This is a genomic window from Gimesia alba (assembly GCF_007744675.1).
Taxonomy (GTDB): Bacteria; Planctomycetota; Planctomycetia; order Planctomycetales; family Planctomycetaceae; genus Gimesia; species Gimesia alba.
The window spans coordinates 3607721-3665391 of sequence record NZ_CP036269.1 but is presented as its reverse complement, the minus strand read 5'-3'; the positions used below and the strand labels follow the sequence as shown (position 1 = coordinate 3665391).

The following is a 57671-nucleotide window of genomic DNA, read 5'->3' as shown; positions in this document are numbered from 1 at the left end:
GCTATTAAACAGCACCAGATCAATATCAATCGTTCGCGGCCCATTTTTATTCTGTGGATCACGCACTCGATTCAGGTCGCGTTCAATCTGGGGAATCACTTCCAGGCAGATTTCTGCTGCCGCCAATTCTGTTTCCAGAAGGACTGCTGCGTTCAAAAAATCAGCTTGATTGGTATCCCCGACAGGCTTGCTTTGCCAGACGGAAGACCGCCCCAAAATGTGACCCGATGCTTCCAACAACCGGACAGCCTGAGGTAAATTTTCTTCCGGACTGATATTGCTGCCTAATGCCAGAAACGCCTGATTCATTTCACACTCCGGAAAAATCGTCACGCGTCCTCTCAACCGTCACCCCGACCGAACGCGCGAAGCGTAACGCACCCGGCTTTTCAATCCTGATTGTCGTCTGCTGTACGCGCTCATCTTTCAGACAGATTTTCGCCACTTCATCTGCCATTTTTTCCACCAGCTGAAACTGTGAATTTTCAACCAGATCGATGATCTCTTTCGTGATGGTGCGATAATTCACGGCATCACTAATTTCGTCTGAACGGCCTGCAGCCTTCAAATCAACCTGCATCGTCAGATTAATGAGTACGTCCTGCCGCTTATTTCTTTCTTCCTCATTAATGCCAATGATGGTGCGTAGCAGTAAATCGGAAATATGGATTTGATCAGACATATTTGTAAGAGAGGTTTAATATAGAGCAGACGTGGGTTGAATAAAGGTTACAATAGCTAAAAGCACTATAGTATGAGTTTGCCCGATTGCACAGATTAGAAGACTCATCTTATCGGTGGAAATGAGTGATTTCTTTTTAAAACAGGATCGGGCTGGGAGCAGACAGAATAATGAATCAACAACAAAACACGACTCGGCGCACCTGGCTTAAACAGGCGGCTTGCCAATCTCTGGGCATCGCCGGACTATTCCATAGCAGCATGCTGCAACAACAGGCGTTCTCTCACTCGACAACAAAATCAGGAGATCGGCCCACACTTTTGCTCCGTTCCGGCTGGCAGACGGTCAATATTGGTGATATCGGCCACTCGCCCGGAATTTTGAAACTACTCGAAGTCTATGCTCCGGAATTCCAGATCATTCTCTGGCCGAACAGTGTCGACCGGGGAGTGGAGCCAATGTTGCAAAAACGATTTCCCGATCTGAAAATCGTCAAAGGCAGACTCCGACGAGATGGCAAATTGGATTCTCAGGACCTTGAACAAGCGTTCCAACAAGCAGATTTCTTTCTGCATGGCTCCGGCCCCAGTGTTGTTTCCCGCAGAGAACTGGCTTTCTGGAAACAATCGACCGGCAAACCTTACGGCATTTATGGTGTGACCGTCTCCAACATCAATCCGGAATTACACGAACTGCTCTCCGGAGCCGATTTTATCTTCACACGGGAAACCCATTCCCTCAAAAATCTCAAAGACGCCAAGGTCACCTCCGCGCATCAGGATTTCGCTCCCGATGCCACGTTTGCCATTGATTTAACCGACGACGCCAAAGCAACGAAGTTTCAACAGCAACACCAGCTGGAAACAGGGAGCTACCTCTGTGCCGTCCCCCGGCTGAGATTTACTCCGTATCATAAAATCCACAAAGGAATCCGCTGGTCCAAGGAGAAAATCCAGGAAGTTGAATCGGTGAATGAACAATATAAGGAAATCGATCACGCAAAACTGAGAGCCGCCATTATCAAATGGGTTCGAACCACCGGGAAAAAAGCGGTCGTCTGTCCGGAAATGACCTATCAGACTGAAATCATTCAGCCCCTGGTGATCGATCCACTTCCCGCAGACGTCAAACCGCAGGTGGTGGCTCATGCCGATTATTGGCTGCCCGACGAAGCAGGCTCCCTGTATCGCGATGCCGCTGCCGTCGTCAGCATGGAGTGTCATTCTCCCATCATCGCCTGCGCATTTGGCACGCCCGGACTTTATGTCCGCCAACCGACCGATACCATCAAAGGACAAATGTGGTACGATATCGGGCTCAAAGACTGGACCTTTGAAATTGATGAGGTCAATCAACAACAAATTGCTGACCGTGTGATGGCTGTCGCAGGCAATCCTGAACAATCGCGCGCCAAGCTGAAATCGGTCATGCAATCGATTCAGCAACGCCAGAAACGAACCATGCAAACTGTGAAACAAGCGGTTCTCAAGTCCCATTCCACTTGAGCCAGCGCTGCGTTCACTCACATCCGGCTGAAAACTGTTCCCCTCCGGAAACCGTCAACACTTCTCCCGTCACAAAGTCAGATCGCAACAGATAGAGCAGGGCGTCACAAATTTCCTGGGGATTTCCTGCGCGCTTCAAGGGCACATTTGCGGCACGTTTTTCCAGATAGGACGCATCCTGGCCTGGGGGCGGCAGGATCGCACCGGGAGCAATCGCATTCACCTGGATATTTGGAGCTAATTCCAGCGACAGACATTCCGTTAAAGTCACCAGACCGGCTTTGGTAATCCGATAAGGCAGGTGCCCCACGCCGGCCCGCAATGCTCGCCAGTCGACAATATTGACAATCCGGCCTGTTTGACCTGACTGAAATGCTTCTGCAAAACGCTGACACAAAAAATAAGGGGCCTTCAAATTGATATCGAGATGGGCGTCCCAGTCCTGTTCTGTCGAAGTCTGCAGATTCTTATTCTCAAAAACAGACGCACTGTTAATCAGAATATCGACTTTGCCAAACTCAGCGACAGTAGCATCGAAAATTTCGGAAGCCGCCCGCAGGGGAGCAGATAAATCAGCCGAAACCGCAATCGCCCGTCTTCCAAGTTGCTTGATGTCCGCACAGGTTTGCTCTGCGTCCTGCTTTGAAGTGTGATAATGAATACAGAGATCACAGCCTGCTTCTGCAAGCGCCAGCGCCATCGAACGACCAATGCGGACAGCGGAACCGGTGATCACGGCTACTTTTCCTTCCAGATTCAACTTGGAACTCCATTTAATAAGGTCACCACAATGAAAAAACCCCGGTCAATAACCGGGGTCATTCAAAGATCACTAATAAACTGATTGAAGTTATTTCGTAGAAGCAACTTCCTCTTTGACAACCGGCGTTCTTCCGAGTGCGCGCTCTATTTTGCCAACCAGAATCTGCTTTGTGAAGTCCGTTTTAAGAATATAGTCACTCGCACCATGATTAAACGCCTGTATGATGGACGTTGTCGAACGATTTGACGTCATGACCAGAACTTCGACGTCTCCAACAAAAGGAGACTCTTTAATGTATTTCACCGCTTCCGCATGACTTCCTTCACTGCCATCGATATCCAGCAGAATTAAATCAGGAACATGAATTGCCGCATCCGCAAATGACTCTTCCACAGTGGCAGCACTCTCGACGATGTAACGTTCGTGTAATAAGCCCTCAAATAAAGCACGATTCATTTCATCGGGATCGATGATCATCACGCGTTTCTTGTCTGCATCCTCATGGTCATAATCTACAATATCGCCCAGTTGCCCGACAAAACCAAAATAGACAATGATCGGACCGATGCCGGTATTGAAAATACCACACTGAGAACCGGCTTCCGGGGGATATAATGTGTCAATGTGCTCGGTTTCAATGACAGAAGGATGACCTAATAAAAATCCCATATGGTCAACCGCCTTTTTGGCCTGACCTGCGATCATATTTGACAATTCACATGAAAAATCCGTCAGAACATGTTCGTCATCGGCCAGCGATTCATCGATCAGCAGCGAAACGGCCTTGGAAACCAGTTCCCGTGGTACATTGACCACCACGATGCCTTTGCCTGGTCCATTGACTTCAATTGCTGAGCTCTTCTCATAGCGAGGAGCTTCATGCACTTCGACAACTTTGACCAGTTCGACAGTTGTTCCAACAAAATACTTGAATACGTCGAGTACAGAATTAATGACTGGTTCTGAAAACCGCCTGGTCAATGTTTCTGTTGTATGTGTAGCTGGAATGAGAGACATAGCACAAACCCGTCTTTACAAACACTGCTTTATTTAAAAACTGCGAACGGTATGGATTTGAAACGTTTCCACACCAAAACCTGACATCAGGTTCTCGCAACAACTTAAATTTGAATATTGATTGCCTAAACTATATGTCAGAAAACTCTATTGGTAGTTTCCCTTTGATTCGGGAAGACCTTTCCCCCTCATCGCGAAAACACAAATTCGACAAAATCAGCACGATCCATCGACAATTTGATGAAGATCGTGTAAACCAGACTGAATAGACTGTAACGCTAACTCATGAGTTTTTAACCAGATAACAACAGCGAATGTCCTCAAATCCCTGTGGACACCGAAGGAACCTGCAATGAAACCTCTGCCTCTACTTTTTCGCATTTTTTTCCTCTCTTTTATAACATCGCTTTTGCTCTTTCCCCAAAGTGAAGTATATACCTCCACAAAAGCTACAGTGAAATCTGAATGGACGGGCAAGCAAGACGAGTGGCACGGCTTTAAACGCTTTCGTTTTCAGATTGCGGGACGCAACTGTTATGTGGTGACTCCGGACAAAACAGCGCCAGGCAAGCCTTGGGTCTGGCGCGCTCGATTTCCAGACTTCCATTATGAAATGGACGTCGAACTCCTGAAACAAGGTTTTCATATCGCTTACCTGGATGTGTCGAATCTGTTTGGTTCCCCACAGGCGATTGAATATGGCGATCAATTCTATGACTACTTAACAAAGCAACACGGATTTCAATCGAAAGTGGCTCTTGAAGGAGTCAGTCGGGGAGGCCTGTTTATTTACAACTGGGCACTCAAAAACCCGGAGAAGGTCAGTTGCATTTATGCCGATACCCCAGTTTGTGATTTCAAAAGCTGGCCGGGCGGTAAAGGAAAAAGTCAGGGTTCGGCAGCAAGCTGGCAGGCCTGCCTCAAAGCATACAAGATGACCGAAGCGGAAGCATTGGCATACAAAAACAATCCCATCGACCGCATTCAGATCATCGCCGAAGCCGGGATTCCGGTATTGCACATTGTCTCAGAAAATGATCAGGTTGTGCCTCCCGATGAAAACACCTATTTGATGTTCAGCCGAGTTCCCAAGAAAGATCGCAAGGACAACTTCAAAGTCATCTCGGTCAAAACCGGAACCGAAAAATCAAAAGGGCACCATTTTCAACACCCCGAGCCAGAACAGGTTGTCGCGTTCATTGTGAAACACACCATGCCCCAAAAGAGCCAACCAAATTGAAGTCTCGAAACAGAATCTGGTCATGGCTATCCAAAAACGGCCATGACCAGAGAAAAACCGTCTCTCGACCACTTTGATTCTGAAAAGAATTTTGCTCGTTCAAGCAAAAAAAACACATTGTTCTCTTTTCATCTCCTGACTGCGACAGAACAATAATAAGTGCAGGGATGTGACCTTAAAAAATTTGTAACCTGCCTTGAATCGAGTATTTCGAGTGAGTTCCCACCTGGTATCCGCAAAACCTGACTTAAAAGAGAGAGCGCGACGGAATCGTATTCCGCGGGCTGTCTGCGTCAATTTGCTATGCCTGTTCTATCTGATTTCCAATACCGGCATCGTTCCTCTTCTGGATCAGGGGAAGCAGTGCCGTTGTGCTGTCCAGGTGAAAACAGACTCTGGCTGTTGCTGTATCAACAGCACGCTGAAGAAAAAATCAACGGCATCGAAATCGTGCTGCAAGACAAAAACACAAACGGCTCGCGATTGCTGCTCCCACAAGCAGAAAACAGCTCCCCAATCCAAGTCTGACAAATCAGAATCGAACAGCTGCCAGATCTCGTCCCACTGTGGATGTGGTAACTCTTCCAGTCAAGGGCTGCACACCATCGCGCCCCGAGACCTGAATTCACGCCCGGTTTTGAGTTCGGCCGATCATCTGGAGCTCCCTTTGACGATCGGCGATGACCTGCCAGTCACGCTCGCCTTCTCACCAGAAACGCCACCTCCGCAGCAATAAGTGTGGTAACCCTCTTTGCGTTTGCGGTGTTCCAGCGGTCGGCAACTCCCTTTGTCCTCCGCCGACAGCACAGCAACTCGTTCCCACCACGTAAGTCGGCTAACGTCAATCCAAGCTACGTTAGCGATTGTTTATTGTATCGGATTAGGTAAACCTCCATGAATTCTTTAACACCAAAATTCAAACCACAAAAACGTGGATTTACACTCATTGAACTCCTCGTAGTCATCGCGATTATCGCGATCCTGATCGCACTACTGTTACCGGCTGTCCAACAGGCCCGGGAAGCGGCACGACGCTCTACCTGTAAAAACAGCCTGAAGCAGATCGGTCTGGCTTTGCACAACTATCATGACTCACACCGCGCGTATCCTCCCGGTTACATTGCCCGTGGTGTCAATCCTACTCAGGATAGCACTTTTGAAACTGGTCCCGGCTTTGCCTGGGGCACCATGCTCCTGCCATATCTGGATCAGGCACCACTCTACAATCAGCTCAATCTGAATCTGGATGCGACCGTCACACCTAACATTGAACTGGCTGACGAAGCGATTCCCATTTTTCGCTGTCCCAGCGATACGCACCAAGGCGTGTTCTCTGTCACAGATGGCACGAATACCTACCAGCTTTCTTCAGCAAACTATGTCGGGATCTTCGGATATGGCAGCTTGACCTCGGCTCCGGGAAATCCCGATGACAAAGGGATCTTGTTCCGGAACTCGAATATCAAAATTCGTGATATCACCGACGGAGCCTCCAATACGATTGTCGTGGGCGAACGCTCTCACCAGCATCAGTTTGTAGGGGCCACCACGGTCATTCAAGCCGACTCCACCTGGTATGCAGCCATCCCTGATGCGACACGTCCCGCCGGCATGGCGATGGCTTCGATGACGGAAGGCCCCGCCTCGCTGATCCTTGGTCACGTCGGGCAGGGGGGGATGATGACCATGCAACATCCGCCAAATACCACCAACCATATTGCCAATTTCTCCAGTAAGCATGAAGGGGGCGCTCATTTTCTCCTGGGTGACGGGGCCGTCCGTTTTCTCAGCGAGAACATGAATTACGATACCTTCCGCTATTTGGGAACGATTAGTGATGGGAATGTCATCGGAGAATTCTAGGACATTCGACCTGATTCAATGACCATCCTGGCTGAGGCCGAGGTGCCCCACGGTGCCCCGGCCTCGATTCATTCAGAGTCACTGGGAAACCACTTTGCCCATCCAAAAGATACCCGGTCTCTCAGGACAGAGAAGGTAGATTCGCTCCTGTAGATTTTGCGCATCCCGGCCTGAAAAGGGACCGAAAAACCAGAGCCGTATCCATCAGTTCGAGACAATCAGAAGCCTAGAGCACGCCCTGAGTTGGACCTCCAAATCAGGGAAAGAGATCCCGGGAACCGATTCCGGTTCTATTTTTGTAAATTCCACGCAAATTCGTGAATTTATTTCTTGTATTTTCCTGAGTGATCACATAATAATCTCGAACTTTTAAAAAAGCGTACCGATATAGGCATTACGATTCGAAATCGTCTCGAACAGTTTCATTAACAATCGGATGCCCATTTTTTTCTGGCACCTCTAGTGGAGGGTTTATGAGTTGCATAAAGGAAGACATCTTCTCATTGATTGTCGTAATGTCCCGCGGGACGTTTGTCTAAACGACCAACTGGTACTTGAAGCCATGGCGCGGGGAGCAACACGCGCTGGTGCAACTGTGATTTCACAGGTTCGATATCACTTTGGTCATAATTCAGCACCGGGCTTCACCGCGATGTGCCTTCTCGATGAAAGCCACTGCTCAGCTCACTGCTATGCCGACCTGGGCTTAATCGCTTTGGACGTTTTCACCTGTGGCGAGACCGACCCGAATGACGTATTGCGTTACATTCGGGAAGAAGTCGACCTCGGTGACGTCAGTATTCTTGAGATGCCCCGATTCCCTATCCCCAATGGGAGACCTGCTTTACAGGAACCAGCCAGTTCCCACACGGAAGCAGAACAGATCGTCGCTCTATAAATTCTCATCCAACCATTCCCGCCCGGTATACCTCCTGAAACTGGTTCCAGTTCTTGATTTGATCCCGGAACGGGTAATTTGACTGGTTTAGAATTCCAAGATACCATCAAATCACGCCAGGTGTGTTTCGATGTCTGTTGACAGTCATCGAGCGCACCTGACGGATGGATCGATTCCGGCAGACGACACTCGCAGCGACACCAATAGAAAGCAAAACATGAGCGGTGAACGAGAATTCCACGATGGACGAGGCGATGGTTTAAAGCCTCTGAAAAGCCTGGATCTTTCCAATGTCAATTCCTTCTCTGACCTGCTGCAGGCTATGTCCGAAACGGCCTTCTCGGGGCGAAAGCTGGGCGTCGCTTATGATATCCTGCTGGAAATGTCGCAAGACACCGAATGTAAAGCCATCCTGACACTCTCCGGTGCCATGACCGTCGCCAAGCAGGGCAGCATCATCTGTGACATGATCGACAGGGGTCTGGTCCGCGCGGTGGTCGCCACTGGCGCACTCATCGCACACGGCTTGACCGAATCCATCGGGCTGGTTCACTACCAGTACAACCCCGCCGATTCAGACGAAACCCTGTATAAAAAGGGCTATAACCGCATTTACGATACACTGGAAATGGAATCCAACCTGAATAACGTCGAACGGCTGGTTCGTTCCGTGCTCAGAGAATCCCAACCCGAAGACGGGGTCTGGTCCTCCGCCCGACTCTGCCGAGCCTTAGGCAAGCGGCTCTCCGAAATCGACGAAGGGCGCGGCATCCTCAGAAGTGCCTACGAACAGAACGTCCCCGTCTTCATCCCCGCCTTCACCGACAGCGAAATCGGCCTCGATGTCTCCACCTGGGCCATGTCGGAATACATCGCCCAGTCGGGTAAAGCACTGGAAGACCTTGATCAGGCCGAGATCCTGACAGCACTTCCCAGCTTCAACCCCTTTATTGACCTGCAGGAATACGCTCAACTGATGCGAGATGCCTCCACACTGGGTATCTTCACCATCGGTGGCGGCGTCCCCCGCAACTGGGCACAGCAGGTCGCCCCTTATTACGAAATCGCCAACTATCGGCTCGGCACAGAATGGAAAGAACCCCGTTTCAAATACGGCATCCGCATCTGTCCCGAACCGGTTCACTGGGGCGGCCTCTCCGGCTGTACCTATTCGGAAGGAGTCAGCTGGGGCAAGTTCGTTTCTCCACAAGATGGCGGCCGTTTCGCCGAAGTCTACGCCGATGCCACCGTCGTCCTGCCGCTCTTGATGAAAGCCGTCTTTGAGAAGCTGGACGAGTCCCGCTAGGTCGCGTTGATTGATTAGTTCTGAGCGTGATTTTGAGGTCTATAGAGTTATCTATGTAAGAATTCACCGTGGCCGACAGTGTGCTGTTGACTTTGTTTTGAGGACGATGATCGCAGTAAATGCGCATTAGCCGTAGGGCGTTAGCCCCGGTTAGGCGTCTTTGGTAAAGCCAGTTCGAATTAAGAAACACTATCTAGCTCAAGCATACTGCTACGCACTGCGGACACTTCACCTTCGAACGGTAGCACCGATCAATCAGGGGCAGAGGATGAGCGAGGGTCGGTCTTCAAATACCGAGCGATGCCCAGTCCCAATTGTCGGCCCACAGTCATGTAACCCGCAGGATTGCTGTACCGGGTATTCCAGCAGGTCTCCAGCGTAATCCCCACCACATGCTCGCGCGTCGCGCTGCGAACCCAGTTACTGGAGATCTCCTTCCAGCGTTGATCATACTTAGGTCCGGTCGACGGGGTATTCTGATCTAACTCCAAGGGCACTTTCATCTCGTGCCGACAAGCGGCAATGAACGCACCCTGAAGCTGTTTCCGTTTTTTTGTCGCCAGTTCCGGGGGCGTCACATAAAAAAACGGGCGTTTGGAATTCGACCCCGGATTGTGCAAATCGACAAACAGCACCAGTCGCTTCTGCTCATCAAATTCTTTGATTGACCGCATCGCCGTTTTGACGGAATTCCAGCGAGGCGTTTCTGACCAGTCCCGGTTATGATCATGCGGCACCTGATTTTTGCCCCCGTTTCCGGTCGCCACATTATCGACGTCCATGATCGGAACAAAATAAATGTCTGCTTTCTTTCTCAATGCCATCGCCTGCGGATCCTCGCTGACCGCCCATTCAATGAACCCGCGACCAACCCAGCTGCCCCCCGACTCCCACGCATGTTGACGGGCCTGAACCCAGATCACCATTCGTGAATCATTCTTGTCCCCACTTTCGCTTACCACTAATGCAGGAACCGCACGCCCCGCACGTGTCTTGCATAATTCAAACGCCGTCACATTAGCATGCTCCCGGCTCAAGCGGTCGACCAGCTGTTTCGCATCAGCGGGCACAAACGGCGGCCCCCAGGCAAACCACGCCTGTGCCGCGTCCACTTTCACTGTCCACTGGAACGTGCCAGGATCTTTGACTCCGGCGGGCGTCTGCCGCCAGTGTTTCTGATCGACACTGAAAGCAGCCCGTTCAGGCAGAGCCCAATTGCTCGACAGCTTCTGACCGTTCGCCTGTTTCATCTGACTGGCATCGACGGTGACAGTGATCGCTTCGCCGGGCTGAATCCCGGTCACTTGAAAATACCACCAGCAAGGCCAGCCAAATTGCGGATCTCCCGCCGGGCGTATTTTAATGGAGCGCGTGGTCTGATCAATCTCCAGAACTTCTGCAGATCCCCCCTCAAACGCAGAAGAAACAGTAAGCTCACCAGCCCCTGCATGCGGGACAGCGACAATGACTGACAGAATGAATCCGATCAAAACAACACGTCGCCCCAGCATATCTGCTCCTTAGATCCACGAACTTACTTCAAGATACCGGTCGCCACTTTTCCCTGACCAGGCTCAACCAGCGCAACAGGCTGGGCATTGTGAGCGTAATTCAAGTCTGCGTAATTCAAACCGAACTGATGCAGCAGCGTCGCATGAAAATCGTGTTGGGTGACCACATCCTCAACGGCGCGATGACCAAAGTCATCCGTCGCACCATGCACGTGGCCCTCTTTGATCCCGCCGCCCGCCATCCAGATGCTGAACCCTTCAGTGTTATGATCGCGGCCCGGTTTCTTCCCTTTTCCACGATCCTGAATCACAGGCAGACGTCCCATTTCGCCCCCCCATTGAACCATTGTGGAATCCAGCAGACCCCGATTTTTCAAATCGGTCACAAGGGCAGCACACGGTTTATCGCAGGCATCACAGCGCCTTTGCAGCGATTCAAAGATATTCTCGTGCATGTCCCAGGCATAATTCCAGATCTGCACAAAACGCACACCACGCTCAACAAACCGCCGCGCCAAAATACAGGCATCGGCAAACTCTTTTGTCACGGGATCATCAACGCCATACATTTTGTGCGTCGCTTCGGTCTCTTTGGTCAAATCCAATGCTTCGGTCGCCGCCGTCTGCATGCGGGCCGCCAGTTCATAACTGGCAATCCGTGCCGACAGATCATCTTCGCCCGGGTGTCGTTTCAGATGAATCTGATTTAGTTCTTTCAACAGATCCAGCTGATTTGACTGTGGCTTGCCTCTCAATTCCCGGATCGGATTCAAATTGGCAATCCGCGGTTCCGACTTGCTGACAACTGTCCCCTGATAAATGGAAGGCAGATGGCGACTGTCCCAGAACGGAGAACCAACGGGATTTCGGGGAATGGTAATCGCAACAAACGCGGGAAGATTCTGCGTCTCTGCGCCCAGACCATAGGTGATCCAGCTTCCCAGAGAAGGCCAGCCTTCGCGTCCGCGACCGGTGGTCATCGCCCGCATGCCTGCGACGTGATTGCGAATATTCGGCAGCTGCATCGAGCGGATCAACGTGATGTCATCGACGACTTCCCCCAAGTGAGGCAGCATCGCCGTGTTGATCTCCATCCCCGATTCACCACACTTTTCGAACGTATTGGGTGCGGGCATGATGATCGATGTCGCCTGACCGGCGTTATCGTATTTGATCCCATCTCCGGGAAAGCGTTTACCCGCATATTGATCGAGCATCGGCTTCCGATCAAACAGGTCGAGGTGGCTTGGTCCGCCGCCACAGAAGATCGAAATCATCGACTTGGCCCGTGCCGGGTGATTCGTTTTCTTCGGAAGCAGATCGTATGTTTTCTCTTCCAGTGCGGGCTTTTCCGGGGCCGCCAGCAGCTGTTCCTCTTTTAACAGTGATGCCAGCGCCAGCGAAGAAACACCGAATGCACTCTGCGCCAGAAAATGACGACGGGAACTGGCAGAAGATTGATCAAATTGTTGTAACACAACTCACTCCCTTCGGAGATCAGGTAATTTATATAGTATGCCGTGTAATTTTATTACTCAACATAGAGAAACTGGTTGGTCCCGAACAGAACATGACAGAGGGAAGCCAACGCTTCCTGCCGGGGATCTTTGACTTTCTTGGATTCGTATTCGTTTAGCTGCAATGCGAAGCTTTTCTCCAGCGCCTGCATTTCTGCCGCGGAAGGCTCAGCACTGAGTGCCATCTTCCAGGCCGTTTTAATCAATGTCGCATCATCGGCGTCTTTACCGGCACTTGCCAACACCCGCTTCGCAAACGCGACCGACTGATTTCGCATAAACTCGCTGTTGAGCAAGGCCAGCGACTGTGTTGCCACCGTCGAAAACACCCGCCGCTCGCAGTTGGGTTCCATACTGGGCGCATCGAAGGCATTCAGCATCGTCACCGGTTGCGTCCGCCGCACCTGGATATAAATCGATCGCTTCAACTCGCGCCGATCTTCAGAAATTTTTCCGGCGCCCACGGTAATAATCCCGCTATCTGACAGAGCGACGGGAACCGGTACGCCAAACTGTTCCCGATTTAGATCGCCACTGACCGCCAGAATCGCATCGCGAATCGCTTCCGCTTCCAGACGTCGCATCGTCATCCGCCATAACAGACGGTTGTCAGCGTCGATAGAAGCCGCTTTCTCCGAATGCGCGGTGGAGGTCTGCCGATAAGTCCGCGAGGTCATGATCAGACGATGAATCCGTTTCAACTGCCAGCCATGCTCCATAAAATCAGCAGCCAACCAGTCCAACAGTTCCGGGTGCGTAGGAATAGACGAACGCGAACCAAAATCGCCCGTCGAATCGACAATCGCCTTCCCGAAATGATGCATCCAGAACCGGTTCATCAAGACACGCGCTACCAGCGGATGCTTGCCGTTCGTCAAATAGCGGGCATACGCCAATCGGCGGCCGGTCGTCGGCAATTCTGGATTATTAACGGGAAAGACATTCTCCGTTTCCGAACCAATCACCGTCAAACCACCGGGTTCAATCTTGTCTGCTTCAGGTGAAGAAATATCGCCACGATAAAAGACAAAGGTTTCCGGAAGATGCTGTGGATCTTCGGTCGCAACTCGTATGTATTCCGGCTGGGGAATCTGAGCTCTGAGCTTGTCTGCTTTTTCTTTGATGTCCTCATACCGTTTTTTCAGCTCATTCCCATCCTTGTAACGTGCCAGAAACAAATGCAGTCTGCCTGGCACTAACAGGTCCAGCATCGGGTACTTCTTTTTGAGAAACTCGGCTTGCTCTTGTGAGCGTTTCTTGACTTCTGTCTCATATGCCAATTTGGCCTGTTCTCGCTCTGACTCCGGAATTTCTTTCAAAACCCGCTCGGCAATCAGTTGAGTGACCTCTGCTTTGACCTTGTTATGCTCGGCGTCGAGCTCCTTAACCTCTGCCGTTAGTTTGGCCGCCTTGGCTTTGTCTTCTGGCGACATCAACGCCGCCCGACGACTGGCAGGCATCCGCCATTTCTCTGCATCATACACGGGAGCGATCACGGCTCGTAACCGATAAAAGTCCTGCTGCGGGATGGGATCAAACCGATGATGGTGGCACTCCGCACAACCAATGGTCATGCCTAATAACGACGATGACATAATTTTGACGGTTTCGGTAATCACCTGATTTCGGGCGATCGCGGGATCCATCGGACTGGAACCGGTGCCATCAGGCGCCAGACGTAAAAAGCCAGTTGCGGTCAGCTTTTCACAAACAGCAGGGTCCTGATCGACCAGTTTCTGAGCCGACGCGTGCGTCGCTTTCACCAGTTCGTCACCTGCCAACTGTTCGGTAATAAACTGATCCCAGGGCTTATCGGCATTGAGCGAACGAATGACATAGTCCCGATAATGCCAGGCATCCGGGCGAACAATATCCTTATCATTGTAGCCTTCCGAATCCGCATAGCCGGCGACATCCAGCCAGTGCCGGGCCCAACGCTCACCGTAATGCGGGGAAGCCAGCAAGCGATCAATCATTTTTTCATAAGCATCCGGCGACTGATCTGCCAGATAGACTTTGATCTCTTCCGGAGCAGGGGGGAGCCCAGTCAAATCAAAAGCAGCCCGTCGAATCAAAGTCAGTCGATCCGCTTCCTCAGAGAACCAGAGTCCATTGTCGTTCAACTTTCGCGCGATAAACGCATCAACCGGATTGACGTCGGTCTTGTTTTGTTCTTTTACTAATTCCGTCACTTCGGGAACTGCTGTTTTCCTGATCGGTCGAAACGCCCAATGTGTGCGTTCATCTTCGGTAATCAGAAATTCGCCCGGCTTGATATCGCCCTTCGGCTCGGGACCGGCTGAAGCGCCTTGATCAATCCACTTTGCAATCAACGCGACTTCTTCAGGTTTCAAACGCAGCTTCTCATCGGGCGGCATCTCCCCCGACTCCACATATTGGTACAGCAGGCTCTCCGCATGTTTACCCGGTACGATTGCCTCTCCGGAATCGCCGCCCTTCATCAGCAGGCGACGCAAACGGACATCCAACGATCCGGAAAGTTCTTTTTCCTCGCCATGACAATGAAAGCAATAGGCTTTAAAAATCGGACGAATCTCTTTCTCAAAGGTGACTTTGGAGTCTGCAGCATTGAGAGAAACGTTCCAGGCCAGACAGGAAGCAAATCCCGTCAGCAGAAAAGTGATGGCTCGGTAGTACAAAGCATGGTTCCTTTTTGAAAGGGAACACGTTCAGGGCGGGAGTTAATTCACTTAAAAGCCGTGAAATTAACCATTTTGGTGAGGTTGCATAGTACCGTTTATCGGCAGCAAAGTCAAATTATTTAACTTTACTTATAAGAACAGGCGTACCTAAACAGAGATCGCTCAAAGCGGGCTGTCAATCCCGCACAAGCGTCTCTTCCGCCGGCTGGTCAATGACTGCTTCCGATTCTTCCATCGCCGGCACTTGAGACCGTTTGGCGTACTGAGCCAGCAACGCGGGCAGAAAGACCAGATCGCCGAACAAAGCAGAGGCAATCGTCAAGCCGCTCATGATGGCGAAAATCCGCTGGTCTCGCATGTCGCTGAAGACCACAGTCGAGAAACCGGCCACCAAGATCACGGTTGTCATAATCAGCGCGGTTCCCACGCCGGTAAACGCCCGGCGGATCGCTTCTTCATCACTATCCACCAGCAGTTGTTCTTCGCGGAATCGTGTCAGAAAGTGAATGGTATCATCGACGGCAATTCCCAGACAGACCGTAAACGCACAGACGCTAACGATCTCCAACGCCTGTCCGGTAAACACCAGAAACGCCCCGGTCACCGCCAGCGGAAACATGTTCGGGACGATCGAAATCAATCCCAGCCGTAACGAACGGAAGGCAATCGCCAGTACAATTAGAATGATAATCGCCGCACTCCCCAGAGAAGCTGCGAGATCGACGACAATCTGGTATAGATTGCGCCAGCGCCAGACCGCAGAACCGCTCAGTTCAAATCGAAACTGTGGATGCTGAGCCGCGATTGTGTTCAATCCCTCTTCGATGCGCGTGAAGGTGGGGCCATATTTTGCAATCCCCAGATCCTGCACATGAAAGCTGACTTCCGCCTGACGATATTCCGGCGTGTAAAACGCGCGCTTCAATGGAGGGGGCAGCAGATCCATCATCGACATCCGCTCCTCAGGCGGCCCATCACCGGGTAACGCCGCCAGAATATTGCGAATCGAAATCGGATGTCCGATTAAAGATTCCTGGTTTAACAAATCGTCCACTTCACTGATCGCAATTAAAACTTCCGGTGAATCGGAGGCAACTTGATCATTCCAGTAAACGCGCACACGCGAATGTTCCAGCCCGCCCATCGCTTGATCCATATGATTCAACGCCAGTGCCGCTTCGGAACCTTCCGGCAGCATATTCGCCCGCCGTTCATCCGGCCTGAGCGTTAATGAGATCAGAATCAACACGGCAGTCACGCCGATCCCCAGCGAACTGATCAGCTTTGTTTTTTTCAGAACCAGATCAATAATCACACTGATCCGTCCCAGATGACGGTCGATAATCCCTTTGCCGTACCCTTTATGAATCGAACGCCCCAGCCAGGTGCGACAGGCCAGAGGAATCACCGTAACGACCGCAATAAACGTCAACAGCACGCCGATGACACAACTGTAACCAAACTCACGTACGGTGTCGTGATGCGCCAGAGAAAGCGAACCGAAGCCGATCGCCGTCGTCACTGAAGTCAGAAAACAGGCCAGACCCACTTCCTGAATTCCACGGCGGGCCGCATCCCGACCGCTCAATCCCGATGCCCGATGCTTCCTGATCTGGACCATAAGATGTACGCCATCAGTCAGACCAACCAGACTCAACAGCACCGGCAGCACCACATCGTTAAACGGGTTATCCTGAAAATCAAAGAATTGAATGATGCCCATTGTCAGGAAGACACCAAACATCGGCGCCAGTGCTACAATAATCACGGCGGAGATACCCCGAAACAGGATAATCGCCATCAACAGGATCATCCCGTAACCGATGACCTGGTATTTCACCTTGTTGGCATTATGCGTGCGTACCGCGGTCAGATAAATGGGTACGCGGCCCGTTGTCATGAACGAAAATTTGACATCCGGATACTCCGCGACAACCTTTTTTGCAACATCTTTCAAACCAGTCGTACAGGCTTCATCGTCGACCACATTCAACCAGTCAAATTTGATCATTAACAGCAGGGTCTTGCCATCAACCGAGAGCAATTGGCCTCCCACCAGTGGATGATGGATCGTCTTCTCGCGGGCCGCATCCAGTCGTTTCTGTGAAGCCCGTTCATTCGGAACGAGCGGCTCGCGCAAACCGAAAATATTCAGATTCGGAATATCATCCAACCAGAAGACACTCTTCACATAATCCAGCGCTTCGATTTTTTCGACAATTGCCCGCAGTGCTTTCACACCATCCGTTGTAAAAAACTGATCGGAATCGATCACCAAAATCGTATCGGCGTCCGTCAGACTGATCGGGTCGACATCCGGGGGCCGTTCCTGTTTCACAGGCGGCGCTGCCGGACCTTGCTGTACCTGCTGGGGCGGGGCCGGTTTAAACCAGTCCCGCACTTTTTCGGGCATCGTATACCCCAGCATCGAGATCCCACTCAGCAGCAGAATGAACAGGGTAACCAGCAAGGGATGATCAACCATCCAGACCGAACAGCGATTAAACGTACGTGACACTCTCGATTCACTTTCTGTCAGTAGAGCCAGGCAATTCAGGTAGAATCAGATTCAACACACCCGGTTCATTTTTTCCGGGAAACTTCGTTTCTTTTATCGTTTCCAGAGATCATCCTTACCGATTATGCCATCGCCGTCGTAGTCTCGGTAACGCCCATAACGTTGCGTTGCCAGCGGTACCTCATCTACTTCCACTTGACCATCCTGATTTTTATCGAAGCGCTGAATAAATTTGGTGACAAACTGTTCATACTTCTGCTTGCGTTCTTCCTCCGTCAGTTCCTTCTTAGCTGTTTTTTTCTGAACTTGCTTCGCTTTCTTTTTGTTTGCCCGCGGCTCCGCCACTTCAAAAAACGCAATCGCCATTTCTTCCCAGGTCTGATCGCCCCAAGTCACATACTCATTGGGGTCCGGGTTGAATGGATTCTCTTCTGAGTTATCAAACTTGACTGTAAATTCGAGCGAATCAATCGCGTCCAGCTTCATCGGCTGGCTTAATTCATAAATATGCTGCCAGTTGAAATCATAGTTCGGCACATCGAGCAGAATCTCAGACTTTTCTTTCTGCTTCATGAACAGTCGAAACGATTTGCCTCTTAAGTGCATGTGCGGGGCAATCGCCAGCAGTTCGGCCTGGGGTGGAATCCGGCGTACTTTTGCGGAGACCGGGAAATCTTTTGTATTTGGCGGGATTTCGAATTCCTGATCGATGCCGATCAGCGTGAAGACTTCGTGCGTGATCTCTTCATCTTTTCCAAAAATCAGACCGACTTTCGAAACATCTTCCTGAACCGAACCCGTCGGTGTATAGTGCATCTGAAACACCAGTTTCGAGCCGGCGGGAACTTTACGGCCGCGTCCCGGCGGCAACATATTGATCCGCTGCCCCGGCACATACGCCGTCAACCAGCCGATCCCCTGAAAATTCGATCCATCGGGCGGACGAATAAAGACAATCGCATGGTGTACCACTGATCGATTGCCGGGCAGGACCTGTGCTCCGGTAATCCACTTATCCTCTTTGAATCCCGGATCGACTACGAAATACTGATATTCCACGACGCCTTCTTTAGGAACGACAAATGGTTTCTTCCGCATTTCATAAACGGCTTCCGGAATTTTTGGCAGATGCCAGCCTTCGCGGAACTTGGGAGGCTTCGGCATATCTTTCACATCGCCGAACGGCATCCCGCCTGCTACCCAGTCGCGCAAGATTTTTTTCTCACCCTCAGACATAAAGCGTGCATTGGCATAATGACCATATTTCGGGCTCGCATGCCAGGGAGGCATCCGGCCGTCGTCAATGGTTTCCAGCATCGTATCGGCCCAGCCGCGGACTTCATCGTAGTCGGTCAAGCCAAACGGTGCGATCTCGCCTTTCCGATGGCATTCCACACAATGCCGATTCAAAACCGCCGCCACTTCTTTACAGAAGGTCAGGCTGGTTGTTACCTCTGTCTCTTTCACGCGCCCGATAAAACAGCCATTCGGCTTCGTACTGGCGACGTCCACAGGCTGGCCCGCCAATACTTGATCGAGGGCCTGTTTCAGATCGTGCGACGTGGTTTCTGCCCGCGAAATGCCCGGCAGATATTGATTATCAATTCGCCCGCGGTATTTCACGTTTAATTGCTCATCCAGAACGAACACTTCGGGAGTCCGCACTGCTGCATACTGATCGGCGACTTTGTTGTTATAATCCTTGGCCATCGGAAACCGAATCTCATAGCGTTTGACGTATTTTTTGACGTCTTCCAACGAGTCCTGCTGATTGCTGTTCACGCCGATAAACTGAACGCCCTTTGACTCATAAGCGGCCGACATCTCATTCAATTTCGGCCCATAGAGTCGTGCCAGCGGACACTCGGCTCCCAGAAAACAGACCACAGTCAGCTTCTGTTTTGGCTTTTCGGTCAACTCGACCATCCCGTCCGCCGCAGTTGGCAGCCGAAACGTCAGTGAATCAGCTTGCACGGACTCAGTTTTTTCATTCGCCCAGAGAGAATGGTCACAAACCAGAATCAGTAAACACAAAACTTTCAAACAACAACGAAGCATGAAGAGATCCTTCTTTCAGAACCGATATAGACAGGGAATGCTATTCTATCAGCCGGTTGGAAAGCCCCGCAAGCCCTACTGAACGGATTACGGTTCTCCCACATTGATTGCATACATTCATTTGGATATACTCGACTTAACCTCTGATGGTTGCAGATTTTGTCTAAAGTATGAAAAATATTTGAAGACAAACGAAATACGGTTCACTGCAGTGTGCTCCTGATGAACAACAAAGGAAGGCGAAACGTGAAAGCTCCACGTAGCGGCGGCGGTTGGAAAGCGATCAAATACAGTCTGACACTGGCAAACAAAGTCGGCTGGTGGAAACTCTGGAAAGCCATGCGGACCAAAAACGCCTGTAAGACCTGCGCCGTCGGCATGGGTGGACAGAAGGGGGGCATGGTCAACGAAGCAGGTTTGTTCCCAGAAGTCTGCAAAAAATCGTTTCAGGCGATGGCCGCCGACATGCAACCTGCGGTCGAAAGCGATTTCTTCTCGAAATATAACCTCGACCAGTTGCGTTCTTTCTCCTCCCGCAAACTCGAATACAGCGGCCGACTCACCGAACCTCTGTTACTTTCTCCCGGTGAAGACCATTATAAACCGATTTCGTGGGACGCGGCGATCGACCTTGTCGTCGACCGTCTGAAAGCAGCCGGCCCCGAGCGCACCTTTTATTATGCCAGCGGGCGGTCTTCCAACGAAGCCGGCATCTTGTTCCAGATGCTGTCCCGGTTAATGGGTACGAACTACGTAAATAACTGCTCCTATTACTGCCATCAGGCCAGCGGTGTCGGTCTTGGGTCCAGCGTCGGCACTGGAGCCGGCACGATTCGCCTTGAAGATCTGGAACACGCTGATCTCTACATCCTGATCGGCGCCAACCCCGCTTCCAATCATCCGCGTCTGATGAAAGAATTCATTGACATTCGGCGGCGGGGCGGGAAAGTCATCGTCGTCAACCCCGTCAAGGAACTCGGGCTGGTCAATTTCCGAGTTCCCAGCGACGTCCGCAGCCTGCTGTTCGGTTCCGAAATCGCTTCCCTGTATGTGCAACCGCACATCGGCGGCGACCTGGCTTTGTTGACCGGGATCGCGAAAGAAGTCCTTGAACGCAACGCGCATGACACCAGCTTCATCGCCGAGCACACCGAGGACTTTGACGCCTTCAAACAACAGGTCGAGATCACCAGTTGGGACGACATCATCCAACAGAGCGGCGTCGACAAAGCTACCATTCAGAAAATCGCCGATCAATATATCAGTGCCAAAAACGTCGTCATCGGCTGGTGCATGGGCATCACACATCACCTGCACGGCACCAACAGTGTGCAAACCATCGCCAACGTCTCCCTCCTCAGAGGCATGGTCGGCCGCCGTAAGGCAGGTCTGATGCCAATCCGCGGGCATAGCAATGTGCAGGGCCTCGGCTCCGTCGGCGTCACCCCCGGCATGAAGCAGGCGATGCTCGAACGCTTTGAAAGTCGGCTCGGCATCAAAGTCCCCACAACTCCCGGCTATGACACGATGGCCTGCATGGAAGCATCGCACAGGGGAGAAATGGATTTCGCCTTCTGCCTGGGCGGTAATCTCTACGGCAGCAATCCCGATACGAAACACGCGATCGAAGCCATGAGCCGAATCAAAACTGTGATGTATCTCTCGACCACATTAAATACAGGTCACGTCTGGGGCACCGGCCAGGAAACCTTGATCCTACCCGTTCTTCCGCGCGATGAAGAGCCGCAATCCACGACGCAGGAATCGATGTTTAGCTACGTCCGCATGAGTGACGGCGGTAAATCGCGATTCGAAGGTCCGCGGAGTGAAGTTTCCATTCTGGCGGCGATCGGGCAAAAACTGTTTGCCGGCGATGATCGTATCGACTGGAAAAAACTCGAAAGTCACACCGCGATCCGTGAGTTGATCGCCGAATTGATTCCCGGCTACGAAAACATGAAAGAGACGATTCAGTCCAACAAAGAATTCCACGTCACCGGCCGGGCCGTCGAGGAATACAAGTTCCCCACCGAATCAGGCAAAGCGAAGTTCCATGCGATCCCGCTGCCCGATCTGCCGACGGACGAAAACCTGTTGCGGCTGATGACGATTCGCTCGGAAGGTCAGTTCAACAGTGTGGTCTACGAGGAAGAAGATATTTACCGTGGTCAGGACCGCCGCGATATCATCCTCATGAACCGCGCCGACATCGACCGTCTCGGCTTCAAACCGGAGCAACGGGTCAAAGTCAAAAGCGCAGCAGGGGAGATGTCGTTCATTCTGGTCCGCGAGTTCGACATCCGCGCGGGTAATGCATTGATGTACTACCCCGAAGCCAACATCCTCGTCCCGCACACCGTCGATCCGCTTTCAAAAACTCCGGGCTTCAAAGGCGTGCCGATTACGCTCGAAGCGGAAGCCGCTGTGACGACTTGAAAAAACGAACGCGAAATGAGTCAGACCTCAGAAAACGTCATGTCCAACTGAGCCCCTCAGGCAACGTCGCAGCCGAATAGACCACATGCAACACGCGCCGTCGCTGTGGCAGTTCTGACGCGCGAGAACGATGAACGAGCAGGGGCCGCATGAGGAGCACATCGCCGGGCCCCGCGGGGCAAAGTTCAAACGCGTCCTCTTCAATCAGAGCAACTGCGGCTTCACTCAACCGATCAAGATGGCTGCCCGGCACCACTTCCAGTGCTCCGTTTCTTTCCGGGCATTCATCCAGATGCACCCGCACCGCCAGTAGTTCCCGCTGTACCTCAACGGGCGGCTCGACATATTGTACGCCCCCCTTGGTTGACCAGTTTGTCCAACACGATTCGTCGGTGCTGCCGGCAATCGGCACAAACAGATCCTGATGCGGTGGCACAAACCAGTTTGCCCCCGGTAGTTTGTCAAACAGTGTCGCACTCACCAGTTCCGTCGTTCCGCCCAGGACTTCACTCGCTATTGCAAAGAGACATCCTTTTTCCAATAGAGGTCTCAGACCAGACAACTGCAGATGCACATTTCGAATTGCATAACGAGAGCCGTTTTTTCGTTGCCGAAACGTTTCTTCCGGCGCTGCATTCAAAGTCGTCTGTAGTGCAGCCATGTCCGAGGCGCTGATCACGTTCGCTAAACGTTCAAAACCGGTTTGCTGAAATGTCTCATCCATGAATGGGGTCTATTTGAAAATAAACGTGCAAATTATCTTCTTCCGCGATCTTAGTCTGCTAGATACGCCACGACAAACAACCGCCGAAACGGAAACAGTACTTTTCCATTCGCTTGAGTCGGATAGGCGTCCCGATATCGGGCCAGCAGTTCCGACTCAAATCGAGCCCGCCGATTATCATCGGGTAACGCTTCCAGATAAGGCCTGAGTCCCGTGCCGCGAAACCATTCCAGAATCGCTTCTGCACTTTCCATAATATGTATGTACTCGGTTTCCCATAAATCAATCTCGGCAGTCAATGGTGCCAGCAGATCATAATAAAACGATCGCGACTCGCTCGTCAGCCTCTGGCGCGCATTTGCTGTCGCCTCGTTCCACTCGGGAAGCTCGGAAACCTCAACCACACTCCGGTGCAGGGGAGAGCCATAATGTGCCGGCAATTGCACTGCCAGCGCACCTCCTGGCTTAAGAAAACGCATCAGCCGAGGAAAGACTGTCGTGTGATCCCGCACCCACTGCAAGACGGCGTTCGAAAAAATCAGATCGTACTTCTCTTCCGGCTCCCACGTAGTGATATCTGCTTGAAACCAGTTAATCTCTGCGTTCGAAGCCCGCGCGGTCTCCAGCATCTCAGTGGAACTGTCCAGACCGCTGAGATCGGCATCGGAAAAGCGCGACGCCAATACAGCGGTACTATTACCGGGGCCACAGCCGACATCGATCATTCGCTCGGGCATTTCCAGTCGCACGCGGGCCGCCAGATCGATGGCGGGTTGGGTCCGTTCCCGTTGAAATTTCAAATATTGATCCGCATCCCAGACAGGCATCCCAGTGCTCCCTCATGCAACCATTTTCCCTTCTTATACTACGTTCATAACAGACGACAATTCCAAAAGAAAGCAGGTTCACTCGCTGTGAATTCAAGTATTGTCTCATGTTCTCGTCATATTTTCATTGTTTCAACTCGTGACTCGGGCAGCCATCAAGAACCGCTCGAATTTTCTGAGACAATATCCCCATCTTCGCCGGTTTTTGAATCACTTCGATCTGATCTTCACCCATTGAGTCAGGAATGTCCCCGGTCAGACCAGACAAATAGATCACCTTCATTTCAGGATCCCGTTGAGTCAATTCTTGTGCCAGTTGTTGGCCATTCATTTCCGGCATATTAAAATCTGTCAGTAACAAAGAAATCTTCCCGTCATATGAAGTGGCTGCCAGAATCGCTTCCTGCGGACCTGCTGCTTTGATGACATCGTAGCCTGAAGCTTCAAGCAGAGCAGAGACCGCGGTCAATACCATCGTTTCATCATCACAGACCAGGATCGTCTCGCCTCCCCCCACCGCATGTTTCTTTATAGAAGAGGCAACAGTGCTATCATTTTTTACTGTTTTCCCTTGATTCTGAGGCAGGTAAATTCGAAACTCAGTTCCTTCTCCTAACTGACTCTCGACGGAAATAAAGCCACCCAAATTGGAAATGTCACGAAACACCGTCGAAAGCCCCAGGCCAGTCCCCATGGCGGCAGGTTTGGTCGTGAAAAAAGGCTCGAAAATCTGTTCCACCGTTTCCGGAGACATTCCACAGCCGCTGTCCTTGACCGACACTTGCGAGTAGGAACCTGGCAACCTGTTTAATTCACTGGAAACGTGGTCTTCGGAATATTCAACGTTCCGCGTACTGATGGAAAGCGTCCCCCCCTCGGGCATGGCATCACGGGCATTGACCACCAGATTCATCAGAGCCTGTTCGATCTCCGCTTCGTCAGCCCAGACAGAATTTGTGTTTGGATCCAGATTCAGTTTGAGAGTAATCGTATCCCCCAGAATTCGTTGCAAGATGTTTCTGTTTTCCGAAATCAACCGATTCAGATCAAACCAGGCCGTATTCGGTATTTTCTTCCGACCGAAGGTGAGCATCTGCTTGACCAGTTCTGCTGCGCGTTCGCCTGACTTTTGAATATCCTGCAACGGCCCCTGAAAGGACTTGGGAATTTCGTTTTCCGGCGTCAGTAACATCAGTTCTGCATTTAAATTAATTCCCACGAGAATATTGTTGAATTCGTGAGCCACCCCGGCCGCTAACTGACCGATGGCTTGCATTTTCTGGCTATGTTGCAGCTGAATCTGCAGCTGTCTGTTGAGTTCCTGCGCCTGTTTCTGTTCGGTAATATCTTTGACCATCATCAGCAACAATGGTTCCTCGGCACTTTCGATCAACCAGGCTGAGCAATGGACGAATCGTTTCTCACCGCTTCTGATACGGAGTATGGTTTCCTGATCATGAACCAGGCCTTTTTGTTGCACGATTCTGACAATATTATCCCAGACCGCAGGATCAGCATACAAATTCAATTCATTGATTGCTTTTCCGATAATCTCATTTCGGTCGTACTGCGTGGTCTTCAGAAAAGACTCATTCACATCAATCAGTTTTTCAGTACTTAAATTGATAATCACTTTTCCCATCGGATTGAGATGGAACGCATTGGAAAAACGTGCTTCAGAAATCCGTAAAGCATTTTCGTTTTTTTTACGAGTGACTTCGTTTTGATAAGCCCTTATCAGCGTCCCGCCCGTGACGAGAAGTGGTTTAATAAAATTAACATGCTGTTCAGCGTATCCCACAGGCCGATTCGCAATGCCCGCGACTCCGATCAAATCCCCCTGAGAATAGATCGGCAGCGCCAGGAACGATTTCATCGCTTTAGCAGATTGGGGCAAGAGATCGCTGAGCCGCGGATCTTCGGCAGGCTGATTGGAAATCACCGCATCTCCAGTAGCGACCATGTGCTCTAACAGCATTTCCAGATTTAAAAATGCCCGTCCAGTAGAACTCTCGTCCGTCTGAAATTGCTGCAACTCATCATTACCGGATGTTTTCATCATCGCGCGTATTTTTAAACAGGAAGATCCCTGTTCACTCTGCACGACTTCTCCGATGAAACCATACTCGCTGTCGGAAGTCTTCAGTAAAGTCTGCAACAGATCTTCAAAGACTTTCTCGGGATTTGAATCGGCAATATATTGAGACAATAGCTTCCGAATGGATTCAATCAGATTGATCGAAGCGCGCAACTCCTCTTCATACAAGACCTGCTGCGTAATCTCAGTTCGTACTCCCGCGATTCCCCCTTCTGCCGTTTTTTGCTCAGAGATCCTTAGCCAGTGGCCATTTCCCAGCTTCTGCCGAAAGCTTCCTGGCGGATTCTGATGCTGTTTGACACGCTCTTGCACCCACTCTTCTTCGCGGCCCACCGCTTCTGCTATCTGCCCTCGGTAAGCGGAGATTCGAATATGATCTTCAAACCGTATGCCGGGCACCAGCAGGTCTGCACTCTCTTTATAAAACTCACGGTATTTGGAATTGCACATCACCAGACGGTCTTCGGCATCATACAGGGCAAATCCTTCGGTCAGAGATTCGATCGCCTCAGTCAGTTGGACACGCAACCGGTGCGATTCCTGTTCGCTTTTTTGCAGATTCTCTTCAAATCGGGCATGCTCGATGGCAATTGCTGCCAGATAGACCGCCTGCTCGATGAGTTGCTTGTGAAATTCACTCGGCTTACAGGGTTTTTGGTAATAGATTGCAAACGTTCCCAGCACGGAACCTGTTGACGAACGGATTGGTGCCGACCAGCAGGCGCGCAGATCATGTTTTAATGCCAGATGTTTGAAATCCTTCCATAATGGATCACTGGCGATGTCGGCGACCACAATTTGTTGATTTCGGTAAGCAGCAGCCCCGCACGACCCGACGTTCGGACCAATTTTCGTACCATCAATCTGGTTGATATAGTCCTCTGGTAATTGGGGAGCAGCACCGTGCCGGAGTCGGTTTTCAGCATCGAGTAACAGGATCGAGCAGATCATTTCCTGGCAGCTTGCTTCAAGATAGTCAACCAGAGTCGTCAGAGTCGCTTCGAGGGAGCCACCTTTGCTGATCAATTCAAGAATAATTTTGATATCAGGTAAAGCTTTGAATGTCTGTTGTTGAGAAAGCATCTCAACACCATTTTGATCCATCAATCTATTTTCCCATTTTAAAAATAGAAAACCCGGCTTGAGTGTTTTACCTCAATCATCCGTATTGGGTAATTCTCTTGACACTAAACCATCCCCATCTTCTCGCTTAGTCTGATAGATCATTCTAACTACAACTAATCAAACGCCAATAGCAAGTGACTCCCTTTTACGAAATGTGCCAAAGCCTGCGATGTAAGCAAATCAGAGCGTCATATTTCGGAACGGAGCAGGACCACTTCCTGGTTGAAACACGTCGTACAGAGACCATTACGCAATCTATCAGGCATTACCATTGGACTGGAACGGTTTTCAGTTCCGATACCGTTCCGTACTCTGACAGCCAGACTGTAAAAAAATCTTTTGTTTTCCTGACATCAGGCCCTAAGGTCTGTTTAAAATTTACTCCCCAGATCTTGATCGTTTTCATTTTGCCGTCGGGGTCCACTCTCATCGGTAGCTCGATCGCACGACAATCCAGCAGATGAAACTGTACCGGCTGACCTCCCAGGTCGGCATTGACTTTCACCAGGAAATTTCCCAATGCCTCAATCCCACGTTCCTCAATCTGCTTTTTAGTGGGCTTCACCCGTACTTCGTTCTTTCCCTGCTTCTTTGTTACCTCTGGAAATTCCAGCTTTAACAGGGAACAAAGCCACCGTTTATGCTTGGGCAGTGCATAGGAATCGAATTGATAACAATCAGGAACAATCAATTCTCCACGGGCGGTCACTGCAACGCGATAGCGAAAAGGAACTCCGGTAAAACCACCTCTCTCAGGCCAAAGTGACCAGATCACATTCCAACGGTATCCACTCTGCCTATGTGAAACGAGCTCCACTGCATCGAGTTTAAAACGATGATCCTGAGAGAAATGCTGACTAATCAAAGCCTTGACCGCTTTATCCGGCTCCGCAATTTTGAATGCTGTTTCCGCTGGAACCACAGTTTCGAGCAACTCGCGCGAATGTTCTGAATCGCTCCGTTTTTCTTTTGGACTGGCGAAGATCAGACTCTCTATCATGCATGACGATTGAGGATCTGCATCAGGAATCAGTTTATTGACAGACAGGTTGGGTCCGGGAAATAGTTTCCATCTCAACAGCATCGGATCAGGTCGGAGTTCCGGATCCCCCCAAAGATTCGAAAACGGACTCAGCACAATCACAGTCAGCACAATAAATCTACGCATAGATTAATTTCTGTCCCGTTCATCAAGAATCTGTAATCGAGAAACCGTACCGTCCGGAGTTACCCAAACCGTAAAAATGTCCGCGGGCGTTTGCGTTTCCTTTGCTTTCACGCTCTGGAAATTGACCGCCCAAACGTTCAAAAATGCAATCTTACCATCCGCCCCCATACTCCAGGGGAGCCGCGCAGACTGCACATTCACGAAACGAAACTGGAATGAATCGGCCTGGGATTTAGAGTGCAGCAGATCGATCATTTCTTGAAAAGCTTTTTTCCCCCGATCCTGAATTTCAGTTAAGCTGAGGCTGTGCTGACTTCTTGTTTTCTCTGTCCCCAACTTAAGAGTCGAACACAACCAGATCTTTGGAGCCTGTGTATGCCTGAACCGGGGATTGACCTCAGGATCTGGTTTCGGTCGCGGTAATTTTAATGAGACCGCGTCAATCAAATACCGTTTGTGAGGTATTGGTTTTCCTTCGGCAGAAACAAAAAGTTGGATCCGGGAAGGCGCTTCGATTAATCCACCGTAAATGGGGATCAGTTTCCAAGTCACCTCCCACCGAAATCCAGGATTATCTACCAATTCAGAATCGCCCAACGGAACCAGTCGCGCTTTCTGAAACTGGCAGGCAAGCTTCTGCTGACGTTGCTGATTGATCAGAGCCAGATACGCCGCATCCGGCTCAGATACCGCGACCACTTGGGCAACCGGAGCAACCGCTTCAAGTGGTATCGATTTCTGCTGCGGGTTCATCATGCTGTCTGAACAGGAAAAAATCACATGCCCCAGTTGAAACGTCTGCTCATCATTCGAACCAGAGACAAGCTCGTGCTGCCAGTGAAACGACGCGGGAAACTGATTCCAGTCACGAAATTCTGGGGGAGTTTGTGCAACGGAAGCGGATTCCCAAATACACAACACAACCGGAACCAGAAGGAATCTCATAAATCAAACCTGATTTCTACTAAAAAAGTAAGCAGGTCAGTGTAATTCAGACTGCCTGAGCCGAACCAGCAGACTGCTGAGACCCTTTGAGCCGAACAGAAGAAACAGGCCCACCACCAGTTTGCAAAACAGCCCAAAGATCTGTGCTTTGAATTGCACAGGCATCTGAGAAAGATGGCTCATATTTTCCCACTGGGTCATCTGAAACACGACGCTTCCGACTTCAGGTATCGTCAACGACAATACTAAAAGACCAATCCCGGAAAAGATCACCGACTGAACCTGCAGCGCCGTCATCGAACTCAGACCGTTGTCGATCGTGGTTCCGGGCAAGAGATGATTGACAATTTTCGCCGCCCCAAACCAGAGCAGGCAACCCGCGAGGACATAAAACACAAACGGCACCAGTTGGTAAAAGATCAGACTGGATTCAGGAAACGTGGATTCGACCTGATCTGTCTTCCAGAACGCAAAGAACAGCGTAAACGTGGAGACGGCATAGATTGCATTCACAATATAAAACAGCCCCAACAGTCGGCAGCCGATAAAGGCGATTTCTTCTTTTTTCATTAGTCCTAAGTCCTATCGAAAAGGTCCAAGTTCTATGGTTTCGATTAATTTAACAGATTCGTGCCGCTTCATGAACGGCGATCGTTTCAGACAGGTCACGAAAGGTTTTTAGATCACCAAAATAAACATACGTGGGCCCCAATGCAGGGAAACAGAAGATACGAACGAGCAACAGCAGACAAAGGATCAAAGGAAAAAACAGAATCAGGGGATCGATCATCCCTAAGACCAGTCCCAGTACGAACATACCAGCACCGATCGTAATGCAGGCTGTTTCCAGCGTCTGGCCGGGTGTTCTCACAAACCGGCATGGAGGCAATGCTCCTGGAGCCAGCATGGTAAAGTCGCCCCAGAAGAGCTCCCAGTGCTGCCGTGCATACTCTTCCAGAGAGGTGGAGGGCCGAATCTCCGATACATCGACACCCGCTTCCTGCAGCATTGCGCGAATCGTGAGAAAGACCGAAGCAGGGCGGCACGGTTTTCCGAAAAAACTTCGCTCGCGAATGACGGGGGCTCGCGCATGCCGTGCAATCAATTGGCAGACCCCAGCCAGTGTTTTTTTCCCGACAGGAGACAAAACGGCTTTCCATTCCTTCCGTGGAATCGATAACCCCCAGATGTTATTCATCCTGTGCGCCACGCTGCTCCAGGTCAAAAAATCATCATCAAAAAACCAGTCCTCAATCGTCGTTGCCAAAGTCAAAAGTTCCGGGGGCTCTCTCAGATAATTCGCCTCATAATCCTGTCGATTCCACTCATTGAAAACAGCCAGCACATATTCCGGCGTGACCGGTTGTTTTAGAATGGTTGAATCCTCTTCCATCATCTGACCTCATTCAAAGTTTATAAGTTCGTCCAAGCGATTCAGGACTGAAATACCGCACGCGAAGCAAGCAGATTTGAGAGATCCCGAAAGGTGCGTAGATCACCAAATTCGACATCGACCGGTGGAGCTTTCTCATCCCCCACTGTAATCAGAATCAAAAACAGGTAGATCGATACCATACACCCAAATAAACCCGGGTATGAATCGGGATGAAAAAAAGTATAAAAATAAGCCAACAACACGGGAATCCCCCAGATGTCGCGGATAAATTGCCGAAGAAATTTGCTGCCTTCGTCGATCTCCACGTCCGGCAGAGAACCGGGTGCCAGCCGGGCAATCGGCCCCAGGAACGTCTCCGTGTAATGGCGAGTAAATTCTTTCAACGGGGTTGATGGAGCTATCTGTTTCACATCGACCCCCGCATCCTGCAACAGAGAACGAACTGTCAGAAACACCGACGCCGGCTGGCAGGGTTTACCACAGAATGAAACCAGCGGAATCCGCGGCAACGAGATCAGCGAGGCGATGACTTCGCAAAAATCGCGCGCCGTTTTTATTTCTCGACATCCCAGTGCGTCCCTCCATTCAACATATTCGAAACCAAACCATTCCATAGGATAAAAGTAGATATTCATATCATCGATTAGATCACAAGCTTCGTAAAGCATTTCCACCGGAGAATCCAAGGTCAACGGCACCACTTTTGGAGGTTGACAGTACGCTTTACCCCATTCCTGCCGCGACTTCTCCCGTAAAACTGCCAGTACATACTCCGGCGTCGCCGGGACTTCTATGAGTGGGGAAGGAGCAACCACATTCACACCTTTGATTCATTTTTTGACTGAGGTGATTTCCAACCCCATTTCCAGATTACCACGATGGCCGCAACCAGCGCCAGTACAAAACTTGCTGCAACGATCACCAGAATCATGGTGATCTTTTTTACCGGATCCTGTGGAAATTTTGCGTTACTCACTTCCAGAATGGGTTGTTTGTAGTATTTCACTCCATACTCTCGGTCTAAGTTTTTTCCAGCCGCTGCCCAGGCGATTTCGTCGGCTTCAATTTGCCTAAAGAATTGGTCGGCCTGTTCGATCTCCTGCTGCAGTTCTTCTTCAAGTTGATTTAGATTCCTGGCAACCTGTAGATCCAGAATCTGTTTCGCCCGCTCTCGGTAAAGGGTTTTGGCAGGTTCACTCGCGACTTCATAAGAGGCCTTCAGGTAAGCCCGGGCTGCCAGCATTTTGGAATCCTCTTGCCAATGAACGGCAACCATCAAATCTCCTAGTGCTTCCAGCAAGATCGGTGAGCGATAATTCCCAAACCGCATCATTCCCAATATGCCCTTGGTCGCTTTCTGAATTTCCTCGTCCTCGTCTGCTTGCTTAATATTCTGCTGTTTGACCAGAAACGCAGCAAAGCCGATCGGCCCCGGCCCATAGTCCTGGCTCAAAGGTAAGGTCACACCGGCAGCACGTTTCTGAATGACATATTCCACCAGCAGTTTCTGATAGACTTCACGGCCAAAATGCGCATCCGGGTTCATCTCGATCGCACGATTGATATGCGGCACTCCCTCTTCCAGGCGACCTGCATGAATCAGAAACGTCCCCAGATTTGCTTCCGATTCATAACGTCGCTCTTCAGGCCAGCGATCGATTTTTTCCTCTATCGTTTCGATGGCTTTCTCATGCTGCCCCAGCTTGTCACAGGCAACCGCCAGATCGTCGTACTCGGCGGGTGTGCGTTTATCTGGCGCTTTCTTGCTGCGATCCACAATCCGCCACTCATAGTACGCATCGGAGTGCCTCAGAAAATGACCGGTAATCAGTTCCTGAGCATAGGGAAACCGTTGCCGTTCCATCTCGAGCGTATCGTAGTCCCACATGCAGGCCAGACAATGCCTCGGCATGATCAGTGAGCACGTCATCAAGAAAATGAATATGTTTCGCATAAGGAATTGACCCTGACTGGCGACGACTTTGTCTAAATATCGTTTGTCTACTATCACAGCCGCGAGCCGGAAAGTCAATATGGATCCCTTCAGACTGGGCCTGCACCGAACTTACGACATTCTCAAATGCAGCGGTAGTCAGGTCATCAAACATCGGCTTCACAAAAGGGACAGTGGCTCAATAAACCATCGGCGTAAGCGAGGAGACGGTTACTGTGGCGTTTCATTCCCAACAGGTTTGGGGGCTTCTGTCGGTGTTTGTTTTTTCTCAGTAGGCGTCGGCTCTTCAGCCCCAGCAGGCGTTGGCGACGGTGGTAGCGTTGTGTTCGGCTCAGTCGGGACGGTTGTTACAGGAGGTGCTTCTGCCGGAGGATTGGGAGCGGGTTTCGCAGGAAGCTCGCTGGAACCGAAATAATATCCGACAATCGTACCGAAGATCCCGATCAGAATAATTAAGACTTCCTTGGCCTTATCCAGTTGATCCTTGCGAATGGCAACGACGGCCAGAATCCCCGCAATCGCCATCGTGCCCATGCAGAACACAACCGTAATCATGCTCCGCGCATTGGCCGGATTGTCTCCCAGGAATCCCATCAACCAGAACAGTCCGGCCACAGGCAACCCCACGGCGGCAATCACAATATACAACAACACCACCCGTGCTCCGCCTGACGACTTCGTATAGACTTCGGCCAGTGAAATGACTTTGGGAACGCGGAGCGGCACATTTTGTTCCAGCGCTTCGACTCGCTCCGGAATTGCGGTAAATTCTTCCGTTTGGATCGCCGTTTCCAACGCTTCGACACGCTCGCGGAGTTCTGCAATCTGTTCTTCCGGAGTCGACATAATCGTTGTCCTCGCTCAAAGATTGTGAATCAGTCTCAATGATGATCGATATCCGACTAGTGCCTGTGCTTAAACTATCAATACAAGACTCCCAGTTCAAGGATTTTCTTTGAATCAGAAGAGGACTCACTCTATCCCGCCCCTCGATCCTCCGAAGGGGGATGTCCCAGCACTTGCCGATATTGAGCTGAGAACTGAAAGACACTCGCAAAGCCCAGCAGGTGCGCGGCTTCGCCCACGCGCAGACCTTCCTGCTGCATCAGTCGCTGCGCAAATTCCATCCGCGCCCGCCTGAGATACTGTTTGGGACTCATTCCCAGTTGGGTCCGAAACAGCCGTCGCAGGTGAGGCTCCGAGAGCCCCGCTGTTTCTGCCAGTTCAGAGATCCGATGATTTCGATCTGGTGCAGCTTCGATCAGACGCTTCACCTTCTGCAAACGTTCATCGAGCGGGGGACCTACGTCTTGCTCCACCTCGGGAAACATCAGCCTTACCGCTGCTGCCAGCAGACAACCGTCCGGGTCGCCCCGTTGCACGTGGATCGTTTTTAACAAAGCAATTAGAGCCGCCCGCTGCGGGTCCTGCTCCTGAAACTCAACAGCCCGCCAATCCGTCAGCCGTTCTGAAGACTGAAATTCCACAAACAGATATGAGACTGGCTCCCGCGTCGAATAGCGGTTCTCACGCAATCCGGGTGAAAGCAGTCCCAGCCAGCCGGGCTGTACCTGAAACTCTTCTCCCGAGATCCGAAACTCACCGTGTCCCGTCTCCACATATAGAAACCGGTGATGGCCAATCCGCCGGGGTCGGAGGTGCAGTTCCTGATGAAAGCGTACCCGGTTACTGGAGATATAGTGCAATGGCTGTCCCATAGAAGAATCTTTCCAATGATCGTTTTTGACAAATAAATAAACGATTCCGACATTCCTTGCAAGCGAGGCGCTCGCTAGGATGATTCATTATGACAAATGCGCTCCTCGCTAACTCGGTTCACTTTCGCCCGCTTGATCTGGCAGCGATCGTCGTCTATCTGACCCTGATGGCGGGCATGGGGCTCTGGTTTTCGCGCCGCAATCAATCGACCGAACACTATTTTCTCGGCGATCGCAACTTTCCCGGCTGGGCCATCGGCCTCTCCATGCTGGGCACCTCAATCAGCTCGGTCACCTTCCTCGCATTCCCGGCGGCTGCATTTGCCCTCGACTGGCGCCAGCTGATTTCCAATCTAACGCTCCCTCTGGTCGCCGTTCTGGCGATTATTGTCTTCATCCCGTTTTTCCGTCGCGGCAATACCACCAGCGCGTTCGAATATCTCGGCGATCGCTTTGGCACTGTTCCACGACTATACGGCACACTCAGCTTCATTCTGCTGCAACTGATCCGCCTGGGAAAGGTCCTGTTTCTGGTTTCGATCCCAGTCAGCCTGCTCACCGGCTGGGACATTCGGCTGGTCATCATGGGCGTGGGTATCTTCATCTCGTTCTACACCATCGCCGGCGGAATTGAAGCGGTCATCTGGACCGACGTCATTCAAACCATCGTCCTCTGGCTGGGCGGCATCCTCTGTTTCACCATCATCGTACTACAACTTCCCGGCGGACTGGGGCAGGTCTTCGAAGTCGGCGCGGTTCAAGGCAAATTCAACGTCGGCTCGTTCGACTTCAATCTCACCGAACGCACCTTCTGGACCGTCGCTCTATTAGGCATCATCAACTGGCTCACAATTTACTCCAGCGATCAGAATGTCGTCCAGCGTTTCATCGCCGCCCGCAGTCTTCGTGAAGCTCGCAAAGCAACCACCCTGTATTCGATCTTAGCCGTTTTCACCTGGTCCTTTTTCTTCCTGATCGGCACCTGCGTGTTTGTCTTCTACCAGATCCATCCCGACCCCGCAGTCAAAGAACTCCAGGCAGACGAAATCTTTCCCTGGTTCATCCTGACGCAGGTTCCCGCGGGGCTGGCCGGTCTGGTGATTTCCGGCGTGATGGCCGCCGCCATGTCGAGCCTCGATTCTTCCATCAACTCCATTTCGACCGTCATGACCGTCGACTTACTCAAACCCTGGCTCGCACCGGGTCGCGATGATCGCTTCTATCTGCGAATGGCACGTCTGATCGCCGTCTTCGCTTCCACCCTGATGATCGCGGGGGCGATTTTCTTCAGTTCCATCGAAAAGGAGAGTATGAACGATCTGAGCTGGATCATCGCGTCCGTCTTCGGCGGCTGTCTGCTGGGCCTGTTTATGCTCGGCTTCTTCACCCGCCGCATTGATAATACCGCTGCTATCATCGGCCTGGCCGGCGCGATTGTCGTCAATCTCTATCTCGGCCTCAGCACCGGCGGCTGGCTGCCGGAACACTGGACGCTCCCCATTCATTCCTACTGGGTCGGAATTCTCGTCAATCTGGCGTTTATCTTCATCGCTATTGTCGTGAGCCTCTTCCGCGGTGCCAATCCGCGTGAATTACAGGGCCTGACGGTCTGGACTCTGAAGGAGCAACCATGAACGCACCACTCCAGACCGACATCGCAATTTTCGGCGGAACCCCCGGCGGCATTGCAGCAGCCATCGCAGCCGCCCGACTCGGTCGAGATGTTTTATTGATCGAACCACAGACCCACATCGGCGGCATGTCGACCAGCGGTCTCGGCAAAAGTGACGTCGAACGCCGCGACCTCATCGGCGGCCTGTTCCAGGAATTCACAGAGCGCATCCAAGAATACTATCACAACCAATATGGAACCGATTCGGAAAATGCATCCCTCTGTCAGAATGGCTATTATTTCGAACCATCGGTCGCTGAGCTTATCTTTCACGAAATGCTGGCAGCCGAACCGCAGATTACGTTACTTACGAACCACCGTCTTCACTCCGCAACAACCAGTGACAACCGACTGACAGAAATTACCGTTTCTGAAAACGAAATGGAGGAACGGAAAAGCATCCAGGCCCAAACCTTCATCGATGCGACTTACGAAGGCGATCTGCTCGCTGCCGCCGGAGCCGCATTTCGACTGGGACGCGAAGCACGTGATGAGTTCCACGAACCGCACGCCGGTGAAATCTATTTTGACTTCCAACAACAGACGTTTCTTCCAAACAGCACGGGCAGGGGAGACGATCGGCTGCCCGCTTATACGTATCGACTCTGCCTGACGACCAATCCCACGAATGCGGCCCCGCTGACCGAGCCGCCCGCTGATTACGACCGTGCTCATTATCTGGGATACTTCGACGATCTCGCCGCAGGCCGACTGGCGGGACCGACCTCATTTAAACCGGGCCGCGGTTATGAACCGGCTCACTTTAATACTCTGGTTCGGGCTCTGAGTGTTACGCCGCTCCCGAATCAGAAAACCGACGTGAATATCAACCCGCGCCCGCTCGGCTTTCCGTTTCCCGAAGAAAACCGCGATTATGTGACCGGCGATGCCACGACCCGCGACGCTATCTGCAAACGCATTCGCAATCTGACGCTGGGACTGCTCTGGTTCCTGCAACATGACGAACAGATTCCCACCGATCAACGGGAACTCGCTCAGCGATATCATCTGCCGAAAGATGAATTCGCCGACAATAATCACTTTCCATACCAGCTTTATATCCGCGAAGCACGCCGGCTGGTGGGGGAATTCACGCTCACCGAACGACACATTACGCATCAGCCGGAGCAAGGGGTTGACGCGCGGGAAACAGAAACATTTCCCGATACGATCGCCATCGGTGAATTTCCGATCGACAGTTTTCCCTGTCGCAAGCGACAACCGGGTGATACGATCGTGCTCGAAGGTTATCTCGGTATGCTCGATCACATCACGCGGCCTTATGAAATCCCGTATCGAATTATGATTCCGCAAACGATTGACGGACTGATTGTGCCCGTCGCCGCTTCCACCACACACGTCGCCTTTTCCTCGATCCGCATGGAACCGACGTGGATGGCGCTTGGGCAAGCCGCCGGTGTCGCCGCCCATCAGGCAATGCAACACCAATGCCCCCTGCGAAACGTCCCCATCCAAGAATTACAAACCCAACTGGCCCAGGACGGCCAGATCCTGAAACATCAGCCTGCAATTTCCCAATAAAGGAATCCAACCCATGAGAACACTTTTAATTGCATTTACCTTCCTGTTGTTAATCGCCCCCGCCTATGCCGCCGATAAAACCAACTCGCCGGTTCCCGTGCTCAATCTCCCTGGTTCCGGTACCGATACAAGTGCCATCGATTATTCAAAACTGCCTGTCCTCAAAGGCCAGCATGCGATCGTCAACCCCGCGGCACTCGGACCTTATCCGAAGAAATCAGACAAAGTCGACCTGCGCGACTTGCGACTCAACCTGCATAACTACCTGATCTATCACGACGGCAAATTCTGGTGTATCTGGAGCGACGGTCCGCGGATTGAAGATGAACCGACACAGGAAATCAAATACGCCACCAGCACCGATGGCCTGCACTGGAGCAAAGCCCAATCGGTCACTGGCACACCTGAAAAACCCAACGCCTTTATCGCCCGCGGGCTCTGGATTCGCGATGGTAAACTGCTGGCACTGGCAGCAAAGTACCAGGGCCACGGTGCCTTCGGCCCGCCGGACAAAAAGCACCTGGAACTGGTCGCCTATCGCTGGGAACCCGCACAGGACAAATGGGTTTTCGAGGGAAAGCTGTATGACAACGCGATCAACAATTTCCCGCCACAGAAACTTCCGTCGGATAACTGGATTCTGACCCGCCGCGATTCCCGGTTCAACGTCAGCGTGCTGATCGGCGGCGTGAAAGCGCTCGACGACTGGCAGTCCTTCCCCGTGGTCGGCGTCAAACAGGTCAAAGGCTTCCGGCCCGATGAACCGATTTTCTGGGTCCTGCCCGACAACAGCCTGTATGCACTCTTCCGCGATAACGGTGGCTCACAACGCTTGTTCTTCTCAACTTCCAGCGATGAGGGACGTACCTGGGCTCCCCCGGTCCTCTCCAATTTTCCCAACGCCAGCAGCAAGCTGTTTTCACTCGCGACCAGTCACAGCTATCGAGTGCTCGTGCTCAACGCACATCCCGCCGTTAACCGCCGCGAACTCTATCTGGCGGTCAGTCCCGACAACAAAACCTTCACCCGCCTGGCGAAACTGGAGATTCCCTCACCAGCAGAGTTACCCGAAGCAGTTACCACTCTCAAAAAGAAATTCAGTGCAGGTATCGCCAGCCTGCAATACCCGCATGTCATCGAGCACGATGGTTATCTCTACATCGCATTGTCGCGAGGCAAAGTTCAGACCGAAGTCTTTCGTGTGAAGCTGTCTGATATTGACGAACTTCTCAAATCAAACGAGAGCTGACCAATCAGCAGAACAGACAATGCCCGCCGAGCAGACAGTCAATCCCGTCGGTTGCCAGATGCCACAAGCAGCCGACGGCGACCGCCCGCCATCGCCAGGAGGGAATCAACAACAAGCCTGCATACACGGCGGCCGCCCACCAGGTATGCAGGGGATGAAAGCCCAGGCTGCAACGGTGGGGATCAAAAATCGGATCGGCCAGCAGGTGATCGACGTCGATCAGCATTGTCGCCAGCATAATCAGCCCCGCCTGTACCCAGTGTTCTTTCCAAAACAGCCGCGCAATCAGAAACGGAACGAGCAGGTGACACGAATAATGAATCAGATGCCTCACAACATCTGGTACAGCTTCCATTCTCTCAGTGAATCCTTAAATCGGTTTACTTTATGAAATCGATAATCTCTTGAGCTTTACGGTCCCATATGAAGAATGAGGACTCACCTAAGAATAAACTACTTCGCATCATAGCCGGGCAGGAACTTGACCACAAACACGCCTTTTCCTTGTTCTTCATGACTCCAGCGCATCATTTCGGTCATGCAGTCCATCAATCGATCGTAGTCACCCACAACATAGGTCGACGTCGAACCTGGTGTCACTCGCAGATCGGAATAACTCTGCAGTTTAGAAATGAATTCCTTGATCAAAGGTTTATAGTTTTCCTGGAGCGGATACATGCTGATTTCGGCGGTACTGATCATCGTTGGAATCTCCTTATCATTGAATCCTGGAATCCTGATTTATGACTCAGTTATCTTGATCGTATCAGACAGAAACCGGCTGTCAATCAGAGACTCAGAACGCGATAGAGGCAGCTCTACCTTTTTCACGCGCTCTCATCGTCCTGGAGCAAGACTGCACGACGCGCGGGTGTGACGTATTCACAATCATCTTTACCAGGAACCAGTTCCACGCCTGACTCCTGCAGAAAACGGACAAATGCCATTCCTAATTCTGTGATGGATTCTTTCGGCCCCGCATGACCGATCAAATACAATCCATCATCCCGATAACCAGGAATTGGCTCTGACAACTTGACTGCAGGAGAATGATACCACAACACTACATGCCAGTCATTTTGATCAGAACCGCTGAGCGCCGTCGCCTGTCCCGTGCGCCAGTCGATCGATTCGATCAAACCTATTGCAACTTGCAGATAATAAAAGTCCTGCCCGAAGAGCGAATATCCGACCTGGAGACTGTTCTCATTTTTAGAGCCTGGTTCAATCCGCACAAAATGAGTTTTTGAAAATGCACCAAGTCGATTGATGAAATATTGACGAACGCCCCCTTCGAACCACAGGTTGGATCCGATCACAAACAGAACCAGCATCAGCCAGCAGAGACTTGCCAGTACCGTCAGTATGGGAATCTGGCGTATCTGCATCAGGTTCCTCAGCACAATTACCAGCAGTCCCACTCCCAGCGAATAGCCGATTAAGGACAGCACCGCTGTCCCGGGGGCGGGCAGGCGAAACTCATGCATCTGGCCTGAATGGGAATCGACCTGTGTCATTCACACACCTGATTTCGTTCGGCTGTTAAAACGAAACTGATTTCACGTCGCACTCTGCTGGGGTGAGACTCCAGGAATGCCGGAAATCTACAACGGTATTTACGTAATAGTCTAAAATATTTTCCCCCACTGGTAAGACGAAGCCAAGTCATTAGCAGTAAAGCTTTTCCCTCCACCTGCTTCATATTACGCAAGTCACAACGAGATTACCGGTTACGTTGAGTGTACCAAGATTAGACTCCGCGACTGGGGGATTTCCCCCATATTGAACTAATTTTACCCGGTGTTCATGTCGATAGTAAGCTACTAATGAAGTGGCAACATAATTTTCGTAAGTCTTGCCAGCAGGCACTTTATCAAAACACTTACATCAACCCATCTAATAAAGATTTACCGATAAGAGAGATTAGAATGATTGTCCGGAAAGAGAAAGCCTTTACTGCTGTAACAGGAGCAGGTGAAACAGTCCACATTACCAGTTACAAAAAAGTCCGTCATGAGTATGACCTGCGAGTCGGATTTTATGAAGTGGAAGATAATAGCAGATTCCTGCTGGATGAGAGCGGCAGACCCGTCAATTGTATCGAAAAAGGGAATTACCAAATCATTGATGGCGACGTCCTGATAGACGCCGTCTCTGCCGATCCCCAAGCTCTGTAATTCGAACAGATTTGCGACCTTGAAATGACCGGGTGAGTTCTCTTGCCCGGTCATTTTTCTTACTTCATCGATTCGCTCACTCCCCAGCCTGGCATTCTCTGCTGGTGCGTTCGCTCATTTCGCGGTCTTGTTAGTAGACCTGAAGACTTTGCATGTCCCCATCACGACCTTTACCAGAGCATTCCTGTTTAATTCTGGACCAGAATTATTTTTTATTACGATAATTAAACATTGCGTGATACTCTACATATCTTGAAAGATAACAAAATATAGCGGGCTGCTTTTTTCGTCGAAAACTCTTTTGGCATCGAAATCAATTATTTGGATCCATCAATGAAACGGTACTCGAAATGAATGAACCAGCTGCGGTCAAAGACAAAGTGTCAACGAAATCGTGGATTCTTGCCAACAAAGTGAAGCTGCTGGGTGGTATTATCGTTGCAACATTCTCAATTTTTTTCATCACGATATCAAATCGAGTAGCCTCTAAACATCGGGCAGTCGCTCATCTCAGACCGATTTTCCTCGCAACCATCAATTACAGTTCGGGTGCGGCAGCGAATTTGCCGTTGGGTGGCACGACCGATCTAAATGGAAATCCACAACATGGCTGGATGACAGCCATTCTGCCTTTTACAGAGCGACGCGAACTGGCAGAACAGATTGACTATGATAAGCCATGGACCGCTCCTGAAAACAAACCTGTTTTTCAAACCAGCGTACCCCCGTATCTCAATCCTGATATTCACGAACCAACAACAAATCCAGCAGGGTATGCACTGGCTCACTACACGGCAAATTCACGCGTATTGGGAATCAACAAGTCTTCGAATATCGCCACAATCAGTGCGGCGGGCCTGATGCAAAGTACGATTCTCCTGGGTGAAATCAACGCAAACTTTCCCGCCTGGGGATCGGCCAATAACCTGCGCGACCCTGCGCAGGGACTTGACGGCGGCCCTGACCGTTTTGGCAGTCCTTCAGGGGAAGGGGCAACCGTCATTTTTGTCGACGGCAGTGGGAAGTTCCTGAACAAGAATATTGATCCCGCTATCCTCAAAGCCATCAGCAACCCCACCGGCAGAGGCCCCGTCTCCCCGAATGCGTATTGACAGGTTGACAGGATGAATCGCTACAAGCCACGCAGACAATGAATCTGTATCATGGTAGGGTATAGATCAACACGAAATGACATCAGGAATTCCGATTGATGAAAATCACACGCACAAACCTCAATGACGCAGTCGAAGAAGGTATCCTGACCTCTGATCAATCCGAGCGTCTGCTTGAATTTCTGAAAAGCCGGCCCAGCGTCGGACCAGAGTTCGACTTTGCCCACCTGCTTTATTATCTGGGTGGACTCATCGCCATTGGCGCCATGACACTATTCATGAATCTTGGTTGGGAATCATTCGGAGGGTGGGGCATCGTTACCATTTCCCTAATCTATGCAATCCTGGGGCTGACTCTTTCCAATCGATTTCAACAGAAAGGATATACTATACCCGCCGGGATCTGCGCCACATTTGTCGTCGCTTTGACTCCCCTGGCGATTTACGGGGTGGAGCTGGCACTGGGACTCTGGCCGAAGGACACTGAATATCGTGAATATCATCGCTACATCAGATGGTATTGGCTTTATATGGAGATTGGCACTTTAGTCGTCGCGGCGATCATTGCCCGGTTTTATAAATATCCATTTTTATTAATGCCCGTCGCCGTTACCCTTTGGTATTTGTCAATGGATCTGGCCGTCATGCTCATCAGTGACAGCTCCGAATTTGATGTTCGCTCGACCGTCTCCATGTGTGTGGGAGCGGCAATGATCGGCCTGGCATTGGTGGTTGATTTGCGGTCGAGAAAAACAGGAGATTATGCATTCTGGCTCTATCTCTTTGGTGTCATGGCATTCTGGGGTGGTCTGACTGTAAGAAATTCAGACGGCGAACTAGCGAAGTTTGTCTCTTTGTGTATTAACCTGTTGTTGATGGGCGTAGGCATCATTCTGGTCAGACGGGTTTTTGTCGTTTTTGGTGCCATCGGCTGCACATTCTATTTAGGTCACCTCGCCTACAATGTATTTGAAAGCAGTTGGTTGTTTCCGATTATCTTATCCTTATTTGGCTTATTGATCATCTATCTGGGTATAATCTGGCAAAAAAATGAGCAAGCCTTAACCCGGAAAGCGCGCAGCATCTTACCCACTCAACTACGAGAATTATTAGAATCGAAGGATCGGTAACAAAACTAAGCCCCGTATTTGTCTCTCGAAATAAGAAACACCGGTGAAATGAACCAGGCAGATCCGTTAACATTTACCGACGAGCTGCTGTCCCGCCAACCGCCGCGAGGAATTGATGTCGACACCACACTCGCCCACTTCGCCATCATCACCTGTCTGATCGATCCCGAACTGGTCCGGCCAGAGATTCACTCCCGTTTCCATCTGGATCTCATTGAGCACGAAGGGCATGAATGGGCGTTGCTCTCCGTTGTCCCGTTTGTCGATCAGGATTTTCGCTTTATCAACGTCCCCTGGCCGAAGTGGCGTTTCGGACAGACCAACTATCGCGTTTACGTGACTGATTCCGAAACCGGCGAGCACGTTGTCTGGTTTATCGGCACTTCGCTCGATTCCTGGACTGTTTCCATCCCGCATTATCTCTGGAAGCTGCCCTGGCATCGCGCCCGGATTCAATTCGACTGTGCGTTCGACGCCGCCACAAAACGCTACACAACCTACCGCATGCAAACCACCAACAGCTGGGCCGATGCGGAAGTGGAACTCACCGATACCGGCCAGACTCCAACCGAACTCATCGGCTTTGACGATCTCGAAACCGGACTGGTGATTTTGACGCATCCGCGGAAAGGCTTTTATCACCGTCGGGACGGCAGGCTCGGTTCCTACTCCATCTGGCACGATCGCCTGCAAACCACCGTCGGAGATGTAAAAACCGCCCGCTTTCAGTTGCTCGAAAAAATGGGAATGGTTCCAGCAGGGGAGTCACCACAGATTCACAGCGTCCTGCTCCAGAACCAGACCGAATTCACAATCTATCTGCCACCCAAAGTTGTGGCATCATCCTATCTGCCACCCAAAGTTGTGGCATCATCACCGGATTGATATCCGTCTGACACCATACTTCCGCAAACCAAATTAGAGCCAGCAATTGATTCTAAGATGGTACTTTAAACCTTACCCAAGCTTCAGAACAGGGCAGGGGATCAGAGTGTAACCCAGCTCAATGCGAAGAGGAAGACGACAATCAGCAGTAGCGTTACCACAAGTATGATGATCAAGGTACGACCATTCACTTTCTGCCCCGGCACCTGAGGTGCTTCCTTCCAGATTTTCAAAAAGTAGAGCGGTCCCGTGATCAGGCAACCGATATAAAGCATGATTTTCCTCGACAGGGTGATCTCAGAAAAGTCCTTTTTACGGGAAGCCCATTGGATCTGTTCTTCAAACGCTGCTTTTCCCATTGTCGACTCGAGCCGACTTCGCGTCTCGGGATCGTTCGCTTTGATTAAGAGATCATTGATAAATCGATGTAAACCAGGGTGCAGCCTCAGTAAAACCCGCGCGGCAATCCATCCGGATAATGTCCAAAACAGAATGAAATCTTGAACATAACCGGGGATCTGAATGGAAAACAGTTGTTCGAGGGGCCAGAAGAAGGTTGTCGTAATGCCTCGATAGAACTGCAAAATTTTACTGAAAACGTCAGAGAGCCCCAGTTTAAACAGGCCAACGCAGAAGGCAAACAGTGCAAACGCATTCAACACCAGTCCCAGATCAGTTTGCCAATCCCGCAAACACTCGCGAGCAACAACAGCATACTCCCGCAAAGGCTGAGGCAACACATTCAGCCAACGCGTTTTCTGATTCGCATCCGGGTCGTCTTGTGATGAGTTTATCGTCATCAATGTCTCACTAGATCAACTTGGGAACAACATACCTTTCCATCAATCTCCCCAAGCGTACCAACCCCAGGTAGTCTGTCAAGAAACCTGATCATTGATTACATCAAGAACTGTTCCTTGATAAACGCACCGATGAATGTGGCTCCTCATTGATTAAATGAATCTGTTTATCATTTCTGCTAACGGGCTTTAAAAGAGATCACCAGGACATCCTACCTGAATCATGTTGTCTTTGATATAATTCGCAATCGACATGAGACAGGATCTGTAGAAATCCTTCATTCGCAATCATCAGTCGCTGGAAAGTAGAAAGAGGCCACTTTGACAGAACAGTCCGAACCACCATTGGAGATGGTGTTCTCATTTTATGAGAGTATCCAACGTAAGGGGCCCGGCAGTGAGGCTTCGACTTTGAAAGCATTTTCCCTGCTGAATGATCTACCAGCCACACCGCGTATCGTCGAATTCGGATGCGGCGCGGGGGTCGCGACGCTTCCCCTGGCGCGAAGTTCCCGCGGTCACTTGACGGCCGTCGACATTCACCAGCCCTTTCTCGATGAACTGCAAGCCACCGCGGCACATGAAGGACTGGCAGATCGGATCACGACCGTTCAAGCCGACATGGGCAATCCACCGTTTCCCAACAACACTTTCGATTTGATCTGGTCGGAAAGTGCGATCTACAACCTCGGATTTGAGCAGGGACTGCGACTCTGGAAACCGCTCTTAAAGCCGGGCGGGCACATCGCGGTCTCAGAAGTCGTGTGGCTCACGTCAGAACCGCCACGCAAAGCGAAGGAATTCTGGGACGCGGACTATCCCTCAATGACCACGGTGAATGAGAATCAAAACAGAATGAAGGCAGCCGGATTCGATTTACTTGGTCACTTCGTCATCCCCACAGAGGACTGGCAAAACTACTACGGCCCGCTGCAAGACCATGTCACCGCTTTTCGGACGAAGCATTCCGCGAATGCCACAGCCCAGGCATTCGCCGACAGTCTGCAACAGGAAATTGATCTCTGGAAAGAATACGGCGACAGCTACGGCTATTGCTTTTTCATCGGAAAAGCGGTCTGAAAATTCATCCGTAACACCAAGCAGACCCCGATCAAAACTGTCGACACATCGCCGCGAATCGCTTTCGAGCTTGATACCGTATCGCCTGTGAGCACAGTTGAGGTAACACAAAAATCGCTGTGTAATCGCTGTTAGCCAGCCAATATCAATTTAGGCGATACAGATAACATAGAAAGAACAGTCGAGTAATAACATCCCAAGAACCGCACTTTCATACACTTTATAGAGGAAGAACAGGTTGAGTTTAACGGTAAATTAATATTTTGGTTTACCAGAACGCGCCCCGCAACCGATACAACCCGCATAAGTTCCCTCATTTCTTCTCCTCAGCCTTGCATCCCATCATGGAATAATGCGCCGTGAGAAAGAGTTTGCAGATGAGACCAAAGATCACATTTCTGCTTGCTTTATTGGCATTCTGCTCTGCGGTCAGCAGTCAAGAAGCGCAGGCGCAATTGTTTGGAGTCGAAGCTCAAAACACCCTGATGCCCGCTTCGGGAGGGATGGCTGGAACCAGTATCGCCGAGCCGCAGGACCTCACTTCTGCAATCAATGGCAATCCCGCCTCGTTGCCCCAGTTTGAAGGCACACAATTTCTCTTTGGTGTGGGCTGGGCCGATCCGACGTTTCGCTTGACTCAGACAAGCCAAATCGGGGGACTGGTTGATCCGTTTTCGGCGAAGTCTTCCGGGGAGGGATTGCTGGCCGGAAACATTGGTGTCACGCAGGAATTTACTGCAATGGGGCAGCCCGCCACTTTCGGTCTCGGTTTCATTTCAACCACCGGCGGTGACTTCGACTTCAGGCAGATCCCTGAAAGTAAAGGCACGAACACCGCTGCCGTAATCGTCAACATACCGGTCACCGTGGGGGTCGATCTGACCGATCGTGTCTCCGTGGGCGCTGGTATGTCCCTGGGGGTCGCCATGTTCGACCCACCTTTTTTCGGTGCCATGTCGATCGCATATGGACTCCGCGGAACGGTGGGCGCCAATTACAAATTAACGGACCAGACGACTCTCGGTGCATATTATCAGACAAAGCAAGGGTTCAAGTTTCATAACATCATCTATTTAGAAGGCCAGCCTCCGCCATTGGTCGACCGCGGATATGACTTGGACATGGATCTGCCTCAAAATGTCGGATTTGGTATTGCCAATCGATCATTGGCCGACGGTCAGTTGTTACTGGCGGCCGATGTGGTTTACAAGATGTGGAATGAGGCCAGTATGTACCGTGGCTTCTACGACAATCAGTGGGTGGTTCAACTCGGCGCCCAATTTTCGACAGGCCGATGGCGTCTGCGAGCCGGATACGCATGGGCCGAGAACCCGCTCGATCCCACGCCCGACCTCATTATTGGGGGTTTCGAACTACCGGGCGACATCCCTTTTGTGCGTTATAACCAGGCCCTGGTAGCGAACACCAGCCAGCACCGCATCTCATTTGGAATCGGCATTCGCGATGTCTTGCCTGGAATCGACTTTGATATCATGGCAGGCGGAATGTTTCACGACGCGGAACAGATTGGCCCCTCGACAGCAACCTCAATCTCGAGTTACTGGATCGGGGCGGGGCTAACATGGCGTTTTGGCAGTAGCAGAAGCTGAGAACCACTGCCTGTGCCCAACGTGTAGTGAGAAGCAGAACGACTGAAATTCGTCACCTGGCTCTCCACACCATTCCAGGAGAAGAGTCCTGTACTCAGTTTCTGTTCGACTTCGAGATGACTCACGGCACATTGAGTTTACCATCGCTTCGGCCTGAAATCTTTCATGCCCCATGGTAACTACACCTTTGCCAGACAGTTTTTTTCCATGCATTCATTGGGAATCTAACTCTTCCCCAGATCACAAATCAGCCAGGCACCAGGAAAACGATCATCAGTGTCTCCAACCTTACTTCATCTCAAACGAACATCCAAAAGTGTACCTGCTCTTATAATTAACTGAGTAATAGATATTACCCGGTCATTGTTCTGAAGCTGCTACATTTTTGTCGAATGCAAATTATGCCAGAGCTTGATCAATGTTCATCCTTCCCAACTGAGGAAGATGACTTCGCAGAATCTTGATCCTGATCACGAAAGCCTGTTCGAACCTTCCTGAATAACCCCAGCCACGGACTTCGGTCCACATGTTGCCAATTGATATTAAATAGAAATCCTGATAGACTGAGATAGAGTTTGATTCTGTCTATCTATAATCCTGACACTCATTCAAACCGAAACACACTCGTAATGGAGACCGACGATGAATCGACACATCACCTTAGTTATTGTCGCTGTTGTCGTAGGCGCGGCTGCCGTATTCACGCATGCCGAAGAAGAGACCCGGAAATCAGAAATTGCCACATTCGAATCCGTGCAGCAAAATCAGGAGTATCGTGTCTCGCTTCTCGGCATTACAAAAGGGATTGCTTTTGTTGATTCGCAAGAACTGATTGACGATGGTGGCCGTCCTCCGGGCAAAAACGCGGTACCCTGGATGCGAGTCGTAACTGTCATCGAAAAACTCACAGACAAAGACGAAACATGGGGCTTCAGCGCGGAAACTCCTGATGGCAAAGAGTTGGTCGGCAAAGTCAGAATTGAATCGAACGGTCGCGTCATTGGGAGTCGTGCCAATGGCATCGCCGAAATGGATTGTGATTTTCCGCGGCTTCGCACTGCAACATTCCCAGTCGGATTGCCCCAAGGTCTGAGTGAGAAGAAGTCCAAGGTCTACTCCTTTACGCTGTCTGGCAAGTTCCAGTCCTCAGAAACTGTTGTGCTTCGTTTTTCCTTCGGCGAAGCAAAAAACCGTCGCGAACTGGTGTTCAATGATGTCCCGCTGCCATAGCCAGTCACACTCAGGTGTTGCGATGTTACGCCCACGCAGAGTCAAAGCTGCGACATATCAATGGCATGAACGCGGCGGCCCAATTATGCCAGACGTTCGCCTTCACCTACTGACCGCCGCTGTCACATCAACTCTCCGTATTTCGGAATTCCTGGAATTCTACCGTTTGAAAAGACACCCTCTAAAATAATGCCCGGATAACGGTAATCGCCCGGACAATTTGGGATGTGGTTTGGTGGAGCTGTTGTCTTTGTAGCGAACGTTACCCGAACTTTGTTCGTATAAGAGAGCACTGGCTAATGACCGGGTAATAGGAATTACCCGGACATCACTATAAAAGTGAACGCCAGATAACTCCGTGCCAATTGATAATAGACAGAAGTGCTGATAGATTTAGACAGAATCAAATTCTTTCGATCTATCGTTATACCCTTCAATTCAAACTTAAAATGCACGATCTGGTAAATGGGATGGTTCTCCTTTTATGGCACTGGTGCCACAATTCACGGTGTGCAATCGTCTGGGGCGGACGATGATCGGGTTGAGTTTACGTCATGGCTCAGCGTCCTTTGGATACCGATCATTCCACTCCGAAGCTGGTCCGCGATTTATGCTGGCGGAACACTGCCCGACGCAATTAGCAACGAAGGACATGCATTCGTTGATCTAAAACGAATTCAACATGATCCAAGCAGGCTGGGTCAAACATTCGCCCGTGGCATCTTCGCGTTTACTGCAGCCGTGTTACCATGTGCTTATATGATCTATCGCACTGATGGACGCGCTGCAACACATATCGAGATGATTTTTGTTTTTGCCTCCGCTGTTTGGCCTGTCGCTCTGCTGATCTATACTGACAATTGCCGCAAAGCGAAGCTAATCAGGAGTAACAGTGCGATGCACGCGGAGCCGCCGACAGTGCGTTTTCACGCGGAAGATCAACCGCCACGGCCCGATGATCGCTGACATGATTCTTGACCTTGTGCGATATACTCAAACGCTTTCTCAAATGATTTTTAAACGACGACCGTAATAAAAATATAACCTTTAATAGATTGCCCGGACATTAGCACTTTGCAGAAACATATTCTCGAATGTGCTGTAGGAAATTTTCCGTCTCCCGTTCCAATATATTACCAAACATGACTCCTACTACGCATAGAATGCGGTTTGTATGGTGATATACCGACACTGCTGTTCCATCACCAATTGGCTTCAGAATGATCTCCATAATCCGTTTGGTCTGCTGGTCAGTTAGTCCAAAACCCGAGCCCCGGAAACTGGAAATGATGCTGGAATTCACAGGAGGATGAATTGTAAATCCATTGTCCTGCCACCACGATTTGGCTGCTACAACAACCACTCTTTCGGGGGCTTTAATTATTTCCAAACGGTGGCAAGATGATTTCATTTTCTAGCTCGCAATTTAACTAATGAATAACATAAATCACGTGACCGGTTCATTATACTCTTCAAATCATCAAAAGTGTCCGGGTAACAATAATTACCCGATCATTGTTCTCTTACGAGCCGCTTGAATCTTGATAACAGACAGCAATTACAATAGATTTTGATAGTGTAGATTTCTGTCTATCACCAGTTCTGTCGCCAAGGTCAACCGATGCAATACACTTTAATCGCCGCCGCTGGTCTCGCAGAAGCAGCTTGGATGATGGCCATGATGCTAATGGGCAGTGGCATGCTAGTCATCTGCTTCGTCGCTTTTCTGTCCTTAAAAAATGCCTCACGAAAACTCGCGGTTACTTCTGTCGTGTTGCTTATCGTTTTCACATTGTTTTTCCAGCCATGGTCTTGTTTTGTGCCGTTCGAGTCTGACGCGTATGATGATCCGGATGTCGTTTCAGCTGCGGACGATTTCCGAATCGTGGGTGTTGCATGGGTCCTCACATCACTCTTTGTACTCGTATCGTTAACAATTGCATGGCTGAAGAAAGTGTCCGGGTAACAACCCTTACCAGGTCATTCAGAAATAAAAGGTGTCCGGAACCGAAAAAGACAAACTTGTTCTCTTTTATGAATGAGCAGGGATTTCGGAATCGGCGATGATCTCTGTGCTCGTTTTGTTTTGTTTACGACGACTAAAGATTCCGGACACCTTTGATCCGGTTCATACCTTTATTAGGACGAGGTTATTTGTGTGAACGGCTGATGCCAGCACGCCACCCTTTCGGGATTGACGTCTGTTTCTTAGACCACGCAAGGACCAAATCAATAGCCATGCCTTGCGCAATATCGGACGTGATGACACGGTCGGCAGTATGCTGAATAAATATAGTGAAATCTCCGACATCGATCACGTAGCCATGTGCCATGGCGGATTCTGTTTCAGCGTCAACATTCTCGTAGACGTAGGTGTACTCGATAACCTGGTAACTAGATCTTTGGTCTACGGCTTGGTTTCGCACATTGATCGATGCAGTCTGATGGCGGATAGTGTCGGCAATGGGACGTCCAAGTTTGCGAGTCGATGCGTAGGCGTAACCATTGGACGTGATCGTTTCGATTGATGCCTGCCGGACAGCGTTAGATTCGACCGTCAATCTTGGAGTGTACCAGGCAACACATGCAACAACATCGCCAGTCTTGTCGTGCTTATAGTGTCGCCATGAGAATTGTCCATCCTCTTGTTGGCGACCAGCGGTGCTGGACCAGCCGGGGCCAGGATTCGGGAAGGCACGAAACGTAGCTGTGTCTCGGTCAGCGGCACCCAGAGAGGCAGCAACAACGAGAAACAGAACTGTCATTGCGATTTTCATTTTGTGGCCTAACTTAAATTAGTTCGGTATAACCCATTAACGGCGTGGACTATAAAATTATGTATCAAATTAGAGAGAATGGCAAACAAAAAATAATGTCGGGCCCGGGACCTTGCCTTCATACTTCATATCATCGCTCTCTCCACGCCGCCTTTCGTTGATTTGATGACCGGCTAAACACCGTTACCCGGTCATTAGGCATTTTCATTTCACTTTGTTTTCCTCCGTTCTCCTATATTCCGGTATGCCATATTCAATAATCATGTGAGGCCCAGCAATCGCACGCTTCACGTGATAGACACATAAAGGTAAACCAAGCAGTCCTATTGGAGCAATTGCCAGGCGAAACAAAACAACTGTGACAATCAAGAACATCGCTACCGCGCAAGCCCACACCGGTTTATCACGATCAGCTAGTCCATCGCGATGAACTCGATTTCGAATATATCCTAATGGATGCCAGTCGATTCAGTCTCATACTGTTTGACCAAAACAGTAACCAAAGTAGTCAATGTCATGCTGATAAAGTGCTGCCACTTTCTTGATTTCCTGCTCGGTGTAATAGGTGGAATAATGGGCATGCTCGGATTGATTTGTGATAGGAAGTTTTTCCCGTTTGATTTTTAGCTGATCAAAGACCTGGTCCATATCGGGTTGAAGCGTTTCAAAACGACAGACAAAATCCACAAAAGGATGTCCATCATGATGAGTGTAGCTTGAAATCGGCAAGGAATGATATTTAATCGCTTTGTTCTGCCAGTGAAAATCGATCCGATTGATGAAGTCCCGGACAGGAATCTTAAAGTAGCTGGCTATGGAGACCACGCGGTCCCAGGGGTTCCGCGCCACGGCAAAAATGAAGTATTCCTCAAGCTCTTCATCTCGAATCGCGTTGATCCACTCCTGAAATCGCTTTGGGTCGTCCTTTACGTTAAATAGACCTAGTGGATGGCTTTGAAGGCATTCTCGTAGAATACTGGTTCCCGCAGTTTTTGCGGGTTTCATGTAAAGAAATTTGTGTTTGTCAGAGACAATGATTCCGCCCGGATGTTCATGAGCCCGTAAATAATCAGCCAGTCCGGTACGCTGGGGGGAAAACTTCATCGATAGTCCATTTACTTGATTACAGAACAGGAGCGATTCACAGCTTCAGATCGTTATTTCATAAAGTCCAAAGATTATTGTCAATGCTTCTGCAAAGTCTATACCTATCCGGTAAATGTGTATTACCCGGTTATTCAGAATAAGTTCATTCCCGCTGTATCGTATCAGTTCTTACGCCTGGAATTGATCAGCTAGCTGACTTCCTCGATTGAGTTGTAAACGTCAGTAACATAGAGTTGGGCCAGTTTTCCTTGATGGAACAACAGGAATACATTGGGAGCTAATACATAGGCGATTTGATTATCTGGTGGCCCCTCATTAAAGTTAAGCAGAAGAGTGGGAACGGGAGGATCACCATGCATGATGGCGTGCATCGAAGGCATTTTGAATGACTCCGGAATTTCAGGGTTTAAATCCGCAATAATTTCGACGGCATCATATAACTGGATTTGGACGATATATTCATTTTTGAAATAAACATAGTGTCGAATACCATGCATATCCTCTGCACTCAGATGAGTGTCACTGGAATGTTCTATTTCTTTAATCGATCGAGGTGTATTTTCCCCAAACGCAATCACGTAAATCCAGCAGTCCCCATTATTCTGTAGCGTTTGCTTATAATACATCAAACAATAGTCTTTCAATTCTCCAGCACCGCAATGACCGGGTAACAAGTATTACCCGGTCATTATTTATTGCTTCTCAGAATTTGTATACTACTCCATCCCCAGATCACGGGCCATCCAAGCGTTTAGAGTAACTTCCTCTTCCTCTACAAGAAGACAGTCCATGATATCCTGTTTTACTCCCTCAAATATATTTAGTTTGCTTTCTGGTTTCTGTTCAGCCATCAAAACTTCGATCAGTTCTAAAAAATCAGAGACTCGAAAATCTATCCAGCGATTTGGGGGAGGATCAAAAGTGTTTCCGTTATTAAGAAGCTCATGAACCTTATCCCGAGGGATTTTGATCTCAAACCGTTTTTCAACTCGAAAAACCAGGTCTAGTAAATCAATTCCCATCTTTAATTCACCTCAAACTAAATCCCAAAATGTACCTGCTTCTAAAAATGACCTGGTAACAAAAATTACCCGGTCACTTTAGTCCCTGATGCGTCGAAATCTCGAAATTCGCATCTCCTTCCAGCGTCGAAATAAATTTCTCTATGGGGATACTTCTGATAATGAAAATAAAGCAATCAGGCTGAGCATGAGTCGTGTTTCTTGAAAAATCTCGAAAACCATATTTTTCAAAAGCCAAAGGTATGAAGTATATAGAATCATGTTGATCACAAGACGCATAAATCATCAGGGTATTATCATCCCGTGAAAGCTCTCTTACATACAAATGAATATTTCTCTTACCAAAGCTCCGGTAGAAAAAAACACCAAAATCATAAATGATTCTCACGAAATTCATTGCGTTCTTTCATTTAAACTTTCCATGACAGTCTCTCTTAAATATTGACCGGGTAATATGTGTTACCCGGTCATCATTTGAACCCATCCCCAATCAAGTATACACCAATTAGGAAACATATAAATGAAACGAAAATGAAGAAAAAACACCACCCTTGAAAGTATGTTTTTGTTTTGGGGGTTGGTTCATTTATAAAAGGCAATATGGCTGTTTTAAAATCGGTCGCGTCAATTGCACTTTCCAAGAGTTGTCTCTTTCGGTGCATCATTTTGGAATAGAGTTTCCATTGAAACCAGCTTGCAATGAGGACGCAGACAATACCGCCACCAAATACCCAAAACGCTGACTGAACTGCCTCGATTATTATTTTTGCATGTTCATTCCCAAGAGCTCCTCGCACTAATAGTAGTGATGCGGCGACAGCTGATGCATTAAGTGTCATAATTAAATTGAGTGGGAACTGAAGCGCAATCGCCGTTTTTTCAGCGAAGAATTCATACTGCCCTGTATAGATCTCGATGGCTAATTTTTGGTGGTCTTTAGGCATGAAACATTTCTCCAGTCGAATTTGATTAGCACTCTTTACGTATTCAAATGACACTATTTTGTGGTGAGTCTGATATCAAGACTTTTTCGGAATCCAGTTAGATGAAAAATTACCAAAATTTCCACCATGCCTTTTTATTTTTAGCTACCTCTTTATCCACAGCGAGATGGGACACAGGAACGTAATGTGGTGAGGCCCCATCATAAGTGACCATTACCAACAGAGCTTCGTTAACGTTAGCACTTTTAATTGCATCATCGTACGATATAAGACCTGCAGAGAATGAATCCTGTCCGAGATTGGCTCCAATCTCTTCTAGCACTTGAAGCGCAGTACCTTGATCGGGAAAACTAACTAAGGTGACACCAGGAGGCTCGGGCCAATCACGAGATAACATAACTCCCTGCTCATTAATGGCCACCCAAATGTTCTTTTCTTTTAGCTCACATAAAACTCGATCGTGCGCTCGGTCAAGCTCAGAATTTGAACCTGCATGCACGACTCCTTTGAGTGCTTCGTGGCGAGCCCATGATATATGGCCTCCGCTTTCAGATATTTTTTTTAGAACATTCATTTTCTGCGATCACATAAATTTTTTATTTACCTGTATGAAACTGAATATGACACCTGCCAGGAATGAAAACGTGAAATTTTGTTTTTTGAATTGCGATATTAGAATCGATGATGGATTATTGATTTAACGACACTATGTCCGGGTAACACACATTACCCGGCCATTATCTTACTGTTCTAATCACCATTTCTAATATATGCCAAAGCAAAAAGAAGATGGCTCCCAAAACCAAAAAGCGATATTGCCAAATAGAGTGATTTTTAGCTTTGTTAGCGTTTTCATCCATCGCATCCCTAGTCCCTGATTTTGCGGCTTCTACTTCAGTCAATCCTACAGGTTGATTAGGATGATTACCTTGTTGTAATTGAAATAAGGCAAGATTTGCAAATAATGTTACTTGTATCCAAACCAAATTTTGACATCCACAGTAAAAACTACAACACCAAAGAAGAACAGCCAGTCCTATAGGTAATAACGACCAACTAATTATTGATGAATCAGTTTTCTGAACTGCAAAGGCGATTGCAGAAGCTGTAACAGCTAACAAGAAGTATGTATATTTATCTTGTACGGTACGATGCTGCTGATAAATATCTCTTAATTGCTCTTCTCCCATCGTGCTTCTCTCTCTGGTAAAGAAAATCTCGTATGTTTTACGATTCTGAACTCTTGGTTATGATAAAAAAAGCCTGATCTGCTAAGCCTCTGAAACTTTCATTACCAAGACAAGTGACCGGAAAAATATCGTTACCCAGACCTTAAAGTCAATCGTCAGTTTTCAAAGGGGATGCTATTTAACTACCTATCGTAGCCTTCGGCGAACTACTCTGGTTTGTCAATTCGGACTTTCCAAATCGCATCATAGTTTTCATATGTGCGTTTGTCTGTTGCAGTCATGCGTTCAACGACAAGTAGGCCAAGCGGGTAATCCGGCCAATGATACTGTCCTCGGAGGTAACGTCTCTTTTCTAGAGAGCCCTTGTCTGGGCGTGTCTCTGAGACGGTTGGTAGATTGAGTGACTTAAGTACGGCATTAACATCATCAATTGACGCAAGAGTCGCATTCTCGTCGTTATTGACTTTCAGAGGTGGCTTTACGTCGCCCTCGAATATGTAACTCGTGGCACCACTGGTTTCGGTCACTTTCTTCGATCCCCAGTTCGCGCTTATTTCCGGATTAAGTCTCTTCAATTCTTCTGCATTGGGACCACAGCCGGTGATGACTGCGTAGGTAAGTGATAGAGTTAGAAAGAAGACTAAGTATCTCACATGGTGTCTCATGGACTGCCTGCCCCTGCTAAATATAGACCAGCATCACCGGATGCGGATGCAATAAACGCTCAACTACAAGGCCAAATAATTGTTCACACATCACAACCATGTGAACAAAAACAAACCCATTGGTCAATCAAGTCACATAACAAAAAACGGACACAATGTCCGGGTAAACACCGTTACCCAGTCATATCACAGCGATCCTACAAAAGAAAAGTGACCGGGTAACATCATTTACCCGGTCATAAACTTTAGAGTCCATGTGCAACACATAATTCTTGTGATTCTATTACTCAGCGCTTGGTCCCAGAGGTTGCTTTGGTTTTGGTGGGCTGATCGCTCCTCCAGATCCGTCCTTGTCGGAATCAAGATAGGACAGAAATTGAAACATCGTTTCGGCATCAGTGTATAAATAATTGTGTTGCTTCAACACCGAAATCTGCGCAGACGTCAATGTTTTGATCAATACGTGCCTTCTATCTTGCGAGTCATGCCATGTGACTAAAATCAACATTCCAATTTGAAGAACTACGTTATCTTCAGTTGTTGCAGCTAGTATTTCTGCAATATGCCGTAGGTGAGCTTCATCAACCGTGGCTTGAGGTTTATCCAAGTATTGGAGTTCGACAGCGCGTTCAAGCTTTTGGAGCTTTGCTAACACAAGGTCGCTGGTTGCTGTTTGCTTTGTACGAAACAATAACTTGCGAATCCATGAACCAATTTCAGGTGGGTGCTCTATGACCAAATCAAGTCCAAGACGTTCGCATAGAGCGTGAACTAACAATTCGACACGTTCAATTTCGTCGCCACGTGGGTTTTCCAAATAAATGAAAACAGGAACCTGTTCTTCATCCGGAATGTCCGCTGTTGAAGTACAACTATTAGATGAGTCACTATTAGGAAGAAATTTTTTCATTTTTCACCTCTACATATAGATTACTCGTAAAATAATTCTAAATTCATGCTAAGCTATTCCGACCGGGAAATCAATTTTATTGTAAAAACCTCAATAGAGTCCAAGTAAATGCCTTTGTCCGATCATTTTTTATTGATCTCCAAAACGCAAAGTGTCCTGGTAATTTACATTACCCGGTCATTATGTCGGCCCTGGTAAGAATAGAGCAGGGTGGTTATCAATGCCCTCGTACCGATCTGCAATCAATGGCTGAACGACTTCGCCCATAGTTTTGCCAGTCACCGGATCAACAATGTTCGCCATAAATTCACGTTCGAAAATCGCGTGACCGGACTCGACGTATTCTAATTTTGCTTTGATGATCAGGCAGAGAGCACGGTAGATCTGGCGGAGATCCTGTTCCCAGGCTTTGTTCTTTGACTGAGTGTTTCGCTTGCGTCGGCCACTGGGAGTCTCTGAATATTTCCGATTTGATTTATCCGGATGCTCGACAGCAAAACGAACTTTTCGATTGTGAACATAAAATTCAATTCCCCAGGCTGCTTGGGTTTGGTGTGTTGAAATTCCATCACAACCATAGCGATCGAGCACTCCCATAATCTCAGCTCTTGATCGCTCAACTGGAACCATTGTCTGA

52 protein-coding genes (2 of these 52 running past the window's edge) are annotated in these 57671 nt (G+C 49.7%); 19 read left to right on the top strand and 33 right to left on the bottom strand.

The window, feature by feature from the left end:
- Positions 1-309: the 5' portion of a 2-amino-4-hydroxy-6-hydroxymethyldihydropteridine diphosphokinase gene (gene folK, locus Pan241w_RS13775; RefSeq protein WP_145216628.1), read on the bottom strand. It extends 195 nt beyond the left edge of the window; 309 of the gene's 504 nt are visible here — the first part of the coding sequence; its start codon is at positions 307-309; its stop codon lies beyond the left edge, outside the window.
- Between the two features lies 1 nt (position 310).
- Entirely contained in the window at positions 311-682 is a 372-nt protein-coding gene (gene folB / locus Pan241w_RS13770; protein WP_145216625.1) for a dihydroneopterin aldolase, read from the bottom strand.
- A gap of 170 nt (positions 683-852) precedes the next feature.
- Here folB and Pan241w_RS13765 point away from each other — a divergent pair, with 170 nt between their 5' ends.
- Positions 853-2187 carry a polysaccharide pyruvyl transferase family protein gene (locus tag Pan241w_RS13765; RefSeq protein WP_145216622.1) on the top strand — a complete coding sequence of 445 codons (1335 nt, stop codon included), beginning with the start codon at positions 853-855 and terminating at the stop codon, positions 2185-2187.
- 13 nt (positions 2188-2200) lie between these two features.
- Here Pan241w_RS13765 and Pan241w_RS13760 read toward each other — a convergent pair whose 3' ends face one another.
- Together Pan241w_RS13760 and Pan241w_RS13755 are read right to left on the bottom strand one after the other, a co-directional pair.
- Positions 2201-2947 carry an SDR family oxidoreductase gene (locus Pan241w_RS13760; protein WP_145216619.1) on the bottom strand — a complete coding sequence of 249 codons (747 nt, stop codon included), beginning with the start codon at positions 2945-2947 and terminating at the stop codon, positions 2201-2203.
- A 90-nt stretch (positions 2948-3037) separates the two neighbouring features.
- Complete coding sequence (locus tag Pan241w_RS13755) at positions 3038-3967, bottom strand: response regulator (RefSeq protein WP_145216616.1); 930 nt, start codon at positions 3965-3967, stop codon at positions 3038-3040.
- A gap of 454 nt (positions 3968-4421) precedes the next feature.
- On the opposite strand from Pan241w_RS13755, the gene Pan241w_RS13750 reads away from it, so the two are divergent.
- The 5 genes from Pan241w_RS13750 (at position 4422) to Pan241w_RS13730 (ending at position 9274) form a co-directional block, all read left to right on the top strand.
- Entirely contained in the window at positions 4422-5207 is a 786-nt protein-coding gene (locus tag Pan241w_RS13750; protein WP_198000513.1) for an alpha/beta hydrolase family protein, read from the top strand.
- A gap of 214 nt (positions 5208-5421) precedes the next feature.
- On the top strand, positions 5422-5943 hold the full coding sequence (locus tag Pan241w_RS13745) for a hypothetical protein (protein WP_145216610.1): 522 nt from the start codon (positions 5422-5424) through the stop codon (positions 5941-5943).
- Positions 5944-6101: 158 nt separating this feature from the next.
- Positions 6102-7070: a DUF1559 domain-containing protein gene (locus Pan241w_RS13740; protein ID WP_145216607.1), complete on the top strand. Its 969-nt coding sequence runs from the start codon at positions 6102-6104 to the stop codon at positions 7068-7070.
- A 478-nt stretch (positions 7071-7548) separates the two neighbouring features.
- A complete protein-coding gene (locus Pan241w_RS13735) occupies positions 7549-7968 on the top strand; it encodes an S-adenosylmethionine decarboxylase family protein (RefSeq protein ID WP_145216604.1) in 420 nt (139 codons plus the stop codon).
- Between the two features lie 217 nt (positions 7969-8185).
- A complete protein-coding gene (locus Pan241w_RS13730; protein WP_145223396.1) occupies positions 8186-9274 on the top strand; it encodes a deoxyhypusine synthase family protein in 1089 nt (362 codons plus the stop codon).
- Positions 9275-9525: 251 nt separating this feature from the next.
- Here Pan241w_RS13730 and Pan241w_RS13725 read toward each other — a convergent pair whose 3' ends face one another.
- From Pan241w_RS13725 to Pan241w_RS13705, 5 genes are all read right to left on the bottom strand, one after another.
- A complete protein-coding gene (locus Pan241w_RS13725; RefSeq protein WP_145216601.1) occupies positions 9526-10785 on the bottom strand; it encodes a M14-type cytosolic carboxypeptidase in 1260 nt (419 codons plus the stop codon).
- Positions 10786-10808: 23 nt separating this feature from the next.
- Positions 10809-12263, bottom strand: a complete 1455-nt coding sequence (locus Pan241w_RS13720) for a DUF1501 domain-containing protein (RefSeq protein WP_145216598.1) — start codon at positions 12261-12263, stop codon at positions 10809-10811.
- Positions 12264-12316: 53 nt separating this feature from the next.
- Positions 12317-14962 carry a DUF1553 domain-containing protein gene (locus tag Pan241w_RS13715; protein ID WP_145216595.1) on the bottom strand — a complete coding sequence of 882 codons (2646 nt, stop codon included), beginning with the start codon at positions 14960-14962 and terminating at the stop codon, positions 12317-12319.
- Positions 14963-15140: 178 nt separating this feature from the next.
- Entirely contained in the window at positions 15141-17483 is a 2343-nt protein-coding gene (locus Pan241w_RS13710) for an efflux RND transporter permease subunit (protein WP_232107448.1), read from the bottom strand.
- A gap of 93 nt (positions 17484-17576) precedes the next feature.
- Positions 17577-19541, bottom strand: a complete 1965-nt coding sequence (locus Pan241w_RS13705; RefSeq protein ID WP_145216592.1) for a redoxin domain-containing protein — start codon at positions 19539-19541, stop codon at positions 17577-17579.
- Between the two features lie 246 nt (positions 19542-19787).
- Here Pan241w_RS13705 and Pan241w_RS13700 point away from each other — a divergent pair, with 246 nt between their 5' ends.
- Positions 19788-21977, top strand: a complete 2190-nt coding sequence (locus tag Pan241w_RS13700) for an FdhF/YdeP family oxidoreductase (protein ID WP_198000512.1) — start codon at positions 19788-19790, stop codon at positions 21975-21977.
- 37 nt (positions 21978-22014) lie between these two features.
- On the opposite strand, the gene Pan241w_RS13695 is transcribed toward Pan241w_RS13700, so the two are convergent.
- The 11 genes from Pan241w_RS13695 to Pan241w_RS13645 all read right to left on the bottom strand — a co-directional run bounded on the left by Pan241w_RS13695 (position 22015) and on the right by Pan241w_RS13645 (position 33932).
- On the bottom strand, positions 22015-22701 hold the full coding sequence (locus tag Pan241w_RS13695) for a phytanoyl-CoA dioxygenase family protein (protein ID WP_145216586.1): 687 nt from the start codon (positions 22699-22701) through the stop codon (positions 22015-22017).
- Between the two features lie 50 nt (positions 22702-22751).
- Positions 22752-23528, bottom strand: a complete 777-nt coding sequence (locus Pan241w_RS13690; RefSeq protein ID WP_145216583.1) for a methyltransferase domain-containing protein — start codon at positions 23526-23528, stop codon at positions 22752-22754.
- A gap of 124 nt (positions 23529-23652) precedes the next feature.
- Positions 23653-26730, bottom strand: a complete 3078-nt coding sequence (locus tag Pan241w_RS13685) for a GAF domain-containing protein (protein ID WP_145216580.1) — start codon at positions 26728-26730, stop codon at positions 23653-23655.
- Positions 26731-27016: 286 nt separating this feature from the next.
- Positions 27017-27919, bottom strand: coding sequence for a hypothetical protein (locus Pan241w_RS13680; RefSeq protein ID WP_145216577.1), 903 nt, complete (start codon positions 27917-27919; stop codon positions 27017-27019).
- Between the two features lie 3 nt (positions 27920-27922).
- On the bottom strand, positions 27923-28864 hold the full coding sequence (locus tag Pan241w_RS13675; protein WP_145216575.1) for a hypothetical protein: 942 nt from the start codon (positions 28862-28864) through the stop codon (positions 27923-27925).
- Between the two features lie 36 nt (positions 28865-28900).
- Positions 28901-29434 (bottom strand): hypothetical protein, encoded by a 534-nt coding sequence (locus Pan241w_RS13670; RefSeq protein WP_145216572.1) that lies wholly within the window; start codon positions 29432-29434, stop codon positions 28901-28903.
- A gap of 49 nt (positions 29435-29483) precedes the next feature.
- Positions 29484-30260 (bottom strand): hypothetical protein, encoded by a 777-nt coding sequence (locus Pan241w_RS13665; protein ID WP_145216569.1) that lies wholly within the window; start codon positions 30258-30260, stop codon positions 29484-29486.
- A 38-nt stretch (positions 30261-30298) separates the two neighbouring features.
- Positions 30299-31075 carry a hypothetical protein gene (locus Pan241w_RS13660; RefSeq protein ID WP_145216567.1) on the bottom strand — a complete coding sequence of 259 codons (777 nt, stop codon included), beginning with the start codon at positions 31073-31075 and terminating at the stop codon, positions 30299-30301.
- Between the two features lie 2 nt (positions 31076-31077).
- A complete protein-coding gene (locus Pan241w_RS13655; protein ID WP_145216564.1) occupies positions 31078-32172 on the bottom strand; it encodes a hypothetical protein in 1095 nt (364 codons plus the stop codon).
- 252 nt (positions 32173-32424) lie between these two features.
- Positions 32425-33060, bottom strand: coding sequence for a hypothetical protein (locus tag Pan241w_RS13650; RefSeq protein WP_145216561.1), 636 nt, complete (start codon positions 33058-33060; stop codon positions 32425-32427).
- Positions 33061-33191: 131 nt separating this feature from the next.
- Positions 33192-33932 (bottom strand): AraC family transcriptional regulator, encoded by a 741-nt coding sequence (locus Pan241w_RS13645; protein WP_145216558.1) that lies wholly within the window; start codon positions 33930-33932, stop codon positions 33192-33194.
- A gap of 89 nt (positions 33933-34021) precedes the next feature.
- Here Pan241w_RS13645 and Pan241w_RS13640 point away from each other — a divergent pair, with 89 nt between their 5' ends.
- The 3 genes from Pan241w_RS13640 to Pan241w_RS13630 are packed head-to-tail and all read left to right on the top strand — an operon-like array spanning position 34022 to position 38395.
- Positions 34022-35566, top strand: coding sequence for a sodium:solute symporter (locus Pan241w_RS13640; RefSeq protein ID WP_145216554.1), 1545 nt, complete (start codon positions 34022-34024; stop codon positions 35564-35566).
- Positions 35563-37146 (top strand): FAD-dependent oxidoreductase, encoded by a 1584-nt coding sequence (locus Pan241w_RS13635; RefSeq protein ID WP_145216551.1) that lies wholly within the window; start codon positions 35563-35565, stop codon positions 37144-37146. The genes Pan241w_RS13640 and Pan241w_RS13635 overlap by 4 nt, the downstream gene beginning before the upstream one ends.
- Positions 37147-37159: 13 nt before the next feature.
- A complete protein-coding gene (locus tag Pan241w_RS13630; protein ID WP_145216548.1) occupies positions 37160-38395 on the top strand; it encodes an exo-alpha-sialidase in 1236 nt (411 codons plus the stop codon).
- 4 nt (positions 38396-38399) lie between these two features.
- Here the strand turns inward: Pan241w_RS13630 and Pan241w_RS13625 are convergent, their stop codons facing one another.
- The 3 genes from Pan241w_RS13625 to Pan241w_RS13615 all read right to left on the bottom strand — a co-directional run bounded on the left by Pan241w_RS13625 (position 38400) and on the right by Pan241w_RS13615 (position 39912).
- Positions 38400-38750, bottom strand: a complete 351-nt coding sequence (locus Pan241w_RS13625; protein ID WP_145216545.1) for a DUF6122 family protein — start codon at positions 38748-38750, stop codon at positions 38400-38402.
- A gap of 98 nt (positions 38751-38848) precedes the next feature.
- Positions 38849-39097, bottom strand: a complete 249-nt coding sequence (locus tag Pan241w_RS13620; protein ID WP_145216542.1) for a histidine kinase — start codon at positions 39095-39097, stop codon at positions 38849-38851.
- A gap of 125 nt (positions 39098-39222) precedes the next feature.
- The gene (locus Pan241w_RS13615) at positions 39223-39912 is read right to left on the bottom strand and encodes a hypothetical protein (protein ID WP_145216539.1); all 690 of its coding nucleotides are present in this window, start codon (positions 39910-39912) and stop codon (positions 39223-39225) included.
- Positions 39913-40323: 411 nt separating this feature from the next.
- On the opposite strand from Pan241w_RS13615, the gene Pan241w_RS13610 reads away from it, so the two are divergent.
- From Pan241w_RS13610 to Pan241w_RS13595, 4 genes are all read left to right on the top strand, one after another.
- On the top strand, positions 40324-40572 hold the full coding sequence (locus Pan241w_RS13610) for a hypothetical protein (protein WP_145216536.1): 249 nt from the start codon (positions 40324-40326) through the stop codon (positions 40570-40572).
- A 350-nt stretch (positions 40573-40922) separates the two neighbouring features.
- Positions 40923-41684, top strand: coding sequence for a DUF1559 family PulG-like putative transporter (locus Pan241w_RS13605; protein WP_145216533.1), 762 nt, complete (start codon positions 40923-40925; stop codon positions 41682-41684).
- Between the two features lie 98 nt (positions 41685-41782).
- Positions 41783-42814 (top strand): DUF2157 domain-containing protein, encoded by a 1032-nt coding sequence (locus tag Pan241w_RS13600; RefSeq protein ID WP_145216531.1) that lies wholly within the window; start codon positions 41783-41785, stop codon positions 42812-42814.
- A 48-nt stretch (positions 42815-42862) separates the two neighbouring features.
- A complete protein-coding gene (locus tag Pan241w_RS13595) occupies positions 42863-43699 on the top strand; it encodes a DUF2071 domain-containing protein (RefSeq protein WP_145216529.1) in 837 nt (278 codons plus the stop codon).
- Between the two features lie 101 nt (positions 43700-43800).
- On the opposite strand, the gene Pan241w_RS13590 is transcribed toward Pan241w_RS13595, so the two are convergent.
- The gene (locus Pan241w_RS13590; RefSeq protein WP_145216526.1) at positions 43801-44499 is read right to left on the bottom strand and encodes a hypothetical protein; all 699 of its coding nucleotides are present in this window, start codon (positions 44497-44499) and stop codon (positions 43801-43803) included.
- A 321-nt stretch (positions 44500-44820) separates the two neighbouring features.
- Between Pan241w_RS13590 and Pan241w_RS13585 the strand changes: the two genes are divergently transcribed.
- The 5 genes from Pan241w_RS13585 to Pan241w_RS13565 all read left to right on the top strand — a co-directional run bounded on the left by Pan241w_RS13585 (position 44821) and on the right by Pan241w_RS13565 (position 50385).
- The gene (locus Pan241w_RS13585) at positions 44821-45579 is read left to right on the top strand and encodes a class I SAM-dependent methyltransferase (protein WP_145216523.1); all 759 of its coding nucleotides are present in this window, start codon (positions 44821-44823) and stop codon (positions 45577-45579) included.
- Positions 45580-45956: 377 nt separating this feature from the next.
- Complete coding sequence (locus tag Pan241w_RS13580) at positions 45957-47189, top strand: OmpP1/FadL family transporter (RefSeq protein ID WP_145216520.1); 1233 nt, start codon at positions 45957-45959, stop codon at positions 47187-47189.
- 642 nt (positions 47190-47831) lie between these two features.
- Positions 47832-48419: a hypothetical protein gene (locus Pan241w_RS13575; protein WP_145216517.1), complete on the top strand. Its 588-nt coding sequence runs from the start codon at positions 47832-47834 to the stop codon at positions 48417-48419.
- A gap of 465 nt (positions 48420-48884) precedes the next feature.
- Entirely contained in the window at positions 48885-49385 is a 501-nt protein-coding gene (locus tag Pan241w_RS13570; protein WP_145216514.1) for a hypothetical protein, read from the top strand.
- A gap of 655 nt (positions 49386-50040) precedes the next feature.
- The gene (locus Pan241w_RS13565; RefSeq protein ID WP_145216511.1) at positions 50041-50385 is read left to right on the top strand and encodes a hypothetical protein; all 345 of its coding nucleotides are present in this window, start codon (positions 50041-50043) and stop codon (positions 50383-50385) included.
- A gap of 184 nt (positions 50386-50569) precedes the next feature.
- On the opposite strand, the gene Pan241w_RS13560 is transcribed toward Pan241w_RS13565, so the two are convergent.
- The 9 genes from Pan241w_RS13560 to Pan241w_RS13520 form a co-directional block, all read right to left on the bottom strand.
- Positions 50570-51196 (bottom strand): hypothetical protein, encoded by a 627-nt coding sequence (locus Pan241w_RS13560; protein ID WP_145216508.1) that lies wholly within the window; start codon positions 51194-51196, stop codon positions 50570-50572.
- A gap of 474 nt (positions 51197-51670) precedes the next feature.
- Positions 51671-52300 (bottom strand): sulfotransferase family 2 domain-containing protein, encoded by a 630-nt coding sequence (locus Pan241w_RS13555; protein ID WP_145216505.1) that lies wholly within the window; start codon positions 52298-52300, stop codon positions 51671-51673.
- A 191-nt stretch (positions 52301-52491) separates the two neighbouring features.
- The gene (locus Pan241w_RS13550) at positions 52492-52929 is read right to left on the bottom strand and encodes a hypothetical protein (RefSeq protein ID WP_145216502.1); all 438 of its coding nucleotides are present in this window, start codon (positions 52927-52929) and stop codon (positions 52492-52494) included.
- Positions 52930-53019: 90 nt separating this feature from the next.
- Positions 53020-53325 carry a hypothetical protein gene (locus Pan241w_RS13545; RefSeq protein WP_145216499.1) on the bottom strand — a complete coding sequence of 102 codons (306 nt, stop codon included), beginning with the start codon at positions 53323-53325 and terminating at the stop codon, positions 53020-53022.
- A gap of 470 nt (positions 53326-53795) precedes the next feature.
- Complete coding sequence (locus Pan241w_RS13540) at positions 53796-54269, bottom strand: hypothetical protein (RefSeq protein WP_145216496.1); 474 nt, start codon at positions 54267-54269, stop codon at positions 53796-53798.
- A 109-nt stretch (positions 54270-54378) separates the two neighbouring features.
- On the bottom strand, positions 54379-54843 hold the full coding sequence (locus Pan241w_RS13535) for a hypothetical protein (protein ID WP_145216493.1): 465 nt from the start codon (positions 54841-54843) through the stop codon (positions 54379-54381).
- Positions 54844-55006: 163 nt separating this feature from the next.
- Positions 55007-55459, bottom strand: coding sequence for a hypothetical protein (locus tag Pan241w_RS13530; protein ID WP_145216490.1), 453 nt, complete (start codon positions 55457-55459; stop codon positions 55007-55009).
- Positions 55460-56407: 948 nt separating this feature from the next.
- Entirely contained in the window at positions 56408-57034 is a 627-nt protein-coding gene (locus Pan241w_RS13525; protein WP_145216487.1) for a hypothetical protein, read from the bottom strand.
- A gap of 180 nt (positions 57035-57214) precedes the next feature.
- Positions 57215-57671, bottom strand: partial view of a hypothetical protein gene (locus Pan241w_RS13520; RefSeq protein WP_145216484.1) — the 3' portion only. Its footprint extends 17 nt past the window's final position; only the last 457 of its 474 coding nucleotides appear in the window; the start codon falls outside the window, past its right edge; it ends in the stop codon at positions 57215-57217.

What these genes read in the sequence shown, in the direction of transcription:
- Pan241w_RS13570 (WP_145216514.1), top strand. Translation starts at nt 48,885, where the DNA reads ATGGGATGGTTCTCCTTTTATGGCACTGGTGCCACAATTCACGGTGTG.
- Pan241w_RS13625 (WP_145216545.1), bottom strand. Translation starts at nt 38,750, where the DNA reads ATGGAAGCTGTACCAGATGTTGTGAGGCATCTGATTCATTATTCGTGT.
- Pan241w_RS13705 (WP_145216592.1), bottom strand. Translation starts at nt 19,541, where the DNA reads ATGCTTCGTTGTTGTTTGAAAGTTTTGTGTTTACTGATTCTGGTTTGT.
- Pan241w_RS13525 (WP_145216487.1), bottom strand. Translation starts at nt 57,034, where the DNA reads ATGAAAAAATTTCTTCCTAATAGTGACTCATCTAATAGTTGTACTTCA.
- folB (WP_145216625.1), bottom strand. Translation starts at nt 682, where the DNA reads ATGTCTGATCAAATCCATATTTCCGATTTACTGCTACGCACCATCATT.
- Pan241w_RS13650 (WP_145216561.1), bottom strand. Translation starts at nt 33,060, where the DNA reads ATGTCGACTCCGGAAGAACAGATTGCAGAACTCCGCGAGCGTGTCGAA.
- Pan241w_RS13630 (WP_145216548.1), top strand. Translation starts at nt 37,160, where the DNA reads ATGAGAACACTTTTAATTGCATTTACCTTCCTGTTGTTAATCGCCCCC.
- Pan241w_RS13755 (WP_145216616.1), bottom strand. Translation starts at nt 3,967, where the DNA reads ATGTCTCTCATTCCAGCTACACATACAACAGAAACATTGACCAGGCGG.
- Pan241w_RS13595 (WP_145216529.1), top strand. Translation starts at nt 42,863, where the DNA reads ATGAACCAGGCAGATCCGTTAACATTTACCGACGAGCTGCTGTCCCGC.
- Pan241w_RS13665 (WP_145216569.1), bottom strand. Translation starts at nt 30,260, where the DNA reads ATGATGGAAGAGGATTCAACCATTCTAAAACAACCGGTCACGCCGGAA.
- Pan241w_RS13640 (WP_145216554.1), top strand. Translation starts at nt 34,022, where the DNA reads ATGACAAATGCGCTCCTCGCTAACTCGGTTCACTTTCGCCCGCTTGAT.
- Pan241w_RS13535 (WP_145216493.1), bottom strand. Translation starts at nt 54,843, where the DNA reads ATGAATGTTCTAAAAAAAATATCTGAAAGCGGAGGCCATATATCATGG.
- Pan241w_RS13765 (WP_145216622.1), top strand. Translation starts at nt 853, where the DNA reads ATGAATCAACAACAAAACACGACTCGGCGCACCTGGCTTAAACAGGCG.
- Pan241w_RS13540 (WP_145216496.1), bottom strand. Translation starts at nt 54,269, where the DNA reads ATGCCTAAAGACCACCAAAAATTAGCCATCGAGATCTATACAGGGCAG.
- Pan241w_RS13615 (WP_145216539.1), bottom strand. Translation starts at nt 39,912, where the DNA reads ATGACACAGGTCGATTCCCATTCAGGCCAGATGCATGAGTTTCGCCTG.
- Pan241w_RS13605 (WP_145216533.1), top strand. Translation starts at nt 40,923, where the DNA reads ATGAATGAACCAGCTGCGGTCAAAGACAAAGTGTCAACGAAATCGTGG.
- Pan241w_RS13680 (WP_145216577.1), bottom strand. Translation starts at nt 27,919, where the DNA reads ATGCGTAGATTTATTGTGCTGACTGTGATTGTGCTGAGTCCGTTTTCG.
- Pan241w_RS13690 (WP_145216583.1), bottom strand. Translation starts at nt 23,528, where the DNA reads ATGCCTGTCTGGGATGCGGATCAATATTTGAAATTTCAACGGGAACGG.
- Pan241w_RS13530 (WP_145216490.1), bottom strand. Translation starts at nt 55,459, where the DNA reads ATGGGAGAAGAGCAATTAAGAGATATTTATCAGCAGCATCGTACCGTA.
- Pan241w_RS13675 (WP_145216575.1), bottom strand. Translation starts at nt 28,864, where the DNA reads ATGAGATTCCTTCTGGTTCCGGTTGTGTTGTGTATTTGGGAATCCGCT.
- Pan241w_RS13545 (WP_145216499.1), bottom strand. Translation starts at nt 53,325, where the DNA reads ATGGGAATTGATTTACTAGACCTGGTTTTTCGAGTTGAAAAACGGTTT.
- Pan241w_RS13635 (WP_145216551.1), top strand. Translation starts at nt 35,563, where the DNA reads ATGAACGCACCACTCCAGACCGACATCGCAATTTTCGGCGGAACCCCC.
- Pan241w_RS13550 (WP_145216502.1), bottom strand. Translation starts at nt 52,929, where the DNA reads ATGTATTATAAGCAAACGCTACAGAATAATGGGGACTGCTGGATTTAC.
- Pan241w_RS13725 (WP_145216601.1), bottom strand. Translation starts at nt 10,785, where the DNA reads ATGCTGGGGCGACGTGTTGTTTTGATCGGATTCATTCTGTCAGTCATT.
- Pan241w_RS13620 (WP_145216542.1), bottom strand. Translation starts at nt 39,097, where the DNA reads ATGATCAGTACCGCCGAAATCAGCATGTATCCGCTCCAGGAAAACTAT.
- Pan241w_RS13600 (WP_145216531.1), top strand. Translation starts at nt 41,783, where the DNA reads ATGAAAATCACACGCACAAACCTCAATGACGCAGTCGAAGAAGGTATC.
- Pan241w_RS13695 (WP_145216586.1), bottom strand. Translation starts at nt 22,701, where the DNA reads ATGGATGAGACATTTCAGCAAACCGGTTTTGAACGTTTAGCGAACGTG.
- Pan241w_RS13610 (WP_145216536.1), top strand. Translation starts at nt 40,324, where the DNA reads ATGATTGTCCGGAAAGAGAAAGCCTTTACTGCTGTAACAGGAGCAGGT.
- Pan241w_RS13555 (WP_145216505.1), bottom strand. Translation starts at nt 52,300, where the DNA reads ATGAAGTTTTCCCCCCAGCGTACCGGACTGGCTGATTATTTACGGGCT.
- Pan241w_RS13730 (WP_145223396.1), top strand. Translation starts at nt 8,186, where the DNA reads ATGAGCGGTGAACGAGAATTCCACGATGGACGAGGCGATGGTTTAAAG.
- Pan241w_RS13565 (WP_145216511.1), top strand. Translation starts at nt 50,041, where the DNA reads ATGCAATACACTTTAATCGCCGCCGCTGGTCTCGCAGAAGCAGCTTGG.
- Pan241w_RS13670 (WP_145216572.1), bottom strand. Translation starts at nt 29,434, where the DNA reads ATGAAAAAAGAAGAAATCGCCTTTATCGGCTGCCGACTGTTGGGGCTG.
- Pan241w_RS13740 (WP_145216607.1), top strand. Translation starts at nt 6,102, where the DNA reads ATGAATTCTTTAACACCAAAATTCAAACCACAAAAACGTGGATTTACA.
- Pan241w_RS13590 (WP_145216526.1), bottom strand. Translation starts at nt 44,499, where the DNA reads ATGACGATAAACTCATCACAAGACGACCCGGATGCGAATCAGAAAACG.
- Pan241w_RS13645 (WP_145216558.1), bottom strand. Translation starts at nt 33,932, where the DNA reads ATGGGACAGCCATTGCACTATATCTCCAGTAACCGGGTACGCTTTCAT.
- Pan241w_RS13685 (WP_145216580.1), bottom strand. Translation starts at nt 26,730, where the DNA reads ATGGATCAAAATGGTGTTGAGATGCTTTCTCAACAACAGACATTCAAA.
- Pan241w_RS13575 (WP_145216517.1), top strand. Translation starts at nt 47,832, where the DNA reads ATGAATCGACACATCACCTTAGTTATTGTCGCTGTTGTCGTAGGCGCG.
- Pan241w_RS13560 (WP_145216508.1), bottom strand. Translation starts at nt 51,196, where the DNA reads ATGAAAATCGCAATGACAGTTCTGTTTCTCGTTGTTGCTGCCTCTCTG.
- Pan241w_RS13580 (WP_145216520.1), top strand. Translation starts at nt 45,957, where the DNA reads ATGAGACCAAAGATCACATTTCTGCTTGCTTTATTGGCATTCTGCTCT.
- Pan241w_RS13655 (WP_145216564.1), bottom strand. Translation starts at nt 32,172, where the DNA reads ATGCCGAGGCATTGTCTGGCCTGCATGTGGGACTACGATACGCTCGAG.